At 34.1% G+C, this 56,871-nt stretch carries 62 protein-coding genes, 1 pseudogene, 1 CRISPR repeat array and 1 riboswitch (1 of these 65 only partly in view); of the genes and pseudogenes, 20 read left to right on the top strand and 43 right to left on the bottom strand.

Features of this window, described 5'->3' with window-relative positions:
* The 4 genes from ACFX5E_RS11165 to ACFX5E_RS11150 form a co-directional block, all read left to right on the top strand.
* Positions 1-419 carry the 3' portion of a phytoene/squalene synthase family protein gene (locus ACFX5E_RS11165; RefSeq protein ID WP_379855241.1) on the top strand. The gene continues 421 nt to the left of window position 1, outside the view, so the window shows 419 of its 840 coding nt (coding positions 422-840); its start codon lies beyond the left edge, outside the window; it ends in the stop codon at positions 417-419.
* A gap of 44 nt (positions 420-463) precedes the next feature.
* Positions 464-904, top strand: a complete 441-nt coding sequence (locus tag ACFX5E_RS11160; protein WP_379855240.1) for a sterol desaturase family protein — start codon at positions 464-466, stop codon at positions 902-904.
* Between the two features lie 167 nt (positions 905-1,071).
* On the top strand, positions 1,072-1,533 hold the full coding sequence (locus ACFX5E_RS11155; protein WP_379855239.1) for an SRPBCC family protein: 462 nt from the start codon (positions 1,072-1,074) through the stop codon (positions 1,531-1,533).
* Positions 1,533-2,828: a cryptochrome/photolyase family protein gene (locus ACFX5E_RS11150; protein WP_379855238.1), complete on the top strand. Its 1,296-nt coding sequence runs from the start codon at positions 1,533-1,535 to the stop codon at positions 2,826-2,828. Before ACFX5E_RS11155 ends, ACFX5E_RS11150 begins: the two co-directional genes overlap by 1 nt.
* A 79-nt stretch (positions 2,829-2,907) precedes the next feature.
* Here the strand turns inward: ACFX5E_RS11150 and ACFX5E_RS11145 are convergent, their stop codons facing one another.
* The 9 genes from ACFX5E_RS11145 to ACFX5E_RS11105 form a co-directional block, all read right to left on the bottom strand.
* Positions 2,908-4,326, bottom strand: coding sequence for an SDR family oxidoreductase (locus ACFX5E_RS11145; protein ID WP_379855237.1), 1,419 nt, complete (start codon positions 4,324-4,326; stop codon positions 2,908-2,910).
* Between the two features lie 194 nt (positions 4,327-4,520).
* The gene (folE, locus tag ACFX5E_RS11140) at positions 4,521-5,132 is read right to left on the bottom strand and encodes a GTP cyclohydrolase I FolE (protein WP_379855236.1); all 612 of its coding nucleotides are present in this window, start codon (positions 5,130-5,132) and stop codon (positions 4,521-4,523) included.
* Between the two features lie 162 nt (positions 5,133-5,294).
* The gene (locus ACFX5E_RS11135; protein WP_379855235.1) at positions 5,295-5,978 is read right to left on the bottom strand and encodes an SDR family NAD(P)-dependent oxidoreductase; all 684 of its coding nucleotides are present in this window, start codon (positions 5,976-5,978) and stop codon (positions 5,295-5,297) included.
* A gap of 48 nt (positions 5,979-6,026) precedes the next feature.
* Positions 6,027-6,311 carry a TIGR03643 family protein gene (locus ACFX5E_RS11130; RefSeq protein ID WP_379855234.1) on the bottom strand — a complete coding sequence of 95 codons (285 nt, stop codon included), beginning with the start codon at positions 6,309-6,311 and terminating at the stop codon, positions 6,027-6,029.
* Between the two features lie 52 nt (positions 6,312-6,363).
* A complete protein-coding gene (locus tag ACFX5E_RS11125; RefSeq protein WP_379855233.1) occupies positions 6,364-7,848 on the bottom strand; it encodes a cryptochrome/deoxyribodipyrimidine photo-lyase family protein in 1,485 nt (494 codons plus the stop codon).
* A 5-nt stretch (positions 7,849-7,853) separates the two neighbouring features.
* Complete coding sequence (locus ACFX5E_RS11120; RefSeq protein ID WP_379855232.1) at positions 7,854-9,158, bottom strand: DASH family cryptochrome; 1,305 nt, start codon at positions 9,156-9,158, stop codon at positions 7,854-7,856.
* Positions 9,134-9,268 carry a DUF2256 domain-containing protein gene (locus tag ACFX5E_RS11115; protein WP_082014130.1) on the bottom strand — a complete coding sequence of 45 codons (135 nt, stop codon included), beginning with the start codon at positions 9,266-9,268 and terminating at the stop codon, positions 9,134-9,136. Before ACFX5E_RS11115 ends, ACFX5E_RS11120 begins: the two co-directional genes overlap by 25 nt.
* On the bottom strand, positions 9,268-10,575 hold the full coding sequence (locus ACFX5E_RS11110) for an ABC1 kinase family protein (protein ID WP_379855231.1): 1,308 nt from the start codon (positions 10,573-10,575) through the stop codon (positions 9,268-9,270). The genes ACFX5E_RS11115 and ACFX5E_RS11110 overlap by 1 nt, the downstream gene beginning before the upstream one ends.
* The gene (locus tag ACFX5E_RS11105; RefSeq protein WP_379855230.1) at positions 10,575-11,234 is read right to left on the bottom strand and encodes a TetR family transcriptional regulator C-terminal domain-containing protein; all 660 of its coding nucleotides are present in this window, start codon (positions 11,232-11,234) and stop codon (positions 10,575-10,577) included. Before ACFX5E_RS11105 ends, ACFX5E_RS11110 begins: the two co-directional genes overlap by 1 nt.
* A 117-nt stretch (positions 11,235-11,351) precedes the next feature.
* On the opposite strand from ACFX5E_RS11105, the gene ACFX5E_RS11100 reads away from it, so the two are divergent.
* Complete coding sequence (locus ACFX5E_RS11100; protein WP_379855229.1) at positions 11,352-12,269, top strand: TIGR01777 family oxidoreductase; 918 nt, start codon at positions 11,352-11,354, stop codon at positions 12,267-12,269.
* Between the two features lie 2 nt (positions 12,270-12,271).
* Here ACFX5E_RS11100 and ACFX5E_RS11095 read toward each other — a convergent pair whose 3' ends face one another.
* The 8 genes and pseudogenes from ACFX5E_RS11095 to ACFX5E_RS11060 all read right to left on the bottom strand — a co-directional run bounded on the left by ACFX5E_RS11095 (position 12,272) and on the right by ACFX5E_RS11060 (position 22,472).
* A complete protein-coding gene (locus tag ACFX5E_RS11095) occupies positions 12,272-12,811 on the bottom strand; it encodes a YceI family protein (protein WP_379855228.1) in 540 nt (179 codons plus the stop codon).
* Between the two features lie 178 nt (positions 12,812-12,989).
* Positions 12,990-13,544, bottom strand: a complete 555-nt coding sequence (locus tag ACFX5E_RS11090; RefSeq protein WP_379855227.1) for an acyl-CoA thioesterase — start codon at positions 13,542-13,544, stop codon at positions 12,990-12,992.
* 6 nt (positions 13,545-13,550) lie between these two features.
* Positions 13,551-13,916 carry a 6-phosphogluconate dehydrogenase gene (locus ACFX5E_RS11085; protein WP_379855226.1) on the bottom strand — a complete coding sequence of 122 codons (366 nt, stop codon included), beginning with the start codon at positions 13,914-13,916 and terminating at the stop codon, positions 13,551-13,553.
* A gap of 8 nt (positions 13,917-13,924) precedes the next feature.
* Positions 13,925-15,295, bottom strand: coding sequence for a DNA recombination protein RmuC (locus ACFX5E_RS11080; RefSeq protein ID WP_379855225.1), 1,371 nt, complete (start codon positions 15,293-15,295; stop codon positions 13,925-13,927).
* Between the two features lie 140 nt (positions 15,296-15,435).
* A CRISPR array of direct repeats spans positions 15,436-15,861; the repeat unit is 46 nt; unit sequence GTTGTGAATTGCTTTCAGAATTGTATTTTAGCTTATAATTCCCAAC.
* Between the two features lie 116 nt (positions 15,862-15,977).
* Complete coding sequence (cas2, locus tag ACFX5E_RS11075; protein WP_379855224.1) at positions 15,978-16,325, bottom strand: CRISPR-associated endonuclease Cas2; 348 nt, start codon at positions 16,323-16,325, stop codon at positions 15,978-15,980.
* Positions 16,318-17,214 carry a type II CRISPR-associated endonuclease Cas1 gene (cas1, locus tag ACFX5E_RS11070; RefSeq protein ID WP_379855223.1) on the bottom strand — a complete coding sequence of 299 codons (897 nt, stop codon included), beginning with the start codon at positions 17,212-17,214 and terminating at the stop codon, positions 16,318-16,320. Before cas1 ends, cas2 begins: the two co-directional genes overlap by 8 nt.
* A pseudogene (gene cas9, locus ACFX5E_RS11065) lies at positions 17,211-21,803 on the bottom strand (type II CRISPR RNA-guided endonuclease Cas9). Before cas9 ends, cas1 begins: the two are co-directional and overlap by 4 nt.
* 291 nt (positions 21,804-22,094) lie before the next feature.
* Positions 22,095-22,472, bottom strand: coding sequence for a hypothetical protein (locus ACFX5E_RS11060; protein ID WP_379855222.1), 378 nt, complete (start codon positions 22,470-22,472; stop codon positions 22,095-22,097).
* A 171-nt stretch (positions 22,473-22,643) separates the two neighbouring features.
* On the opposite strand from ACFX5E_RS11060, the gene ACFX5E_RS11055 reads away from it, so the two are divergent.
* From ACFX5E_RS11055 to ACFX5E_RS11045, 3 genes are all read left to right on the top strand, one after another.
* Positions 22,644-23,219, top strand: a complete 576-nt coding sequence (locus tag ACFX5E_RS11055; RefSeq protein ID WP_379855221.1) for a pseudouridine synthase — start codon at positions 22,644-22,646, stop codon at positions 23,217-23,219.
* Between the two features lie 28 nt (positions 23,220-23,247).
* Positions 23,248-23,703, top strand: coding sequence for a tRNA (cytidine(34)-2'-O)-methyltransferase (locus ACFX5E_RS11050; RefSeq protein ID WP_379855220.1), 456 nt, complete (start codon positions 23,248-23,250; stop codon positions 23,701-23,703).
* A gap of 111 nt (positions 23,704-23,814) precedes the next feature.
* Complete coding sequence (locus tag ACFX5E_RS11045; RefSeq protein WP_379855219.1) at positions 23,815-25,422, top strand: class I SAM-dependent methyltransferase; 1,608 nt, start codon at positions 23,815-23,817, stop codon at positions 25,420-25,422.
* A gap of 65 nt (positions 25,423-25,487) precedes the next feature.
* Here the strand turns inward: ACFX5E_RS11045 and ACFX5E_RS11040 are convergent, their stop codons facing one another.
* The 5 genes from ACFX5E_RS11040 to ACFX5E_RS11020 form a co-directional block, all read right to left on the bottom strand.
* On the bottom strand, positions 25,488-26,270 hold the full coding sequence (locus ACFX5E_RS11040; protein ID WP_379855218.1) for an ABC transporter ATP-binding protein: 783 nt from the start codon (positions 26,268-26,270) through the stop codon (positions 25,488-25,490).
* Between the two features lie 56 nt (positions 26,271-26,326).
* Positions 26,327-26,515 (bottom strand): GxxExxY protein, encoded by a 189-nt coding sequence (locus ACFX5E_RS11035; RefSeq protein WP_379855293.1) that lies wholly within the window; start codon positions 26,513-26,515, stop codon positions 26,327-26,329.
* 7 nt (positions 26,516-26,522) lie between these two features.
* Positions 26,523-26,663, bottom strand: coding sequence for a GxxExxY protein (locus ACFX5E_RS11030; RefSeq protein WP_379855217.1), 141 nt, complete (start codon positions 26,661-26,663; stop codon positions 26,523-26,525).
* A gap of 133 nt (positions 26,664-26,796) precedes the next feature.
* Positions 26,797-27,825, bottom strand: coding sequence for a FecCD family ABC transporter permease (locus ACFX5E_RS11025; RefSeq protein ID WP_379855216.1), 1,029 nt, complete (start codon positions 27,823-27,825; stop codon positions 26,797-26,799).
* A gap of 246 nt (positions 27,826-28,071) precedes the next feature.
* Positions 28,072-29,214 carry an ABC transporter substrate-binding protein gene (locus tag ACFX5E_RS11020; RefSeq protein WP_379855215.1) on the bottom strand — a complete coding sequence of 381 codons (1,143 nt, stop codon included), beginning with the start codon at positions 29,212-29,214 and terminating at the stop codon, positions 28,072-28,074.
* Positions 29,215-29,296: 82 nt separating this feature from the next.
* A riboswitch (cobalamin riboswitch) is annotated at positions 29,297-29,566 on the top strand.
* A gap of 31 nt (positions 29,567-29,597) precedes the next feature.
* On the opposite strand from ACFX5E_RS11020, the gene ACFX5E_RS11015 reads away from it, so the two are divergent.
* Positions 29,598-31,427: a TonB-dependent receptor gene (locus ACFX5E_RS11015; protein WP_379855214.1), complete on the top strand. Its 1,830-nt coding sequence runs from the start codon at positions 29,598-29,600 to the stop codon at positions 31,425-31,427.
* A 3-nt stretch (positions 31,428-31,430) separates the two neighbouring features.
* Positions 31,431-32,489: a YncE family protein gene (locus ACFX5E_RS11010; RefSeq protein ID WP_379855213.1), complete on the top strand. Its 1,059-nt coding sequence runs from the start codon at positions 31,431-31,433 to the stop codon at positions 32,487-32,489.
* Between the two features lie 113 nt (positions 32,490-32,602).
* On the opposite strand, the gene ACFX5E_RS11005 is transcribed toward ACFX5E_RS11010, so the two are convergent.
* Positions 32,603-32,899: a hypothetical protein gene (locus ACFX5E_RS11005; protein ID WP_379855212.1), complete on the bottom strand. Its 297-nt coding sequence runs from the start codon at positions 32,897-32,899 to the stop codon at positions 32,603-32,605.
* Between the two features lie 136 nt (positions 32,900-33,035).
* Between ACFX5E_RS11005 and ACFX5E_RS11000 the strand changes: the two genes are divergently transcribed.
* The gene (locus tag ACFX5E_RS11000; protein ID WP_379855211.1) at positions 33,036-33,287 is read left to right on the top strand and encodes a hypothetical protein; all 252 of its coding nucleotides are present in this window, start codon (positions 33,036-33,038) and stop codon (positions 33,285-33,287) included.
* Positions 33,288-33,406: 119 nt separating this feature from the next.
* Positions 33,407-34,144 (top strand): TonB-dependent receptor domain-containing protein, encoded by a 738-nt coding sequence (locus tag ACFX5E_RS10995; protein WP_379855210.1) that lies wholly within the window; start codon positions 33,407-33,409, stop codon positions 34,142-34,144.
* 195 nt (positions 34,145-34,339) lie between these two features.
* Here the strand turns inward: ACFX5E_RS10995 and ACFX5E_RS10990 are convergent, their stop codons facing one another.
* Positions 34,340-34,912: a DUF1543 domain-containing protein gene (locus tag ACFX5E_RS10990; RefSeq protein WP_379855209.1), complete on the bottom strand. Its 573-nt coding sequence runs from the start codon at positions 34,910-34,912 to the stop codon at positions 34,340-34,342.
* A gap of 85 nt (positions 34,913-34,997) precedes the next feature.
* On the opposite strand from ACFX5E_RS10990, the gene ACFX5E_RS10985 reads away from it, so the two are divergent.
* Positions 34,998-35,504: a hypothetical protein gene (locus ACFX5E_RS10985; protein WP_379855208.1), complete on the top strand. Its 507-nt coding sequence runs from the start codon at positions 34,998-35,000 to the stop codon at positions 35,502-35,504.
* Positions 35,505-35,581: 77 nt separating this feature from the next.
* On the opposite strand, the gene ACFX5E_RS10980 is transcribed toward ACFX5E_RS10985, so the two are convergent.
* Positions 35,582-36,547 carry a TerC family protein gene (locus ACFX5E_RS10980; RefSeq protein ID WP_379855207.1) on the bottom strand — a complete coding sequence of 322 codons (966 nt, stop codon included), beginning with the start codon at positions 36,545-36,547 and terminating at the stop codon, positions 35,582-35,584.
* Positions 36,548-36,854: 307 nt separating this feature from the next.
* Between ACFX5E_RS10980 and ACFX5E_RS10975 the strand changes: the two genes are divergently transcribed.
* Positions 36,855-39,044, top strand: a complete 2,190-nt coding sequence (locus ACFX5E_RS10975) for a glutamine synthetase III family protein (RefSeq protein WP_379855206.1) — start codon at positions 36,855-36,857, stop codon at positions 39,042-39,044.
* 150 nt (positions 39,045-39,194) lie between these two features.
* Here ACFX5E_RS10975 and ACFX5E_RS10970 read toward each other — a convergent pair whose 3' ends face one another.
* Both ACFX5E_RS10970 and ACFX5E_RS10965 read right to left on the bottom strand, forming a co-directional pair.
* Positions 39,195-39,563 (bottom strand): VOC family protein, encoded by a 369-nt coding sequence (locus tag ACFX5E_RS10970; protein ID WP_379855205.1) that lies wholly within the window; start codon positions 39,561-39,563, stop codon positions 39,195-39,197.
* Positions 39,564-39,708: 145 nt separating this feature from the next.
* Entirely contained in the window at positions 39,709-39,990 is a 282-nt protein-coding gene (locus ACFX5E_RS10965; protein ID WP_379855204.1) for a DUF4242 domain-containing protein, read from the bottom strand.
* A 386-nt stretch (positions 39,991-40,376) separates the two neighbouring features.
* Between ACFX5E_RS10965 and ACFX5E_RS10960 the strand changes: the two genes are divergently transcribed.
* The 3 genes from ACFX5E_RS10960 (at position 40,377) to ACFX5E_RS10950 (ending at position 42,764) form a co-directional block, all read left to right on the top strand.
* Positions 40,377-41,555, top strand: coding sequence for an AIR synthase related protein (locus tag ACFX5E_RS10960; RefSeq protein WP_379855292.1), 1,179 nt, complete (start codon positions 40,377-40,379; stop codon positions 41,553-41,555).
* A gap of 28 nt (positions 41,556-41,583) precedes the next feature.
* Positions 41,584-41,940 (top strand): hypothetical protein, encoded by a 357-nt coding sequence (locus ACFX5E_RS10955; RefSeq protein ID WP_379855203.1) that lies wholly within the window; start codon positions 41,584-41,586, stop codon positions 41,938-41,940.
* 221 nt (positions 41,941-42,161) lie between these two features.
* On the top strand, positions 42,162-42,764 hold the full coding sequence (locus ACFX5E_RS10950; RefSeq protein WP_379855202.1) for a GNAT family N-acetyltransferase: 603 nt from the start codon (positions 42,162-42,164) through the stop codon (positions 42,762-42,764).
* Here ACFX5E_RS10950 and ACFX5E_RS10945 read toward each other — a convergent pair.
* The 8 genes from ACFX5E_RS10945 to ACFX5E_RS10910 form a co-directional block, all read right to left on the bottom strand.
* The gene (locus tag ACFX5E_RS10945; protein ID WP_379855201.1) at positions 42,759-43,484 is read right to left on the bottom strand and encodes a DUF6629 family protein; all 726 of its coding nucleotides are present in this window, start codon (positions 43,482-43,484) and stop codon (positions 42,759-42,761) included. The two genes, ACFX5E_RS10950 and ACFX5E_RS10945, sit on opposite strands and share 6 nt — an antisense overlap.
* A 321-nt stretch (positions 43,485-43,805) precedes the next feature.
* On the bottom strand, positions 43,806-44,042 hold the full coding sequence (locus ACFX5E_RS10940; protein ID WP_379855200.1) for a GNAT family N-acetyltransferase: 237 nt from the start codon (positions 44,040-44,042) through the stop codon (positions 43,806-43,808).
* Between the two features lie 424 nt (positions 44,043-44,466).
* Positions 44,467-45,255, bottom strand: a complete 789-nt coding sequence (locus ACFX5E_RS10935) for a DUF2490 domain-containing protein (RefSeq protein WP_379855199.1) — start codon at positions 45,253-45,255, stop codon at positions 44,467-44,469.
* Positions 45,255-45,998 carry a carbonic anhydrase family protein gene (locus tag ACFX5E_RS10930; RefSeq protein ID WP_379855198.1) on the bottom strand — a complete coding sequence of 248 codons (744 nt, stop codon included), beginning with the start codon at positions 45,996-45,998 and terminating at the stop codon, positions 45,255-45,257. The genes ACFX5E_RS10935 and ACFX5E_RS10930 overlap by 1 nt, the downstream gene beginning before the upstream one ends.
* A gap of 105 nt (positions 45,999-46,103) precedes the next feature.
* Positions 46,104-46,355 carry a hypothetical protein gene (locus tag ACFX5E_RS10925; protein WP_379855197.1) on the bottom strand — a complete coding sequence of 84 codons (252 nt, stop codon included), beginning with the start codon at positions 46,353-46,355 and terminating at the stop codon, positions 46,104-46,106.
* Positions 46,324-46,635 carry a hypothetical protein gene (locus tag ACFX5E_RS10920; protein ID WP_379855196.1) on the bottom strand — a complete coding sequence of 104 codons (312 nt, stop codon included), beginning with the start codon at positions 46,633-46,635 and terminating at the stop codon, positions 46,324-46,326. The genes ACFX5E_RS10925 and ACFX5E_RS10920 overlap by 32 nt, the downstream gene beginning before the upstream one ends.
* A gap of 19 nt (positions 46,636-46,654) precedes the next feature.
* Positions 46,655-48,091 carry an NADP-dependent isocitrate dehydrogenase gene (locus tag ACFX5E_RS10915; RefSeq protein WP_379855195.1) on the bottom strand — a complete coding sequence of 479 codons (1,437 nt, stop codon included), beginning with the start codon at positions 48,089-48,091 and terminating at the stop codon, positions 46,655-46,657.
* A 135-nt stretch (positions 48,092-48,226) separates the two neighbouring features.
* Positions 48,227-48,892, bottom strand: coding sequence for a prohibitin family protein (locus ACFX5E_RS10910; RefSeq protein ID WP_379855194.1), 666 nt, complete (start codon positions 48,890-48,892; stop codon positions 48,227-48,229).
* Positions 48,893-49,017: 125 nt separating this feature from the next.
* On the opposite strand from ACFX5E_RS10910, the gene ACFX5E_RS10905 reads away from it, so the two are divergent.
* Together ACFX5E_RS10905 and ACFX5E_RS10900 are read left to right on the top strand one after the other, a co-directional pair.
* Positions 49,018-49,209, top strand: coding sequence for a LysR family transcriptional regulator (locus ACFX5E_RS10905; protein WP_379855291.1), 192 nt, complete (start codon positions 49,018-49,020; stop codon positions 49,207-49,209).
* Between the two features lie 230 nt (positions 49,210-49,439).
* Entirely contained in the window at positions 49,440-49,832 is a 393-nt protein-coding gene (locus tag ACFX5E_RS10900) for a LysR substrate-binding domain-containing protein (protein ID WP_379855193.1), read from the top strand.
* A gap of 112 nt (positions 49,833-49,944) precedes the next feature.
* Here the strand turns inward: ACFX5E_RS10900 and ACFX5E_RS10895 are convergent, their stop codons facing one another.
* The 7 genes from ACFX5E_RS10895 to ACFX5E_RS10865 form a co-directional block, all read right to left on the bottom strand.
* Positions 49,945-50,667 carry a DUF2490 domain-containing protein gene (locus ACFX5E_RS10895; protein ID WP_379855192.1) on the bottom strand — a complete coding sequence of 241 codons (723 nt, stop codon included), beginning with the start codon at positions 50,665-50,667 and terminating at the stop codon, positions 49,945-49,947.
* 20 nt (positions 50,668-50,687) lie between these two features.
* Positions 50,688-51,185, bottom strand: a complete 498-nt coding sequence (locus tag ACFX5E_RS10890) for a mechanosensitive ion channel domain-containing protein (protein ID WP_379855191.1) — start codon at positions 51,183-51,185, stop codon at positions 50,688-50,690.
* Between the two features lie 3 nt (positions 51,186-51,188).
* Positions 51,189-51,446: a hypothetical protein gene (locus ACFX5E_RS10885; RefSeq protein WP_379855190.1), complete on the bottom strand. Its 258-nt coding sequence runs from the start codon at positions 51,444-51,446 to the stop codon at positions 51,189-51,191.
* 127 nt (positions 51,447-51,573) lie between these two features.
* Positions 51,574-52,014, bottom strand: coding sequence for a transposase (locus ACFX5E_RS10880; protein ID WP_379855189.1), 441 nt, complete (start codon positions 52,012-52,014; stop codon positions 51,574-51,576).
* Between the two features lie 262 nt (positions 52,015-52,276).
* The gene (locus ACFX5E_RS10875; RefSeq protein WP_379855188.1) at positions 52,277-52,486 is read right to left on the bottom strand and encodes a hypervirulence associated TUDOR domain-containing protein; all 210 of its coding nucleotides are present in this window, start codon (positions 52,484-52,486) and stop codon (positions 52,277-52,279) included.
* Positions 52,487-52,514: 28 nt separating this feature from the next.
* Positions 52,515-53,045, bottom strand: coding sequence for a DUF488 domain-containing protein (locus ACFX5E_RS10870; protein WP_379855187.1), 531 nt, complete (start codon positions 53,043-53,045; stop codon positions 52,515-52,517).
* Entirely contained in the window at positions 53,042-53,737 is a 696-nt protein-coding gene (locus ACFX5E_RS10865) for an SMUG2 DNA glycosylase family protein (RefSeq protein WP_379855186.1), read from the bottom strand. The genes ACFX5E_RS10870 and ACFX5E_RS10865 overlap by 4 nt, the downstream gene beginning before the upstream one ends.
* Positions 53,738-54,148: 411 nt before the next feature.
* Here ACFX5E_RS10865 and ACFX5E_RS10860 point away from each other — a divergent pair, with 411 nt between their 5' ends.
* Positions 54,149-54,643, top strand: coding sequence for a tyrosine-type recombinase/integrase (locus ACFX5E_RS10860; protein WP_379855185.1), 495 nt, complete (start codon positions 54,149-54,151; stop codon positions 54,641-54,643).
* A 350-nt stretch (positions 54,644-54,993) separates the two neighbouring features.
* On the opposite strand, the gene ACFX5E_RS10850 is transcribed toward ACFX5E_RS10860, so the two are convergent.
* On the bottom strand, positions 54,994-56,109 hold the full coding sequence (locus tag ACFX5E_RS10850) for a serine hydrolase domain-containing protein (RefSeq protein ID WP_379855184.1): 1,116 nt from the start codon (positions 56,107-56,109) through the stop codon (positions 54,994-54,996).
* Positions 56,110-56,871 lie beyond the last annotated feature (762 nt).

The raw sequence follows: 56,871 nt of genomic DNA, 5'->3' as shown, positions 1-56,871 counted from the left end.
TGAAGGTTTTTGTAGCCGGAAAAGACCATAAATACGAACAGTTGAAAGATGAAGCGATGCGATTGGGTTCTGCTTTCCAGAAGGTTAATTTTCTGAGAGATTTAAAAGACGATAATCTGGTCTTGAACCGTAATTATTTCCCTGGAGTAGATTTAAACTCATTTGATGAAAATTCGAAGAGTGCGATTATAAATGAGATCGAAGAAGATTTTAGAGTTGCCTACCAAGGAATCCTGAAACTGCCTATCGAAGCTAAATTTGGGGTTTACACCGCATTTGTCTATTATAAAAAACTCTTAAAAAAGCTTGAAAATACGCCTTGCCACGAAATTGGAAATGCAAGAATTCGGGTTTCTAATTATACCAAAGCCGGACTACTGGCACAATCTTTCGTGACCTACAAGTTGCGATTAGTATAAAAAAAGCATTATTTTTTAATGTATATTCTAAATAAATAAAAATAATGATTTCTTTTTTAATCTTTTTAGGTGTTTTTCTTTTTATGGAATGCGTTACTTGGATGACTCATAAATATGTTATGCATGGCTTGATGTGGTATTTTCATGCCGATCATCACCAGCCGAAGTACGCAAATATTTTCGAGCGAAATGATATTTTCTTTGTGATTTTTGCCCTACCCAGCATCGTCCTTTTCTATTTTGGCGTGCAAGGCGGAATGAATTACCTGTTCTTCATAGGACTCGGAATTACCTTCTACGGAATGTGTTATTTTATAATTCATGATGTCTTGATACATCAACGTTTTAAGTGGTTCAAAAACACAAATAATAAGTATTTAATAGGATTGCGCAAAGCGCACAAAATCCATCATAAGCATCTGGGAAAAGAACATGGAGAGTGTTTCGGGATGTTATTTGTACCTTTCAAATACTATAAAATGTAAATTTCAATAGGGGCGTGACCCGCTGAAAAAGCAGGTCGGGCTATCCGTTCCCGCTTTTTCATAACTGGTCTCGTTCAAAAAACGAGACCAGTTATAAAAAGAGCTCCACTTTTATCCCTCACGCGAACCTAGTGATGCTTGAGGATATTTATTATTAAATCACAACCATGAAAATATACAAACAAGAAACCGTTCAGCACGTAAATGCAACTGTAGAAGAATGCTGGACTTTTTTTTCCAATCCAAAAAATCTTCAGAAAATCACACCGGAAGGAATGGGTTTTCAAATCACGGATTTCGACCACAAATCCATGTATCCAGGACAAATAATTCAATATAAAGTAACGCCACTTTTAGGTATCACTTTGTCGTGGATGACTGTAATTACCCAAGTGAAAGAAAACAGTTATTTTATAGACGAACAGCGTTTTGGTCCGTACAGTTTCTGGCACCACAAACATTTCTTTGAAGCGACACCAAACGGAACCAAGATGACAGATGTAGTGCATTACGGATTGCCACTGGGCTTTCTGGGCCGAATCATGAATACATTGGTCGTTAAAAACAAATTGAAATCTATTTTCGCTTACCGTGTTACTAAAGTGGACGAAATGTTTAATGCAAAGTAATGAGCGAACAAGAGGTTTCTATTTTTTGGTTCAGACGCGATTTGCGTCTGGAAGATAATGTTGGATTATTCCATGCTTTAAAATCCAAAAATCCGGTTATACCGTTGTTTATTTTTGATGATTCCATTTTAGACAGTTTGCCAAAAAACGATGCCAGAGTAGGTTTCATTCACGAATCACTTTCTAAAATAAATACCCAATTACAGGAAATAGGAAGCTCACTTTTAATCAAAAAAGGAAAAACCGTTGAAGTTTGGCAAGAAATTTTGAAAGAATTCGATGTCAAGGAAGTTTTTTTCAATAAGGATTATGAGCCTTACGCGATACAACGCGACACTGCCATTTGTGAATTATTGGAAGCAAACAATACAATCTCCTATTCTTTTAAAGACCAAGTTATTTTCGAAGAAAAAGAAATCACAAAAGCCGATGGATTGCCGTACACGGTTTATACACCGTTTAAAAATAAATGGTTAGACAAATACAAATCAATGGCTCCGGTTCAAGAATATGATGCCACGTATATTTTTTCTAATTTCTACAAAGGTGACTTTACCTTTCCACCCTTGGCGCAAATAGGTTTTGAAGAAAGTCCTATAAAAGTAAAGACACACAACCTGAAATTTGTTGAAAATTATCAGGATATAAGGGATTTTCCAGCTTTGGATAAAACCTCTTATCTTTCACCACATTTGCGTTTTGGTACCGTGAGCATTAGGAAATTAGTCAATTGGGCATTTCACAAAAATGATGTTTTTTTGAGTGAATTGATATGGAGAGAATTTTTCATGCAAATCTTATTCAGTTTCCCAAAAGTCGTTACCCAAAACTTCAAATCAGCGTATGATGGTATCAATTGGCGCAATGATGAAGCCGATTTCAAGCGTTGGTGTTCGGGAACTACTGGATATCCTATGGTCGATGCCGGAATGCGTCAGCTCAATGAAACCGGATATATGCACAATAGGGTACGAATGGTCGTTGCAAGTTTTCTTTGCAAGCATTTATTGATTCAATGGCAATGGGGAGAAGCTTATTTTGCCGAAAAATTATTGGATTATGAAATGTCCGCTAATGTTGGAAACTGGCAATGGGCAGCAGGAACAGGTTGTGACGCCGCACCTTATTTCCGAGTTTTCAATCCGGAGATTCAACAAAAAAAATTCGATGAAAAAGGAATCTACATCCGCAAATGGATCAAAGAATTTGATTTAGGTTATGGAAAACCAATGGTAGAGCACGCTATGGCCAGAGACAGAGCGATTGCCACATATAAAGCCGGAATTTTGAAATAAGAAGATTTAACATATAAGTGATATAAGTTTTAAAACATAATTTAAAAACTTATATGACTTATATGTTTAAAAAAGAAAATTATTTAATCAATTTCTTCAGCATTCCCTCGAAAATAAATCCGTGAAATGGCAAAACAGAATACCAGTATAGTTTCCCCCAAATTCCTCTGGGTCTGAAAGTCGCCGCTTGATATAATGTATTTCCGATAATTTTAAACTCTAACCAAGCTTCGCCAGGGAGTTTCATCTCTGCAAATAAGATTAGTTTCCCTTCTTCTTTATTGGCGTACAAAACACGCCAAAAGTCCAAAGCGTCACCACAATGTATGTCATGACGGTTTGTTCTTCCCCTTCGTGAACCAACTCCTCCGTATAATTTATCAATAAAACCGCGTAAATTCCATAACCAGTTTCCATAATACCAACCGGATTCACCGCCTATCGACCAAATTTTATTTATAGTGTATTCCCGGTCTATTATTTCCATTTTTCTGCGGTCAATGAAGCAATCCTTCTTAGGGACTTTCAGGTATTCCGACATATTGCTGCTAAAACGTCCACTGACTAAGGAATCTTTCCAGCTCGATGCTACTTTATCTTCGTCTACTTTTACCAAAGCCCGAGATAAAGCTTGTTCGTAAGTCATGGGCATGACATTCAATATCTCATTAATTCGATGGTCTCTACAAATTACTTCGACTTTCATACTACTAACAAGAGCCGAAGCTAATTTATAAGATGTTGAGGTTACAAAATACAACCAATAGGAAGATAATTTTGGAGTCATTACAGGAATGGTAAAAATCCATCTTTTAAGGTGTTTTGCTTTGGCGTAACCCAATAACATTTCCTTATAAGTGAGAATATCGGGTCCGCCAATATCAAAATTTTGATTGTAAGTCAAAGGGTTCAGTAATGATTTAGACAGGAACTCAAGCACATCCGGAATAGCTATGGGTTGGCATTTAGTATTCAACCATTTTGGAGTAATCATTATTGGTAGTTTGTTTACTAAATCCCTAATGATTTCAAATGAAGCGCTTCCAGAACCAACAATAATTCCGGCTCTGAGCGTGGTAGTGGCAAATTTACCTGTATTCAAAATGTCTTCCACGTTTTTTCTGGAAGACAAATGTTTAGAAAGTGATTTTTCGTTTACAATGCCACTCAGGTAAATGACTTGTTTTGCATTCGTTTGATTTACTCGTTGCACAAAATTTTTAGCGGAAATACTTTCTAAATCATCAAAATTATCAGAAGAAGTAGACATAGAATGCATCAGATAGTAGGCTGCATCTATGTCTTCTGGTATTGCTGACAGCGTTTCTTCTTTAAGAAAATCTATTTCTATGACCTCAATATGGTCTTCCAATTCTTTTGGAATATAAAATCTGTTTTTATCTCTAACACAGCATACGATTTCGTGACCTTGTGCTACCAAAATTGGCAAAAGTCGCTTCCCGATATAGCCCGTTGCACCTGTTAAGAGAATTTTCATGGTTTTGTAATTTAAATTATTGCACCTGTTCAATAAGACCTAAGAAATTTTTTTTTGCCACGAATTACACGGATTAACTCCAATTTCAAATTAATCAATCAAAAAAATCTGAGATAATGTGGTAGATCCGTGTAATCTGTGTTCTGTTTTTTAGCTAAGAAGATCCGTTTCGAATGAGCATTTAAGTTATAAATTTAACTCAATTTATTGGAAACTAAGCTAATAAATTCTTTTCTGGTTTTATCTTTTAGAAAAGCACCGGTAAAAGAAGAAGTTGTGGTGACCGAATTTTGTTTTTGAATGCCTCGCATTTGCATGCACATGTGTTGTGCTTCAATGACAACTGCTACACCGAGTGGATTTAAAGCCTCCTGAATACAGTTTTTAATTTGGTCTGTCAATCGTTCCTGCACCTGCATTCTTCGGGCAAACGCATCGACTACTCTTGGGATTTTGCTTAAACCTACAATTTTTCCATTCGGAATATAAGCCACGTGTGCTTTGCCAAAAAACGGTAGCATGTGGTGTTCACACATGGAATATACTTCGATGTCTTTTACCACAATCATTTGTTGATGGTCTTCAGTAAACATAGCCGATTTTAGTATTTCTAAAGGATCCAGTCCGTATCCATGAGTTAAATATTGCATGGCTTTGGCCACGCGTTCCGGTGTTTTTTCAAGCCCTTCGCGGGTCACATCTTCTCCTAAATTCTCAATGATTACTTTATAATTATCCGCTAACGCTTCCGTTATTTCAGTATCGTATTGTTCAATTTTTTCGTAACTTTTCATTTCTTTTATCATGGTATGCTGTATTTTTGATTTTGGCCAATTATTTTATTGGATGTTTTTAAAACATTTTTTTTATGAACCATTAAGAAATTAAGAAAAATTAAGCACTAATTCTTAATAATCTTAATTCCTTAATGGTGAAATAATCTCTATCTGAGAGTGTATATTTTATATCTAAATTTTAAAAGTCACAATTCCGTAATCCATTTCAAATACCTGACCTGAAATTGATTTTGCATTTTCAGAAATCAGGAAATTAGCCATTTGCGCTACTTCTTCCGGTTTCAAATAGCCTTTCATTGGATGGCGTTCCACCATATTTTCTTTCATACGGTCATTTCTTAAAATATTGGCCGAAAGTGATGTTTCGGTAATCGTGGGAGCAATGGCATTGATGCGTACTACCGATGCCAATTCTGCTCCCAGCGATTTTACTAATCCTTCCACACCTGCTTTTGCTGTAGCAATACTCGCATGAAAGGGCATCCCCAGTTTTGCGGCTACTGTACTGAACAAAATAATGGATGGATTAGTTCCTTTTTTCAAAACAGGTAAATATTTTTGTATGGCTTTTACAGCGCCAATTACATTAATTTCAAAATCATTTCTGAAATCTTCAATACTCAAACTTCCAATCGGCTTCAAATTGATGGAACCAGGACAATAAATTAAGGTATCAATATTTTCGATTTCCGGAAGTGCATCCTGCAATACATCTACGGAGAAATGTTTGAGGTTGGGGTGTGTGATTTCTGGCGCATTTCTGCTGATGTTGTAAACCAAGTTTGTCTCTAATTGTTGCAACAAAATGGCACCGCCAATTCCTTTACTACCACCAATGATTACTATGTTTTTCATATTTATTATTCAATCAGTTATTTAATTTATTTGTCTTGATTCTGTGAGCTATCTTTTCGAAATTTTATTGTTATTAATCTGTCTTTGCATCGTGCATTTGAATCTTCCTTCTCTAAAGTCTCTTAATTTTTCATGTTTTGTTTTACGGCCTTGAACTCGTTCACGCCACATTCTGAAACTTGAAGCCTTCATTTCATTTCGCATTAAATCAATCACTTCTTGTTCTTTTAATCCAAATTGCATTAATATGGAGTCAAAAGTGGTTCGGTCTTCCCAAGCCATTTCTATAATTCGGTCTTTATCTATATCTGTAAGTTCTTTTTTTGTATTCATGGTGTTCTTTTTTAATTGAAAATACGTTTTGTTGAATGAATCGATGGAAACACTAATCGCTATCTCCAATATCTGCCATGGTATGTAATTTTAATATTCGTGAACTTTCTTCTTTTACCAATGGGTTTTTTTTCATTTGCCATAAAAAATCGCTTGCAAATTTTCTAGTTCTTTCCATATTAATGATTGGCTTTGGATAAGTAACTCCCAACTCAAAATCATTAAATCGTTGATCCAAATAGGTCATCTTGAAAGGCTCGTGTACAAAAGCTCTTGGTAATTTACTGAGTTCAGGCACCCATTTTTTTATAAATTCACCTTCTGGATCATGTTCATAGCTGTTCTTTATCGGGTTGTATATGCGTAGCATATTGATTCCGGTTTCACCAGCTTGCATTTGCAATTGTGGAAAATGGATTCCCGGTTCAAAATCCAGAAACATTTGCGATAAATGTTGCGTTGCTTCCTGCCAAGGCTGCCATAAATTATGGGTAAAAAAAGAAACTAACATCGCACGCATCCTAAAGTTCAAATACCCCGTTTCATTCAAACATCGCATGGAAGCGTCTACTAATGGAAATCCAGTTTGTCCCGTTTTCCAGGCTTCAATATAATTTTCATTGATTTTCTTTTTCAATGAATGGAAACCTTTGTTGACACTTTCAAATTCCATAATTTCTTCCATTTCAAATTTTTGAATGAAATGTGCTTGCCAAGTCAGTCGAGACACAAAAGAATCAATTTGTTTTTTATTGTTACAGGTCAGTCGGAAAGTAGCTGTTTGTTGCAAAACTTGTCTGGAAGATAAATTTCCCCAAGCAATATAAGGGGACAATCTACTGCAACTTCTTCGAGCCAATAAAGGTTTTGAAATATGGGAATTATAGTTATGATAGCGCTCATCAAAGAATGTTTGCAAATATTTCCCTGCCATAGTCGAACCTCCCTTTTGGAAAATAGCATCTGGAACAGTTTCTAAATTGGTCTTTTCAAATACTTTTTCTAGTTCCCTTATTGCTTCCGAATTAAGGAAATTTTCTGCTTTCGAATCAAAAATATACTGTGGTTCATTCATGTATTCTTCCCATTTTGAAACCCAATTTGTTCTATTTCTCAATGCTCTGAAAATTCCGTTATTGATGTTTTCAACCCAATTGATTTGATTGTTTTTGCAAAATCGCTTGAAGGTTTTGTCTCTTTCATAAGTGATTTTTAAACCAGTTTCCTGATGTGAATACACCGTGTCAATTTTATAAGTTTCCTCAAGGATATTAAAAACTTGAAGCACCTCTGAAGATACCGCTAATACCTGTGTGTTCGATTGTTCGAGTTGTTTGTTGATATCTACAAGCGATTGCTTGATGAAATTCCAGTGTCTCGGACTATAATGCAAATCATTTTCTAAAGATTTTTCGAATACATACAGCAGCAATGTGGGTATGCTAGTTTTTGTTGCATTAAAAATCGCTTCGTTATCCTGTAAACGAAGGTCTCTTTTGAGCCAAACTACATTGATATGTTTTTTATTAGTATTCATAATTTTTAAAATAATTTCTGTTGCAACCACAAGTTTTGAAATTTTGATTGGCCATCATAATTTTTAGCTTGTAACTTAATGTTGAATTTGCGATCTCTAGGATCGTTGCCAACTCCTGAAACATACATCCAATTGCCATAATTGCTGTGTACATCGTAATCAATAAGCATTGCTTCAAAATAAGATGCTCCTATGCGCCAATCTAACAGTAATTCCTTCGCAAAATAAGAGGCTACGTTTTGTCTGCCTCGATTGCTCATCCATCCGGTCTGCTGTAATTCAATCATATTTGCATTTACAAAAGATTCTTCAGTTGTACCGTTGATCCAATTAGTTATTGCGGCTGAATTGTTTTTCCAATCATATTTTTTCTCTAAAATACCACCAATTTTAAAAATCGAATTCCCATTTTTCATCGAGATATATTTGAAATAATCCCTCCAAATCAGTTCGAAAATCAACCAATAGGTCGAGTCATTTTTCTCTATTTGTTTCTCGTATTTGACAATCTCCCAATAAATAGTTTTAGCCGAAATGGAACCGTTTGCCAACCAAGGAGAAAACTTTGAACTAAAATCAGTTCCAATTAATCCGTTGCGGGTCAGTTTATAAACACTTAATTTTTTGGATTCCCAAAAATAATTTTGCAATCTTTTCAATGCTTCGTTTTCACCACCGCGAAAAGGAAATGCTGTTCTGGAATCCATCTCAAAATCCGTAAATCCTAATGTTTTCATCGTAGGAATTACAGTTTGGTTTGTTATCCAATTTTCTTTAGACAGCGATTGAACCGTAAATTCAGGTAGGACTTTCGTTAATTTTTCACACTGATTCCTGAATTGTGTAAAAACATTTGGAATCGATTGAATATCAAACGGAATGTCTTCAGGATGAAATAAGAACTGATTGTAGCTAGCTTTGAACGAGGTCTGCACCACAACTTTTGATTTTATATTTTCTAGAACTTGCATTTCCTCGCTAGTCCATTCTTCTTGGAAGTAAACCGAATTGATTCCATTTTGAGCGATAATTTCCGGAATAGAATCTTCTGGTTTTTGGTGATAAACCAACAGCGTAATATTCAGTTTTTCCAGATTTTGTTTTAATGCTGTTACGGATTCAATTAGAAACTTAGTCCGGAACTTTTCTGTTTTTTTAAATCCAAAATTGCTCTCGTCGAAATGTCTTGGATCAAAACAATACACAGCAAGTACCGATTCATTTTCAGCAATTGCCATCGTCAAGGATTCATTGTCATGAACTCTCAAATCATTTCTGAACCAAACTAACCCTTTTTGTTTCTTTTGCATTTTTCGCTACAATATTTAACTTCGTCCCAAACTTTCTCCCATTTTTTCCGCCAGCTAAAAGGTCTGTTGCAAACCAAACACATTTTAGAAGGCAGATTTTCTTTTTTCACTATTTGTATTTTTCAAATTCATTGACAACGATTGTCGCTTTCAAATCAAACATCAAATTGTATAATCCAAAAAAGGTTCTGTTCATGTAAATGAAATGTTTAGATCCTCTATTACCGTTCATTTTACGCAGATTGGTGTCTTTTGAAAATCGTTCTCCTAGTTGTGCGATGCTTTCAAAAAAAGTTTCATCGGAAAAATCGAACGTTTGCGATTGAAAAGGTTTTGTAAATAAGGACAGTAAATCATGGAACAATGCGGTAAAATAATCTACTTCTTCTTTCGAATCATCTCTTCGAAGAATTTCTAATTCAAATAATTTTGTATTGAATATTTTCGGACTATTAATAACTTTTTTGTCTATCAACTCAAAATAAGGAGTGTAAAAGTCATTAGGAATCTGCTTCATACAGCCAAAATCCAATGCTACTAATTCCTCTTTTTTGTTTACCAAAAAGTTGCCCGGATGCGGATCAGCATGCACTTTTCTCAAGATATGAATTTGGTACATATAAAAATCCCATAGTGCTTGACCAATTTTATTGGCAGTTTTTTGATTGGTGTTGTTTTTCGTAAATTCTGAAAGATGAATTCCTGTCATCCAATCCATTGTGATAATCTTCTCTGATGAATACGCCGGATAATATTCAGGGAAAACTAAATTTTCGATTTTTTTACAGGCTTGAACAACTTCCTGGCTCTGTTCCAGTTCCAATAAATAATTGGTTTCCTCAACCAATTTGTCCTCGACTTCTTTGAAATACTTATCAGAATCTTTTCCCTGAAGGTTAAACATTCTGATGGCGATGGGTTTTACCAAGGCCAAATCAGAAGAAATACTATTGGCAACTCCGGGATATTGAATTTTTACCGCCAGTTTTTTACCGTTTTTTACAGCCACATGAACTTGGCCAATACTAGCTGCGTTAACTGAATTCGCATTGAATTCGTCAAATATTTCATAAGGTGTTTTTCCAAAATTTTTCTTAAACGTTTTCAATACCAATGGTGCCGAAAGCGGCGGAACAGAAAATTGGGAAAGTGAAAATTTTTCTACGTAAGCCTGTGGCAAAAAGCTTTTGTCCATGCTTAACATTTGGGCAACTTTCAGGGCACTTCCTTTCAGGCTTTTCAGTCCGTCATAAATATCTTCGGCGTTGTCTTCATTTAATTTATCACGAGTCAAATCTGAATTGACCATTTTTTCTCCGTAATACTTGAGGTAGTTAACACCAACTTTCGCACCGGTTTGTACTAGTTTTGTTGCTCTTTCAATTTTTGAAGTGGGTATATAGTCTATTGTTTTCATTACTTTTTATATATTTTTTCTTTGAAAATAAATTTTCCAAAATCGATTAAGCTGTCAATGGGAGCAATATTCATTAATTCAAAAGTCGCTTTCACTGATTTTTCAATATAAATGTCTGTTTTTTCGAAAGAAGGTGAAGAATCATCCAACCAGAATTTAAGTGTCAGTAAAAGTTGGATCCAAGATGTTTCCTGAAATGCTTTCTCTTGAAAATTTTGAAGTCTTTCTTGTTGCGTTCTAAAATCATCTGTAATGATCTCAGTCATGTAGTTTTTGAAACTGTTTCTCAGGCTTGATAACTGTGAAAGCTTTTTCAATTGATTGTCGTTTTCTTTCAAAATCATAACAACGTAACTACGGTTCGCGGTTAATATTTCAAAAAATGTAAAGTAAAAGCTTAGCATTTTACTTTTCATATCGTAGTTCTCGTAATCAGGATTCTTATTCAGTAATTCTACTGTTTTGTCTAAAAACATTTTGAAGATTTCTTTTTCAATACTTTCAATAGTTCCAAAAAAAGAATAAAATTCTGTTTCACTAAAGTTATTTAATTTTGCGAAGTTATAAACAGATTTTGGTTTTTCACTGTTCTCTAACACATAATCCATGTAGAAAGAAACTATTTTATCTTTCGTTATTATTGATTTTTTAGTAGCCATTTTTTTTTGAATTTGTAATTAAAGTATAAAGGTACAAAATGTTTAACTATATAATTAAAATGTTAAACAAAATTTAATATATATTTTAGATTGCGTTTAAATGATTAGCTTTACATTATGATAAAAAGAAATGTATTAATAAGCGGTGGTTCTGGGTTTATAGGCAAACGTTTAACTAGTTTGCTCATTCAAAAGGGTTATAGTGTGTCCATTTTAAGCAGAAACGAAAAACAAAATACTGCGGAAATTTCTTATTACAAATGGGATGTTTCAACTCAATTTATAGAAGAGGATGCTGTTCTTAAAGCGGATTATGTAATACATCTGGCTGGTGAGAATATTGCCGAGAAAAGATGGACCAAAAAAAGGAAGTACGAAATTATTACCAGTCGTGAACAATCCACACAACTTATCTATTCTGTACTCAAAAAAAATAATAAAGTATTAGAAGCTTTTGTTTCAGCATCTGCAATTGGTATATATGGAGCAGTAAATGGCGCAGAAATTTGTACAGAAGAGACGCCTCCAGCCAATGATTTCCTAGGTTATACTTGCCAAAAATGGGAAGGATCCCTAGATTTTATTGAATATCTGCACATTCGGACTGTTAAAATTCGCACCGGTTTAGTACTGGGTAAAGATGATGGTTTTCTAAAAAAACTGTTGCCTGTTTTTAAGAGGAGATTGGGTGCTGCTTTAGGCTCAGGAAATCAATATATGCCTTGGATACATGTTGACGATTTATGCAATATGTATTGTCATGCTATTGCTAATTCTAGTATGGTAGGTCCTTATAATGCCGCTATCAATGACAATACGAATAATACTATTTTCTCCAAGACCTTAGCGAAAGTTCTTGGATATTCCCTTTGGTTACCCAATGTTCCTGCTTTTTTAATAAAATTAGCAATGGGAGAAATGGCGAAAATTGTTTTGACTGGAAGAAGGGTTTCATCGGATAAAATCGAAAGTACAGGTTTTCAATTTAAATACAAAAAATTAGATGAAGCGCTTAAGGATTGTTTAGCAAAATAAACTTATTGTAAAACACAGGTGATTTGAGTGTTTACATTTTTGGCTATTTTACTGCGAACTATATAAGGAATTTCAATTCCGAAATCATCTGTGTTTAATGGAAAATTAGAAATCAGTTCGATTCCTTTACCTGCTTTTTTGATGGTACCATAAATCGTAATTTTTTTTGATTTCCCATGAATGGTTATCTTACCTTTTATCTCATATACTTTTGGGTTTGAATCAATGTTTTTCAAGTCAAATTTTTCAATAATGCCTTTGAATATTGCTTTTGGATACCGATCACTTTCTAAGTAATTTACATTGAAATGTTCTTGCATCAAACTTCTTTCAAATTGAAACTTTTTGATATAAGCCAAACAGGTTATTTCCCCTGTTTTTGTTATCAAAACACAGGCGGTTTTTTCATTTATTGCCTTTACTTCTTCAAAAAATGGGACTGAAGCTTCAAAATTGATAATTCCTTTGTCAGTGATCATTTTTTCTTGCGCAACAGTTGTATTGGTAATAAAAATCAGAAAAAGGAGCGTAATTTTTTTCATAATCGTATATGAATTAAATTACTTAAAGTTACGAAAAAAATGAATAAAAAACGCATTAAATAGGTTGGAAATGTTTGTTATAAATCAGTTTTTGGTTCTGATTTTTCAAAAAAAAATAGCACTGGATTCCTTTATTTTGCCTTTTATTTTAGTAATCAAAATCAGAATAGAATTTTCATTAACTCTTTTTTAATTCTAGCAAAACATTATATTTTTCTAAACCGGCCAAGCTTTCTTTGGAGCTGTAATCGAATACTTCTTCATGATAATCTCTTTCTTTTTTTAAAGCTATTTGTTTCAAACAATTATAAAATCGTTTTACTTCATTTAGATTGGAAAGAATTAAACCCGGAACCGCTACACTTTTACTTTCTTTGTCTTTGGCAACCATAGTGAAATAGGAGGAATTACAATGTTTTATTTTTCCGGTTTGAATATTTTCTGCTTCAACTCGAATACCAATGATCATGGAACTGTAGCCCACATAATTTACAGAAGCTTTCATGGTTACCAACTCACCCACTTCAATTGGTTTTAAGAAGTTTACCGTGTCCACAGAAGCTGTTACGCAATAATTCCCTGAAAATTTTGAGGCGCAGGCAAAAGCGATTTGGTCTAATAAAGATAAAATATACCCACCGTGTATTTTACCGCTAAAATTGGTGTGTGACGGCAGCATTAATTCTGAAATGCTAATATTTGAGGAAGCCACCGTTTTAAAAGTAGTATTCATAATAACCTATTTACTTATATAAGGAGAATTCTCTTTTTTTACCTCAATGATGAAGTATTTTGTATCTCCCCACCAAGGAAAAGTTTTATAGCGCTCAACATAGGATAATTTTACATATTGACCTTCCAGTTCCTTCAAATCAGAAACTACTTTTTGGTCTTTATCCAATACTGAAAAAGCAAAAATTTGGGCTCCTGATAATCCCTGACTCAATTCTCCTTCCCAAGTTTTGAATGCGACTCCTTTATGACTGAATTTAATTAATTGTCCGGATCGAACGCCTTCACTATAAGTCGCGTAGTATAAAAAAGTAAAGTAACATACTATGGATAATATGATAACACCAGCAATAATTCCTAATATTTTTTTCATCTAAATGGTTAGTTTAATAATTGGTTTTCGTCTTTTTCTGCTCTATTCAATATGCTTTCAGGAAGTGCTTTCTTTGCTTTAGCTCCCATTTTTTTCAATTTCTCCACACTTACAATCAGGTTTCCTTTTCCTTCTACAAGTTTATTCATGGCGCCACTGTATTCTGTTTTGCTTTCGTCTATCTTCTTTCCAATTTTGATTAAATCACCTACAAAACCTTCAAATTTATCATACAATGCACCAGCTTGTCTTGCAATTTCGAGCGCATTTTCCTGCTGCTTTTGGTTGGTCCACATACTGTCTATGGTGCGCAAAGTAGCCAGTAAAGTAGCAGGAGTAACAATTACTATATTTTTCTCGAATGCTTTGTTGTATAAAGTAGTGTCTTCGTTAAGTGCCATTGCAAAAGCGGGTTCGATTGGAATAAATAGCAGTACAAAATCAGGGCTTTCTATTTGATATAAATCGTGGTAATTTTTATTGCCCAGTTGCTCTACGTGACGTTTTATGGAGTTTACATGTTCTTTTAAAAATCCAACTTTTACATCATCATCCTCCTCATTGATGTATTTTTCATAAGCAGTCAAAGAAACTTTAGAATCGACAATCATCTTTTTGCCGTCAGGCAGATTGATTACTACGTCAGGAAAAACACGATTTCCGTCCTCAGTTGTAAAGGCTTGTTGCACTTCGTATTCACGACCTTTTTCTAAACCTGATTTTTCCAGTACACGTTCTAAAACTAATTCACCCCAATTCCCCTGCATCTTACTATCGCCTTTCAAAGCTTTGGTCAGGTTAATGGTTTCCTTGCTCATTTGGATATTCATTTCGCGTAATCCAAGTATCTGTTGGCGCAAAGCCGCGTGATAATCAATACTTTCTTTGTGCGTGTCTTCGACTTTCTTTTCGAACAAATGAATTTTATCTTGCAAAGGTGTCAAGATATTTTTCATGTTTTCTTTATTCTGTTCGGTGAATTTATTTGATTTTTCCTCTAATATTTTGTTGGCCAGATTCTCGAATTCCTTTGTGAATTTGTCCTGTAGTTTTTCAACTTCTTCTTTTTGCTCTTTGTTGCGTTCCCAAAGGTTCTCAAAATCTACTTCCTTTTTTGAAAGCTGAATCGCCAGACTGTCTTTTTCGTTTCGGATGGTTTTTTTGTCCGCAACGGTGTTTTCTAATTGTTTCTCGAAAGCTGTTTTATCAGTAACAATTTGTTCTTTCTGCTGATTGAATTGGGAATTTAAAGCGATTAATTTCTCTTCCAGACTTACTTTTTCTGATTGGAATCGGGCAGAGAAAATAAGTTTGCCAATGAAAACACCAATGGCGAGAGCGATTATAAAAATCAATAAAAACGGAAACATATTTGACATAGAAGTATTTTTGTTTATGAAGTAAAAGTAGGGAATAATATCATTTGTAGGATGTAAAAAAGAGCAAAGCGATTTTATATTTTTGAACAGCCAATTCACAACGAAAAATCGACCTTTCGATTTTGCTGTAACGATTTTTCGTTGTGAATTGCTTTCAGAATTGTATTTTAGCTTATAATTCCCAACAGAAACCCTCTCTTTCCTTTTGAATTGATAGTTGTGAATTGCTTTCAGAATTGTATTTTAGCTTATAATTCCCAACAAAGGTTATTCGTATTACAGAAGAGCAACTGTTGTGAATTGCTTTCAGAATTGTATTTTAGCTTATAATTCCCAACAACAGTTACGAATAATAACAAAGGACTTTAGTTGTGAATTGCTTTCAGAATTGTATTTTAGCTTATAATTCCCAACGTCAACATCCATAGCGACGTGAGTATCAGTGTTGTGAATTGCTTTCAGAATTGTATTTTAGCTTATAATTCCCAACACATGTTACACTTTTTTATCGTTAAGTCCCGTTGTGAATTGCTTTCAGAATTGTATTTTAGCTTATAATTCCCAACATACCGCGATATAATCGTTTGATATGTTGGTAGTTATGAGATTATTCTGAAATAGAAAAGAAGTTGTTTTTAGGCATTGTTGTTCAGGTAGTTATACCTTTTTTTAATCCTGATGACTAAAATAATTCTAACTGTTGTGATGGTTTGTCGGTTTCTACCAATTTTTTCCCATAAAAAAGTTCCATCATACCAAATTGTTTATCAGTTATTTGCATGACGCCAATTTTGCCGTGTTCGGGTAAGTTATTTTTTATTCTTTTGGTGTGTACTTCCGCATTTTCTCTGCTGGCACAAAATCGCATATAGATTGAAAATTGAAACATAGAAAAGCCATCGTCTAATAATTTCTTACGAAATGTACTGGCTATTTTGCGCTCTTTTCGCGTTTCCGTTGGCAGGTCAAAAAATACTAATATCCACAAACTTCTATATTGATTTAAACGGGTGTAATGTTTGTCATACATAAACGGGGTATAAAATTTTCCTTGCCGTTCCATCAAAACATTCATGTAAGGAATGTGTGGTTCTGCTCATAGCAACCATTAACGGACTGTTTTTCCCGTCAATAAAAACATCTATACTTGCTATACTCAATAGTTGTTTTTTAATGTCGATGGTCAATTCTTCAAAAGTATCTTCAGTTTCCATGATATGACATACAATCAAATCGACATACGGGCGATATGGTTCCATAATATCATCAGCAAGGCAATACGCATTGTATTTGTTGCGATGAAAAATGCCTAAAGTAGGTAGCATGCCAGAACTAACAATAGCTCGCGCGGTAATAGCCCTTAGAATGGCATAACCATAATTCAACAGATTATTAGGAGCAATTCCTTTTTGTCCTCTGGTAAAATTTTCTATTTTAATGAGGTTTGGCCAATAATAAACAGCTGCTCTGGATTCGTGATTTAGTGCATCTCCCGAAGTAACTTCCTTTGCCCAAATCTCCATTTTTCGGCAAGGAATTCCTTTTTCTTTGAGCAATCCTGCTTGGTTTATAATTTTAGCACTAATAGTTTGTTGCCATAAATTCTTTTTAAGTGGGGCAGAAGCATTAATTTGGTTTTTGAACCGTTCCGATTGTTCCGTATGACCATTCAAAGGCATTAACAAACCAATGGGCAAATGGTATTGGTCGCAATTGATTAACGCCACATTATTATGAATTAGTTTTTCCAGCAAACCATTCGTAATCGTGATTTGTTGATTTTCGAGAACGATAACCCCAATATCTTCTATAGCCACAGTTTTGGTCTCTTGTTCCTTGTCAGGATAAGAGATTACAATTTGCTCGTTTTTGGTGCTCAAATAAGCGGGATTACCAAAGAAAAGGGTTCGTTTTATCATCGAATTATTCCTTTAATCATTCCAAGTCTATTAACTTCAAGTTTTAAACAAAATTCTTTTATTGATTCTTTGTCAAGAGTAAATTCTAATTTATTTAACAAAGAGAATTCCATTTTATCTACAATTGAAGTTGCAATATTATTAGGAATCGCATACAATCGATTTCCAGTAAAACTCACAGATTTATATACTCTTTGTACTTGCTCTTTTGATAATTTATTAAAATTAAGAAGAGTTAAGTTTTCCATTTCAGCTTCTGTTGGTATATAAACTAAATCATTTGGAGAAAGAGTAAATAAAAGACGATTTCCGTTTTTATCTATTTCTAGTGAAGAACTTAATCCTTGTTTTTGCCTTTCAACTACTTCATTGAAAGGAATGGTTGTATAATTTCGTTTCCCGTTTTCATCTTGATAGATTGCAAAAAACAAATTTGTTCCTTTTGCAGCTTCTACGTATTTATCAGTTTTGTTTCCTGTTTGACCTAAACTAAATTTGCCTCCCTCTTCAAAAACTCTGACTTTTTTTATTGGTTGATGTTTTTTGTTATTATTTAATGCCGTAATATTTTTGTTTAAATGATCCAAACCATTTTCAGAAAAAGCAATTTCGTGAGCGGGGATTTTTTTGCCATTTTCACCAATAGTATTTTGATAAATTTCTTGTTGGAGATGTTTTAATAGAATTTTTTTTATTCCTGTATCCGTTATTTTTTCAATTTTCTTTTCATCGAAAGTGATGTCAAGTGTTTTTCGGGTTGCAGTAGCTTGTATGGTTTCATAGACCTGAACTTTGTCAATAGCTTTTCTATCAATCATTACGGGGAAAGATTTGAGGTGTTTTTTTAATCCCTCACTATTGTTTGGATATTGCTTTATTTTAGCTGCAAGTTGTTTTTTAACTTCCTTATCTACTATCAATTCTATTTGCTCAATTGCATTTGCAATAGTAATATGGCTTTGTTTAATTCGCTTTAAAAACACTTTTCCACTTACCGTTTCTGCGTGCATTGGTTTCCTAATAGCCCAGTTATCTCCTTTTGTTTGTTTGGTAGTGATTTTTTTCATTGCACCATCTTCTTCTTTCCAAACTTGATGCTTATTTACCGTTTTATTGATAACTCTAGAGTTTTGTTTGAAACTGATAATGGTTTGATTTAGTTCATCTTCTGCTTTTTTTGTAAAATTCTCCCAAGGCTTGTGGAATTCCCATTTATAATTCCCATTTGCGTCAGGTTTGGTTTTGAAACAGATTTTGTTTCTTAATCCGTGTTTGATAGTTTTGTCATTTTCATCTTTAGCATTTAGATTATTTAAATAGTTGATATGTGTCCTATTTATACAAGCAATTACTAAGGCATCTAAAGCGTGATGGCGATGGTCAATCCTCTTTTTAGAAAATCCTTTTGCTATTTCATCTGGTACTGTGGTTTGAAAAACTTGTTTTCCACTATTTCCAAATTCATCTCTTTTAAGTTCTAATTTACCAAAATCACTAGAATTAGTTATTGCATTTAAACGTTCAAAACGCGGTGTAACAATTTTATTCCAAACGTCATTCAAACCCCAATCTTGCTTCATTTTTGAAGTAATAGAGCCATTTAAGGAAACGATATTTTTTGAGGTTACTTCTTGTTCATCTTCCTCTCGAACTATTTTGCTTAAAAGATTCTTTACAATTTTACTGATGTATTTGGTGTCATTTAATTGTCTTTCGATAAATTTTTCTGGAATTTCTTCACTCAACAATTTCTTTTGCTTGTTTTTATTTTTGCTATAATAGCTATTTATGTGTTGGTTATAGGCTTCTTTAGTGAATATTTTAACTGTCTTTCCACCAGTTAAGGTTATAATTCTATCTTCGTTTTTTAGAATAAATTCTAATGCGGTCATATTTCCTTTCAAGTCATTTACTTCGGATTCGCAAATGACTTTGTTTGCTAACGAATCATCGAATAATCTGGATTGTGGAATAATGTGTTCGATTTGATATTTGGTTGTAAACAAATCACTTAATGGAATTAACTTTCCAGTGTAAGGCGAAATATATCCTTGTTCCAGCCAAAGTTTGTATTTGTTAATTTCAGAAGTTGTTGGTTTCGAATTTTTCCTTATTTTATCAACTTCTTCTAGTTTTTCTTTTCTATTTTCGCTGCTATAAATACCTTCTTAGTATATTTTTAAAATCTCTTGCTGGCTTGGAGAATATGGACGAACATCGCTTATTCCATCATTTTTTAATTCCGTTAAAATGGCTTTTATACGTAAATTGGTATTTTCGTTTTGAGAAATCTGTTTGGTCATTCTTTCACGAGTTGCTTTGTCATTTTTCATCTCACGGCCTAACTCAATATGAATTTCGTCAAAGAAATTTTCTTTTCCTTCTCCATAATGTTGCCAAATATCTTTTACTACTCGTAAAGTTTCTGTAATAACTTGCTCTACTATTGGATTTCGGAGTGAATGTTGTTTGAAATCGTATTTTAAAAAGTGTTCAATATCTGCGGGAGTTTTCCATTTTGAAATGTCACTGGCTTCGCTGTGTCTGTCATATATTAAATACGATGCCTGATACGTATTTAAACCTTTATTGAATTCAGTACAATTTATAAAACTTTTTAAAACTTGTTTTGGAATATCGCTGTCAGATACTTTTTCAAGAATTGACACATCATAATTTATAGATTTCAATCTTTCTTTAATGGCACTAATTTTGTCAGTAACTCTATCAGAAATTGCATCTTCATTCCAAGTTTTATCTCTTCTCATTAACGTCAATAATTTCTTTATTGCTTTTTCAGAATAAGAGCCATAATCTTTTTTAAAAGGTTTTAATTTTGAAAAATTTGCTATAAATTCATTAGGTAAATTATGTCTTTTTGCAAAAGTTGTAATTGCTTTTATGATTTCAATTTTATCAGTAACAGAATATAAAATATGCCATAAATCTTGGGTGTTTTTGGCATCAAAAAAAGATCTGTCTACATCAATTTTTGCAATTGCATTCAAAAACTGATTTCTTGTTTCGTTACAAGGATAGATTTTGTCTTCTACAAAATTCCATCTGAATCTATCTTCTTTTAATTTGAATTTCGGGTAAGCTAAAAATTGTTTTTGACTGATTTCAGCTTTATTATTTAGCCAGTGAAATAATTCAACTATATCCTCTTCCGTTTTTAAATAATCAATCGTTACATCAATGTCATCGACTATTTCTTTTTTGTAAATTTTAAAGTTTTTTACAAATTGTAATAATCGGAATTCTTGAAAAATAGGATTTGATTTTGCAATACATTTTAAAGATTTTAAAACTTGTTGTCCATTACCATCTTTTACTAAAACACCTTTTTTGTCTTTAACAGGTCTGTGTTCGAAACTGCAGTCGCTAATCAAAGAAATCTTGCTTTTTAATGGTCGCTGATAAAAAATAATATCATCTAAAAACAAATAGTCAAAACCTCTGTCTTTGATGTTGTTTTTATGAGAATCATTGTGTCTATATAATTCATCAATACATTTTTTATAAAGATTTCGATCTGTTAAAATAGCTGAATGGAATTCTATCTGAGTTTTAAGAATTTTCGATATTTCATCTTTATAGAACTTTCTTTCAATCGTTCGAACTAATTCCCCTTTTATTTTTTGATTTGGATTTTTCAAAAGTTCATCGTAGATGTAAGAACCAACCGATTGTCCACTTTGATTTATTGTTTGTTCAGTTTTGATTTTTCTTAACCCCCAGTCGTCTTCTTTTGGAGATCTAAAACTTCTCTTTTCTTCATTGTCTTTATTTAGTTTTACAGTTCCGTCATCATTTAGTTCGGTAGTTACAATGAAATTCTTTTGTTTACCAACCCAGTCAAATAATGCGATTTTGCTTTCACGTTTATAAATCCAACCGTTTGCGAGTATGACATTATACCATATGCCAGATTTTCCTTTTTCTCTTTCAATTACATTAACAACTGTAAGGGTATGGAACTCCTCTAATTTATTTTTGTTTTCTTCTTGTTCCTCGCCACGTAGTTGATAATACCCTCTTTTTTGATTGAAGTTTAGCAATATCCAAGCAAATTCTTCTTTACTTATTTTTTCTGTTAATGCTTTTTTTCTTAAATAGTAGATGGTCCAATCATAAGGGACTTGTTTTAAATCAGGATTTATTAATTTGAATTCAGAAAGCATTTCTCGGTGGCTTTCCAAAAATAAAAATTGGTTCTTACCCCTTTCATTTTTATAAAAAGATAATTTTTCTTCTCTTTCAGACTTAAATTGTCCAAAGCGTTTATCAAAATCTATTGCTTCGGAGTAATGTTTAGGTAAAAAACTAAGAATGTTCAGGACTCTATGAATTCGTTCTCTTCTTAATAAAAAGCGTTGAACCAATCTTCTTGTTCCTCTATATTTTGTTCTTTCAGCAGTTTGAGATATTGACACTCCGCTGTCAAATTTTCCTAATACATCTTGACTCATGGGAATTATTCTACTTCCCAAGCCTTCAATACTCCCTAATTTATTATCAAAGTCATTATTCGTTAGTGCCCAGCCAATACTATTTGTTCCTAAATCTAAACCTAATATTTTTTTCATTACTCATTGCTTTTTAGTAGCTCGAAACTTACGAATAAAATAATTAACTCCTTTACGGGAAACCGCAATCGAACATAAGAACTTTTGTTGTATACTTGCAATACAATTTTGAAGCAATTCACAATAAGGATTATTCCGTTGTGAAAACATTCAAAGCGGCACCCTTACGGTTGTCGCTTTTTTCATTTTTAGTATTTTGATTTATTTGGTTATTGCGACCAACCAGTATTTCCAAAAAAAAGCCAATAAGAATTTACATTCCTATTGGCTTTTAATAAATAAAATAATTAGTTATTCGTCCAGTTTTATATTTCCTCTGTCTTCGTGATTGTCAGGGTGTGAATTTGGATAACGGTGCGCGGTAATATCGGAGTTAAGGTCTTCGTTTTCAACAGTTTTCATTGCTTCCTTTTCAGTAGAAACGCCCCTGCTCAAACTCTCATTTTCATTCCAGCTTCTCTCTTCCGATTCGGGAATAGAAGCAATAGATCCATCTACATTGCGTGCTCTTTGAACAATTTTTTGATCTCCGTTAGCATCGGTTTCCACTTCTTCTTTAAGTATTGATGCTGCAGGATTGTAATCTTCAGGCAAGTTTTCACCACTGAAGCCTTCGTTCGGATTTTGTTTGTTATTTGTCTTTTTTGAACCTAAATCATTGCTTTCCATAATCTTTTATCTTAAAGTTACTACTCTTAACTTTTATAATATTACGTCTTTTATATCAAGAAATTAAATCATTTAACATAGCTTTTGGTTTGCGAAGGCAAATGTATTGGCGTTGTATTTTAATTGTCGCTAAAACAAAACTATCTTTGCCATCATTAAAAATATAACCTAATGACTCATTCTCATTTTATCATCCACAAGCCTTACGGGTATTTAAGTCAGTTTATTTATGAGCTGAAGCGCAAAAAGAAGCTGTTGGGGGAATTACATGATTTTCCTGAAGGAACGATGGCAATAGGTCGCCTGGACGAAGATTCAGAAGGACTGTTGCTATTGACTACGGATGGGATGATGAGCGAAATTATTCGAAGCAAAAAAGTAGACAAAGAATATTATGTTCAAGTCGATGGGATCATTCATCAGCAAGCAATTGAAGAGTTGCAAAAAGGAGTGGCAATTGGTTTCAATGGCTCCAAATACATTACAAAACACTGCAAAGCGTTTTTGATACATGAAATTCCTGCTTTTGGAACCAGGGGAAAAAAAATACGAGATGAACGCCACGGTCCAACATCCTGGGCTTCGATTACGGTCAACGAAGGAAAGTTTCGCCAAGTCCGTAAAATGACTGCCGCTGTAGGTTTTCCTACTTTGCGCTTGGTTCGTGTTCGAATAGGAAACGTACAACTTAATAATTTACAGGCAGGAGAAGTGATTGAAGTTGAGGATTTTCAAATAACCGAATAAACAAATAACCGATTAACCAATAATTACAATGTTAAACATCGTTTTAGTAGAACCCGAAATACCAAACAATACCGGAAACATAGGCCGATTATGTGTAGGCACGGAAAGTCGATTGCACTTGATTCATCCTTTTGGATTTGTTATCAATGATAAAAATTTGAAGCGTTCCGGATTGGATTATTGGGTACACCTTGATGTAACGGAATATGAAAATGTAGCCCAATGGATTGCCCAAATTCAAGATAAATCAAGAGTTTTCCTGACTAGTTCCCACGCTGAAAAATCGTATTTAGAAACTGATTTTCAGGATGGCGACTGGTTGGTTTTTGGTAAAGAAAGTAAGGGATTAAGTGAGGAAGTTTTAGGATTGTTTGAAAATCATCTGACCATTCCCATGTCGCCATTGATTAGAAGTTTTAATATTGCAAATTCGGTCGCTTTTGTCATAGGTGAAGCGAAAAGGCAAATTAACAGTAAACGTTGAGTTGAAAAGTTAGAATAGTAAAAAAGCGTGTTATTTTGAAGTAAATTTTATATATTTGAGTAAGACATTAACTGATTTAACCCTGTTTTTTCTTCCTTTAAATTTACTTTTATGATAGATAAAGTTATTCTTAGAAACACGATTTTCAAACATTTAGATGGACTGGTTATTGCACCGGTTGCTTTTTCTTTACATAAAAGCGGGGTGCTTTCTTATATTCTTGATAAAAAAGAAGTCACGCTGGAAGAACTCACATCACATTTTAAAGCAAACGAAGGGTATCTGAATGTGGGTTTGCGTAATTTATGTTCTCAGGGATTTCTGGATTATCATATCAATAACGCTACCGATGTGATTAAATTTAGCAGCAATGACAAAAGTGTAATCGCTTTTTCGATGTTTCATTTGTACGAAGATGTGATTGATTTATTGCATTTTTCGATGCAATTTCACCCTCGATTATTCGAAGATGCTCCCTTTGAACGGTTGCATGTTATTTTCGAAAAATACAAAAGCAATTACGCCATTTCTTTTTCGAATGATCCGTTAACGAATTCTATCCAGCATCAAATTTTAACGCATATTGAAGGATGTTTGGTAGGGCCTACATTAGTTCGCCTTGGCATGAGTGGCATGTTTCACAAATACTTCATGGAGATTTCCTTCCGTCCCGAAGAATTTCATAAATCACCCGAAAATTTCAAGATTATACTCGATTTCTTTGTTCATTTAGGTTGGTTTACCCAAAAAAAAGGAAATTATCAGTTTACGGAAACGGGTTTGTTTTTTGCCAAAAGAGCTACTGCTTATGGAGTGACAGTTTCCTATTTACCCACTTTTAGTAAAATGGATGAACTGCTTTTTGGTAATCCAAATGTACTCCGAACGGTTGCTGAAGGCGAAGAAGAAATTCATGTGGACAGGGAAATGAATGTTTGGGGAAGCGGAGGCGCACACGACACTTATTTTAAGGTGGTAGATGAAATTATCATCAAATTATTTAATTTGCCTATTGAAGACCAGCCCAAAGGAATACTGGATATGGGTTGTGGTAATGGCGCTTTTTTGCAACATATTTTTGAGGTAATTGACAGGCAGACTATACGCGGAAAAATGCTGGATGACCATCCTTTATTTCTTGTTGGTGCCGATTACAATCAGGCAGCATTGAAAGTAACCCGCGCTAATTTAATCAAAGCCGATATTTGGGCTAAAGTAATTTGGGGGGATATTGGTCAGCCGGATTTGTTAGCCAATGATTTATTGGAAAATTATAACATTGATTTGAAAGATTTATTGAATGTGAGAACCTTCTTGGATCATAACCGAATTTGGGAGATGCCAAAACGGATAACCAAAGGTAGAGTGAGTCATTCAACAGGAGCCTTTGTGCATAGAGGTAACCGAATCAATAATAATCTGGTTGAAGATAATTTGTTGGAACACCTTAATAATTGGTCGCCTTATGTTCGGAAATTCGGATTGTTGATGATCGAATTGCATACTATTTCACCAAATTTGACTGCGGCTAATTTAGGAAAAACAGCTGCCACGGCGTATGATGCCACTCATGGTTTTTCGGATCAATATATAGTAGAAATTCCGGTTTTGCACAAAATAGCTGCTGAAGCAGGATTGTATCCTGATACCAATTATTTTAGGAGATTTCCGGATTCAAATATTGCAACGGTAAGTATTAATTTATTGAAAGGAGTTTGATGAGTATTCAGTGTTCAGTAGTTAGTATTTAAAAATTTTCGACTTAGTGTCTTCGTGGCAAAAAACTAAACAATCATAAATTTTCCCTTCTCAGCGTCAAAAACAATATGTTCATCTTTGAATAATGTACTGAAAGTACCTTTTGAAATAAAATTGCAAGGTTGGTCTTGGATTACAGTTTCAGGAGTCATTATGATCATTTCGTCACTCAACTGTATCGCCATGTCAATATCATGTGTAGAAAATAAAATGCACTTTCCAGTTTCATGGGTAAGTTTTTTCAAAAGTTTGAATAACGAGACTTTATGTAATAAGTCGAGATGTGTTGTAGGCTCATCTAAAATTATCAGAGGTGTATCCTGAGCCAAAGCACGCGCGACCAAAACTTTTTGTAATTGTCCATCACTGATTTCATAATGCTTTTTGGCTGCTAAATGACTGATTTGTGTGAGTTCCATCGCTTCATTCACTTTTACTATATCTACAGCAGTTAATTTCCCAATCCAATTGGTATAAGGCTGTCTCCCTAAAGCAATGAGTTCAAAAACAGTCAAGTTGCTGGGAGGTAATTTTTCGGTCAATACCACACTTAAATTTTGTGCCAAGGCCAAAGCATCAATTTCGTGAATGTTTTTGCCGTTGAGTAAAACAGTTCCTGAAATCGTCTTTTGAATACCCGTTATTGTGCGTAAAAGAGTTGATTTTCCAATCCCGTTTGCACCAATTAATGCAATGAGTTTTCCTTTTTCTAAAGATAAATCAATATTCGAAGCAACAACGGTATTTTCTTTTTTATGAGAATAACCGATGCTGATTTGTGAAGCCTGTAAGATGATTTTATTTTCCATTATATTTGGATAGTTTCTTCATAAATTTAAACATATAGATACATAGAATTGTGTTACTAGGATAAAAGTTTTAAATACTCATTTACAAAAGTTTTTTGCCCTTCTTTAAAAATATTAAAGCAATTAAAATTTATTATAATTGCTTTTGGTGCTTTTAAAAATTTCATATAGGTTAGAAGCTGCGCTTCAAATATAGAATTCATTTCTAAAACAGATTTTAATTCAACGACTAAGCAATTTTCAATAAATAAATCACATCGAAAATCTGTTGTTAATTCTTTGTTTTTTATAAAATATTGGGACTTTCATCTCTGTGAAAAAATTAATTTTTCTATGTGATAATTCTTCTTTCATACATTGATGATAAACACTTTCAAGTAATCCTTTACCCACTATTTTTTGTACTTCTATAGCTGAACCAATTATTTCATAAGTTAAATCATCTAAATATTTTTGAGTAATGATCTGATTTTTTTTAGTTGTATAACTATGTTTCTATGTGTTTAAAAAGATCCAGTAGTAGTGGTTAAACAAAACTTTTTTTCCTGATTAATAACCAAATCACAATAGGTGCGCCAAAAATAGAAGTTACAGCATTAATCGGTAGCGTAATATCGCTACCCGGCATTTGCGAAATACTATCGCAAACGAGCATGATAATCGACCCAAAAAGTATGGTGCTCCAAAATAAAATTGTGTGATTACTGGTTTGAAAAATCAGCTTTGCAACATGAGGTACCGCTAATCCTATAAAGGCAATTGGACCCGCAAAAGCGGTAATACTTCCTGCTAAAATACTGGTTGCAAAAATAATAATTAGTCTTGATTTTTTATAATTCAAACCCAAACTACGGGCGTAATTTTCTCCCAGAAGTAATGAGTTTAAAGGTTTAATGCTGAATAGACTGAGAAGTAAACCAATTGCCACACAGATTGATAAAAGGGAAATTGATGCCCAGGACAAATTGCCAAGATTTCCGAGTGACCAAAAAGTGAATTTCTGTAATTGTTCTGCGGTGCTGAAATAGGTTAGCGTTCCTACAATGGCACTGGTTAAGCTACCAAACATTAGTCCCACAATTAAGATGGCCATGGTATCTCGTAAGCGATGTGAAACTGCCAAAACTGCGAGTAAAACTATAAAACTACCTAAACTTGATGCTAAAATAATTCCGTAGGAGGAGAGTAAAATTGTGGCTATAAATGGAGGTAAAAAAGCAGCCCCTAAAATAACCATTGCAACGCCTAAACTGGCGCCGGAACTCAATCCCAAAACATAAGGGCCGGCTAACGGATTTCTAAATAAAGTTTGCATAAGAAGTCCGCTGATTGATAAACCCATTCCAACAAGAATAGCAGCAATAGCTTTAGGTAAGCGGTAGTTGAGGATGATATATTCCCATGCTTCTTTACTGGAATTTCCGCCGGTTAAACTATTGAAAACTTCTTTTATAGGAATAGAAACGGAACCTAAACTGATGTTGATCAGGAACAAAAAAACCATTCCGATGGTTAGGAATATAAAGAGAACTGTATTTCGGTTTTTGTTTTGCAAGCTTAAATTTGTTTATATCTACAATGTTTTGGAAACCTTGCAAGATTGCTGTTTAGTTGAGATGTCGTCAGCTCGAGTTGAGCATAGATTTGCTATAGAAAATCTTTATGAAGTATCGAGAACCTTTTGAAAGGCTTCTCGATACAATTTTCAACATTAAAGCTGCCGCATTAATGTTGAAAATCACTCGAAGAGATGAGGTAAATTATTAATTTTAATGTTTTTATACCTAATTATCAATCAATATTATTCTAATTTCTGAAAGAAAAAAAGTTTGTGATTCGGAAGCAATTCAGGATGAAAAATTTTAATCAAATCTTTCAGTACCCAGTCGGGGCGGGTAGGTGACCATTCGAAATATAAAATCCCACCTTTTGCGCCTTTATTTATGCCGTACGAATATACTTTTTTATTTTTAAACGAACCAAATTCATTGTAATGCGGATTGCTGTCACTCATTTGTTTTAACGAAGAAAAATCTCCGGGAGCTATCCAATATTCGGCATTTTGAGCTTTTTCTAAAATGGTTTCAAACGGCAAAGGCAAACTGCCGGTTCCTTTGCTGTCAGCCCATAAATAATTAGATTGTGCATCTTTTAGAAATAGTGAAGCCCAACTTTCACCTTGTGGCACATACCATTGATCCTGAAACATTGCACCACTAAGAACGGTAGGTTTTAATGTTGCTTTTTTGGCTAAAGCCAAAGTGTTCGTATATTCTTTTTCAATTTCAGTAAATAGGGTATTTGCTTTAGAATCCAATCCATACAAAGCACCAAAAAACTTAATCCATTCTGCTTTTCCTAGCGGGGATTGCTCTGTCCAATCGCCGTTGAGCATTACCTTCAAACCGCTTTTTTGTAAATTATCCAAAGTTGGGTTGCTGTTATTTAAACCAAAACTGACAATCACATCGGGAGCCATGTCAATTAAAACTTCGGTATTTAAGGTTTCGTTTGTTCCCACTTCTCTAACTTTTCCGGAATCAATAAGTTTTCGGGTTTTCTCTGAAGAAATATAATCGGTGTTTGGGAAACCAACTAAAGTATTTTCGACACCTAACATTTCAAGAGCGGGAATGTGCGTGGTTGAAGTGACGACAATCGATTTTATTGGAATTGGAATGGTGGTAAACTGCTTTAAACTGTCCGGAATAATTCCGTTTTTTTCTTTTAAAACATAGGTGAAATTTTCTTTGGCTTGAGGCCAAGGACTGGTAATTTTAACGATTGAATAGCCTTTGTATTGGTAGATTTCCAAGCCTTTGGCATAATGAATTTCGTTTTTTGACGAAGCAATTGTCGCAGCAGAAGTTTCTTTATTTTGCTTGCATCCACTGAAGAAAATGACAAATAGAAAGAAGGTGAATTTTAAAAAAATTATTTTCATAACATGATTTTCAAGAGGTGCAAAGGTATATTTAATACTTTTTAAAAATCAAATTTTATTTTTTATTCAAATGATAAAGTTATATTTGCACTCGTAATGAGGTTGCTGTTTTGTTTTTTCAAACCAGCATTAAAAGGGAATCAGGTGAGAGATTACAGATTTCAGGATTCAGATTTCAGGAGTTAAATCCTAAATCAAGAATCCTAAATCAAGAATCTAAAATCCTGGGCTGTACCCGCAACTGTAAGCTAATAAGCTTGTTGTTATCTACAAAACCACTGTTTGCTGCGGCGAATGGGAAGGTTAACAACAAGACGCAAGCCAGGAGACCTGCCTTTTTACGCAACAAATACCGAACTCTCGGGAAAAAGAGTTCAGAAATTATGACTACAAAAAAAATACTTTTATTTTGTTTTTTAAGTTTGTGCCAATGTGTTTTGGCTCAAAATAAACCTGCAATTTCTTTAAACGAAGTAATTGTAACTGACGGCGCTTTAAAAAAATATTCAAAAACACTTCAAGTTAAGGTACTAAATGATTCTGTGATTCAGAGGAATTACAGTTCATTGACCAATTTATTGCGATACAATAGCTTGCTGTATCTGAAAGAATATGGAAACGGAATGACTTCTTCTGTTTCCTTCAGAGGTACAACTGCTGCACAAACAGCAGTGATTTGGAACGGGATTAACATAAATTCGCAACTTCTGGGCCAAACGGATTTTAATACCATAACCCCTTTGGGTTATACTAATGTCTCTGTAAGAACTGGTGGAGGTAGCGGAATTTATGGTAGCGCAGCTATAGGTGGTAGCATTCATTTGAACAATGAGCTGCATTTCAAAAAACAATTTCAAAATCTTTTACGGATGGATTTTGGAAGTTTTAATACGCAAGGATATTATTATCAGCTTATTGCCTCTGATGAGAAAGTTGCAACTCAGTTAAGTTTTTCCAGAAATAGCTCCGATAACGATTATGGTTATCTCAATTTAAATCAAAAAAATCAGAATGGAGATTATTACAATACCAGTTTAGATGGAAGTTTTGGTTATAAAATCAATTTGAATCATAAAATCAATTTTTACAGTCAGGTCTATGACGGTTTACGGCATTTTTCAGGAACTTTAGCTTCCATTTCCGTGAGTAAATATTATGATTTGAACACTAGAAATTTGCTGGAGTGGGTTGGATTACATAAAGATTTCACTTCTAAGTTGAAATTAGCGTATGTAACTGAAAATTATAAGTATTATGAGAATAAAGATAAAGATATTTTTAGTGAAGGTGGGGCCAAAACTAAAATAATAAAATATGATTTAGATTATTCTCCAACTAAGAACTTCACCGTCAATTCAGTTGTTGATTTTACGCAAATCAATGGTTTTGGGACTTCAATTACTAATGCTAAAAGAAATATTGGTGCTGCAAGCCTGTTAGTTAAACATACGTTAAGCTCTGTAATCCTATATGAAGCAAGTGTAAGACAGGAAATTGCCACCAGTTATAAGAATCCCTTTTTATATTCTTTTGGGTTTGTTTACCAGCCACTTGAATTATACAGAATTAAGTTGAACACATCTAAAAATTTCAGACTCCCATCTTTCAATGATTTATACTGGGAAGGGAGCGGTAACCATGAACTCATTCCTGAACTTTCCCATCAAATTGAATTGGGACAGGAATTAAAAATCAATGCTTTGAAATTTTCATTGACTGGTTTTTATATTCAAACCAAAGGAATGATTCGTTGGATACCTAATGAAACAGGACAATGGACGCCTATTAATACAGCAAGTGTTGTAAATAAAGGGGTAGAGGCAACAGGAAGCTATTTTAAAAATTTCAGAGGACATAATTTTAATATCAGTTTAGCTTACGGCTATACTTCGTCTGTGGATCAAAGTAATCAGAAACAACTAATTTATGTTCCGTATCATAAAATGACAATGAATGTTGATTACTCCTATAAAAACTGGTCCTTAAATTATCAATATTTATTCAATGGAGCTGTTTATACCTCTGCGGATAATTATTACAGGTTAAAAGAATATCAGGTTTCAAATCTTAGTGTCTATTACAAAATAGGAAAATTGGACCATTATAAAATAGGAATTCAAGCACTGAATTTATTTAATGAAAACTACCAAACGGTTGAGGTAAGACCAATGCCAGGTAGCAACTATAATTTAACTCTAACAATTAAATATTAACACATGAAATTTAAAATTTTTACAATCGCAGTCTTGGCTTCAACTTTATTTTTAGGGTCTTGTACGAATGATACTAATGAGGAAAGATCATTAGGAGCTTATGATAATGGTTTTTTTATAATCAATGAAGGAGGTTTTGGCAAAGCCAATGCTGAAATTTCTTTTATCAGTAATGATTTTGTCACGCAACAAAACTCGCTTTATTCCGCAATTAATCCAGGGAAGTTATTAGGCGACACAGCACAAGATTTTAATGCTAATGGAGAGTTTGGTTACATAGTAATGAATGGTTCTAATACAATTCAAGTTGTAAACAGATATTCTTTCAAAGGTATTGCGACTATTGCGAAAGATTTGAAAAATCCAAGATATATTGTTTTTGCAAATGGAAAGGGATATGTTACAAACTGGGGAGATGGAAGTGATGCAACGGATGATTATATCGCTGTTGTGAATTTAGCTTCAAATACAGTAGAAAGCAAAATTTCAGTCGCTGAAGGACCAGAAAAGTTGATTGTTTATAATAATAAATTATATGTTGCACATCTAGGTGGATTTGGTTCAGGAAAAACTGTTTCAGTGGTTGATGTTTTGACTTCTAAAGTTACAGCTACGATTTCAGTAGGAGATAAGCCAGCAAGTATTGAAGAAAATCAAGGTGTTATCTATGTTTTAAGTAGTGGTAAAGCCGCTTGGACAGGTAATGAAACTGCTGGAAAGTTACAAAAAATCAATCCTTCGACTAATGCAGTAACTGCAACACTTGATTTTGTTTTAGCTTCGCATCCTGGTCAAATGGATATAGAAAATAATAAATTGTATTTCACTCAAGCTAAAAATGTTTTTGTGATGAATACATCGGATACTGTTTTGCCTCTAAAAGCGCTTTTTACAGCTAGTTTTAGTGCCTATGGTTTTGCTGTGAACAATAATTCAGTTTACTTGGCTGATGCAGCGGATTATAGTTCGAATGGTAAAATTGCTATTTATGACACAAACGGAGTTTTGAAAAATAATAGTACTGTTGGTGTATTACCTAATGGCTTTTATTTCAATAATTAATAGGTCAAAATAAATTTTAAAAAAAAGAGGCTATCTGTATCGGATAGCCTCTTTTTTATGAAGAATTAGGAATAGCTTTTCTTAGAATTAGAGCTAAAAATGCTTTTTGGGTTTTATTCTAATGCTTTTAAAAGTCCTTCTGGTGCTTTCTCAATACACATTTCATTTTGAAATCTTCGCATTGATTTAGAATCTTTAAAAAATTCAAAATCCTTTCCAAGGTCTTGTCTCAACATTCTGCCAGTACCGGTAATTTTCCCAATGGCTGAGCTTAATAATGGTTCATCAGTTTCACCAAGGATACCTAAAGCAGTGGACGACGTTTCTTTTAATAAATAATCAGGCTGTAATCCATTGAAGTAATCGCCAAAACCTACTGAATTTACTATTTTTAATACAATAGGATGCATGGCATATCTGTGATTTGGATTCCTGTTCTCAGTACTAAAACTTGGGGAGTCATAACGCGTATCAGAACCTACATTTTTCCCTACCGTAACATCGCCAATTTGTATAACTTGAATGTGTGGTTCTAATGATACAAATTTGAATCATACCACCTCAGAGCAATTTCGTTTTGGTTTTGCACCAAAATACAAATCCGCCAAAGGAGAATTTGTATTGAATTCAAGCTTTAATAAAATTACTCGCTCGTACCAAGATTTTGACAGCTATTCTAACTCGGTTGGGTCTTCTCAATACGATTCAAGAAGCGTGAACACTGATGGATATAACAAATATGAATTTACACAATCTTTGTTTTTGTTTCCGGTACCCGATATCACTTTCACGACATGAACAGCGTAACTCCTTATGGAAATATTGCCAAAGAAAGCACTAAATTTAATATGATAAATCCATATGTGACGGGAGTTTATACTTCAGATTTTGGTTTGAATCTAAATGTGTGAGCGCGTTTGAATATCCACAGTCAATATGGAAATCAATTGGTTTATAACGTGAATCCTTCTTATGATTTTAAATTTATTCCATTGAAGATTTTAGCATCTTACAGTACTGCTTTTGTTACGCCAAGTTTGTACCAATTGTATTCTGAATATGGAAACGCAGATTTGACACCAGAGAAAAACAGCACTATTGAAGCGGGTTTTGAAGCGGATTTTTTGGATAAAAAAATTAAATTGAATGCCGTTGGATTTTACCGCGAGCAAACTAATTTCATTGGGTTTTATTTCAATCCGGTGACTTTTGATTCCAATTATATTAATATTGACGGTTTGAATAAAGCAAAAGGAGTAGAGACCGAAGTTTCTTTTGCCTTGAGCGAAAAAGTTAAATGGAATTCCAATTATACTTTTACGCAAGTGGATCGTGTTTTAGATCGATTGATTCCAAAGCATAAAGTAAACTCCTCTTTAGATTTTCAAATTAACAGCAGATTGTTTTTTAATGTAAATTACCAATATGTTGACAGTAGAAACGATGCTTTCTTTGATGGAAATACATACGCCAGGCAGAAAGTTGTTTTAGATTCCTATCAGTTGGTAAACTCATCTGTTCGTTATGAATTGGTAAAAAACAGATTGTCAGTTTTTGGTGCAGCAACTAATATATTGAACGCTGATTTTGTTGAAAACGTTGGATATAGTGTTCTTGGAAGAAACTTCAAATTAGGGTTGAATATCAATTTATAGGATTAATTTTGGGGTAATAAGAGGTTATTGGAATTATAGGATTGCGTACAAATTTATTTTCTGGCGCTTCAATGCCAGATTGGAAATGATAATAAATATATTTTTAGAAAAAAATGCATTCTAAATAATTTTAAAAACTAATTTTAACTGAAAAGCATCCGTTTAGGCGGATGCTTTTTTATTTTGGTCTACCAATCAATCGGTTATTTTATTTAATTTCAAATACCCAATATGCAATTCATCTTCTTTTAAATCCGTTTTGGATTTGGTGATTTTAAGTGCATACTTTTCTTTAAATGGCGCAGACAATATATCAGATACCTTATAAATATCGTCCACATCAATCCCGTATTTGTCGTCGATGTGTGAAGGGGCGCCCTTGAAGCCGCAATGTTTGTAGAAAGTAGATCTTCTGGCTTTTTTGGAAGCCAATCCCATACTTTCTGCAACAGTCAGGATTTTATAATGGTATTCTTCAAACTCATTTTCTTTATAACCACCCAAGTTGATGAAAAATAAATTATCAGAAGAAGAAATTAGAGCTGAATCGTTTGCAATAATTTCAATTGAAAAATTTTCGACTGCGGAAACTTCTCGCCAGGCATCAATATGAATTCGTCCTTTGGCTTCAGTCCAAAAATCTTTCATATGTGGGATCAAATTCTTCAAGGAATTTCCAATTCCAAAAAAAATATCATGTTGTTCTGTAAATCGGCCTTTCGGTGTACAGCCTAACATGATCATGTATAATTTTAGTTTTTCTTCCATGTTTCAAAGCTACATTTTTTTCTAAAATAAACTTTGGCACAGTTCATGAATGTATAAAAAAAATAACCATTAAAATATTTAAATCATGAAAAAGATAATTACCTTTTTAGCCATTGCAGGATTATTTACTTTGCAGTCTTGTACTACCTCCGGTAGTTTTGAAATTGACCCAATTCCCGTTGCAACAAGCGAAGTATTTGAAGTAACCACTTCATTTAATTCAACTAATAATTACAGTAGATTGATAACTTTAAATCCGCCTATATATTCTTCGGATGTGGTTTTAGTTTATAGATTGTCCGGTATAACACCACAAGGAAGTGATATTTGGAAATTGTTGCCGGAAACTCATTATTTTGCCAATGGAACATTGGACTTTGGTTATGATTATGATTATACCGCTACCGATATAAGTGTTTTTATGGTGGGTAATGATTTACAAAGTGTTTCTACGAATTATCGATTGAATCAGGTTTTAAGGATTGTAATTACTCCAGCTAGTTTTTCTAAAACGATAGACAAAAATAACATAAACGCAGTGATGTCGGCTTTAAATGTTGATAAAAGCCAAATTAAGAAAATTGATTTGTAGTTTATATTTTTAATAAAAAAAGGGAATCTTTCGATTCCCTTTTTTTTATGCTTTTTAATTATTGGATTTTGATAATTTTAGAACTCATTTTCTTCCACACCAATTTCCTCTTTATTCATTTTCAGGGATACTATGATTCCTGCTATTAGCGAAACCGCAATAAAAGCAAGTGATACCCATTCCGGCAATTCGATAAAATCATGGAGTAACATTTTTAAACCTACAAAGCTTAAAATAGCGATAAGACTATATTCTAAATAACTGAATCTTTCCAGCATATTGGCTAAAAAGAAATACATGGAGCGCAAACCTAATATTGCAAAAATATTTGAGCTAAAAACTAAAAAAGGATCACTGGTTATTGCTAAAATTGCAGGAACACTATCGAGTGCAAATACAACATCCATCACTTCAATAACAACAAGTGCGACGAAAAGAGGCGTTGCAGCAGTAATATGTCGTCTTTTCACAAAGAAATGTTCTTTATCGATGTGATTGGAAACAGCAACGACTTTCTTGAGGCTTTTATAAACGAATGATTTTTTAGGTTCAAATTTTTCGTCTTCATTGTCAAATAGCATTCTCATTGCGGTATAAATTAAAAATGCTCCAAAAATATACGTGGTCCAGGCAAATTTATTGATCAACAAAACACCAAAATAAATCATTATACCTCTAAAAACGATAGCTCCTAATATCCCCCAAAACAAAACTCTATGTTGGTATTTTTTTGGTATTTTAAAAGCAGAGAATATAACCGCGATAACAAATATGTTATCTACGCTCAGCGATAATTCAATCAAATAGCCGGTAATAAATTTCATAGAAGCCGTTGCCGGTTTCAGTTGATCTGGATTTGCAATATAGTCGGTACCGTAAAGCCAATAAATAACTCCTGAAAACATAAAAGATAATGCTACCCAAACGGCAGTCCATTTCCCAGCTTCTTTAGAGCTGATAATATGTGGTGTTTTGTTGAAAACGCCTAAATCGAGTGCAAGAAATAGCAAAATGGCAAGTAAGAATAAAATCCAGACAATCATAAATAGAGTTTTTTAAGTAGTACAAAGATACTTTTTGATTTTTAACAGCTCTACTTATTCTAGTAAATCTTACTGTTTTCACAAATAGGGTATCGTTTCAATTAATATAGGTTTTTAATTTCGAAAAATAGGAATCTATAAAAAACAGCATTTAAATTAGCAGCTTATTAATAATTTGGGTCATTCTTAAGAATTTCATAAAATTAAAGACGTACCCATAAAAAATAGAGGTAAATTTCCATGAAAGTAATATTTAATTTATATTTGCATCGAAATACAAGGGGTTTAATATAAAAACTACACAATTATGTCTACATTACGTTTTCAAGCTTTGAGAGAAGCATCCAACAGAAAGCCTGTTCAATTTGAAGAAACCGATAGAAAATCAACTATTTTCGGTTCGAATGTGTTTAATGACAAAGCAATGAAGCAATACTTGACTTCAGATGCTTTTAAAGGAGTGCAAGGTGCTGTTCAGCATGGAACTAAAATAGACAGAAAATTAGCAGATTATATTGCCATGGGTATGAAAGAGTGGGCTTTGTCTAAGGGAGTTACTCATTATACACACTGGTTTCAACCACTTACTGGAACAACGGCTGAAAAACATGATGCTTTCTTCGAAACATCTTATGACGGTAGCGATCCGGTAGAAAAGTTTGGTGGCGCGCAATTAGTACAGCAAGAACCAGACGCATCTAGTTTCCCTAACGGAGGAATCAGAAACACATTTGAAGCAAGAGGATATACGGCTTGGGATCCAACTTCTCCAGCATTTATTTTTGGAACCACTTTATGTATTCCAACCGTTTTTATTTCTTACACAGGCGAAGCTTTAGATTATAAAACACCTTTATTGAGAGCCTTAACCGTTATGGATGATGCTGCAACTGAAGTATGTAAGTATTTTGACAAAAATGTTAAGAAAGTTACCGCAACTTTAGGATGGGAACAAGAATATTTCTTAATCGATAAATCATTAGCAGACTCTCGTCCTGATCTTATTATGACCGGAAGAACTTTGCTGGGACATACCTCTGCAAAAGGGCAACAATTAGATGACCATTATTTTGGTTCTATTCCAACTCGTGCGTTAACATACATGAGAGATTTAGAGCAAGAATGTATGTTGCTGGGAATACCGGTAAAAACACGTCACAATGAAGTAGCTCCAAATCAATTTGAGTTAGCTCCTATTTTTGAAGAAACAAATTTAGCGGTGGATCATAACTGTTTGTTGATGGATGTAATGCAAAAAGTGGCGGAACGTCATGATTTGAAAGTATTGTTCCATGAAAAACCTTTCAAAGGTGTAAATGGTTCAGGAAAACACAACAACTGGTCATTAGCAACAGATACCGGAGTTAACTTGTTAAGTCCAAGTAAAACGCCAATGAGCAATTTGCAGTTTTTGACTTTCTTTATTAACACTATTAAAGCGGTAAATGATTACGAAGCTTTACTTAGAGGCGCAATTGCAACTGCAAGTAATGACCACAGATTAGGAGCTAATGAAGCGCCACCTGCAATTATCTCTGTATTTATTGGAGAGCAGTTGACTAAAGTTTTGGCTGAATTAGAAGGCGTAACTGCCGGTAAATTATCACCAGAAGAAAAAACAGATTTAAAATTAAATGTCGTAGGTAAAATTCCAGACGTTCTTTTGGATAATACAGACAGAAACAGAACTTCACCATTTGCTTTTACAGGAAATAAATTTGAGTTCAGAGCGGTGGGCTCTTCTGCTAACTGTTCCAATGCAATGACAACTTTGAATACTATTGTTGCAAAACAATTGAAAGATTTCAAAATTGAAGTTGATGCATTAATTGAATCTAAAGACATGAAGAAAGATGATGCGATCTTCAATGTGTTGAGAGAATATATCAAAGTTTCTAAAAATATCCTTTTCGAAGGAGACGGGTACAGCGAAGCTTGGGAAATTGAAGCAGGAAAAAGAGGTTTGAGTAACTTCAAAACAACTCCTGAAGCATTAAAAGCCAGAGCTTCTAAACAAGCATTGGATTTGTTTTCTGAAATGGGTATCATGAACCACATTGAAGTGGAGGCGCGATACGAAATTGAATTGGAAGAATACACTAAGAAAATTCAAATTGAAGGTAGAGTTTTAGGTGATATTTCAAAAAATCACGTTATACCTACTGCTATTCGTTACCAAAATACTTTAATTGAAAACGTTAAAGGATTGAAAGATATTTTCGGAGCTGAATTTGAATCAATTGCAAAAGAGCAAATTGTTTTAATCAAAGAAATTTCTGGACACATTGCAGGAATCAATTCTAAAGTGGAAGAGATGACTAATGAAAGAAAGAAAGCAAACGTTCTTACTGATGCTCAAGAAATGGCTGAAGCCTATTGCAATTCTGTAAAACCTTATTTTGAAGTAATCCGTGAGCACTGTGATAAACTGGAATTATTAGTTGACAACGAGCTTTGGACATTAACGAAATACAGAGAATTATTATTTACAAAATAATAACGAGTCACTATTTCATTAAAAATGCCTGTCCGTTTGGATAGGCATTTTTTTATGGTTTTCAATTAATTATAAAGATTTCGGGTCTAAGTACAAGCAAATACCCTTTTCGGTGTCAAATTACTGTCCGAATTTAATTCAAGCTATTTTTTATTTCATGGAGTGAAATGCCACTTTGTTTCCTTCAGTGTCGGTGAAGTGTGCCATAAAACCATTAGGCCCTATCGAAGTTTTAGGCAAAACAACTTTTCCGCCTGCTGCTTCAACCTTTGCAAGAGGGACACTCAAATCCTCACCACCGTTGAGGTACACTAAAGTACCTTTATCAGCGGGTTGATATGCTTCATTTTCCACTAAACTACCTCCGATTCCATGTTCCATGTCTGCCGGGAAGAAAGCTGATTTCATGCCCATGTCTTCCATTGGCTCCATTTTGGCTCCTAAAACTGTTTCGTAAAAGGCTTGTGCTCTGCTTAAATTTTTGACTGGAATTTCAAACCAGTTAATTGCATTTTTCATCTTATTTAATTTTTTTGTTTATGAAGGATTGAATTACTCTTTTTTTAAGACTTTGTTTGCTGTTAAGTTCTAAACACCGATTTTAAGTTCATTTTTTTGTCTGTTGGTTTCTATTTTTACAATCGTTGTTTAAGATTGCTGTCAACTAAACTGTTTCTTCTGCAGTTGTTGGGTCAATGGTTGCAGCTATTCTACTTATGGAATTCGCAGGAAATCCGCCTAATTTAGCATGTTCGCGAATCATTTCCTCGTTGGGTGCGATGTAAGTACAATAGATTTTGTCAGCGGTGACATGGCTGTTAACCCACTGGATTTGTGGTCCCATTTTGCCCAAAACTCCATAGGAAGTTTGCGAAATGGCTTTCAATTGTTCGGCGCTTAGTTTACCGGCACCGGGAATCTCTCTTTCAATAATGTATCTAGGCATGATGTTGTATTTTTTGTTTCCTACTCGTATGGCTTTTCGGTAAGGCCCCGTTTTTTTAGTGGTTGCTGGTTTCCACTTTTCTAAGTTTAAATCTGGGTTTAAAATTTGTTACACTTTTAAAGGTATTTATGGATTAACTTCAATTCAAACCTATATGAATCTAGTATAATACGTAATAAAATAAACAGTATTTTGTCATGTATTTTAATGTTTAAGTAATTAACAGTCAAAACATTATAACAAATTTAATGAAATAAAACTAGACTTTAAAGACAGATTACAGATTTAACGAAACACTTGAAAACGCCATAGGCAAAACCCAAAAAAAATAATTATCTTTGCCGCACAACCCCGTTGCTCAAAAGCAGCTTACACAACTAGACTACATGAGTTCAGATACTTCAAAAAGATATGCACAACGTGGTGTTTCGGCATCCAAAGAAGATGTTCATAACGCCATAAAAAATATTGATAAAGGATTGTTTCCTCAAGCATTTTGCAAGATTGTTCCTGATTATTTAACACAAGACCAAGAGTATTGTTTGATTATGCATGCCGATGGAGCAGGGACTAAATCCTCTTTGGCTTACATGTATTGGAGAGAAACAGGCGATATTTCAGTATGGAAAGGCATCGCTCAAGATGCTTTGATTATGAATATTGACGATTTATTGTGTGTGGGAGCGACCGATAATATTATGCTCTCCTCTACTATTGGGAGAAATAAAAACCTGATTCCAGGAGAGGTGTTATCAGCCATCATCAATGGAACCGAAGAATTGATCAAAGAACTGGATTCTTTTGGCGTGACCATACATTCTACTGGCGGGGAAACCGCTGATGTGGGTGATATTGTGCGTACCATAATTGTAGATTCTACCGTTACGGCTCGTATGAAACGTTCTGATGTAATTGATAATGCTAATATTAAAGCGGGTGATGTAATTGTAGGAATGGCTTCTTTTGGTCAGGCTACTTACGAAAAAAGCTATAATGGCGGAATGGGAAGTAATGGATTGACATCGGCGCGTCATGATGTTTTCGGGAAATATTTGGCAACCAAATATCCGGAGAGTTTTGATGCTGCGGTTCCCGAAGAATTAATTTATTCCGGTCAGGTAAAATTGACTGATGCCGTAGCAAATTCTCCTATAGACGCGGGACAATTAGTGCTTTCGCCTACCAGAACCTATGCGCCAATTATCAAGAAAATTTTAGATAAATACTCGTCTGATGAAATTCACGGAATGGTGCATTGCAGCGGAGGAGCACAGACTAAGATTTTACATTTTATACAAAACTTACATATCATAAAAGACAATTTATTTCCTGTGCCGCCACTTTTTCAATTGATACAAGAACAATCTAAAACGGATTGGAAAGAAATGTACCAGGTTTTCAATTGCGGGCACCGTATGGAAATATACGTTCCGGAAGCTATCGCTCAAGACATTATTGCGATTTCAAAATCGTTCAATGTTGATGCCCAAATCGTGGGTAGAGTAGAAGCGGCCGATACTAAAAAACTGACGATTACCAGCGAATACGGCACTTTCGAATATTAATTTCAGCACTGTTTAAATATTATATATCATGTACGAACTAGTTTTTTGGAGATATTTGGAAGGTTTTTATCTGAACCATCAAGAGGTTTATGAAGCTATTGTAGAACAACAAGAAGTGGCCGGTTTAGAGGAACTTCCTACGGCTGTTATTCTCAATAGAATCAATTCGGTATTTTCAAAATGGGAAAAAGTAGATGAAAACAGTTGGAAAAACCCGAATGGTAAAGGCGCTTTTCAAGTAGAAATTACACCGAAAAGTATCCAAATTGATTGCTACGGTACCGAAGGGAAAACCATGGATCTTTTGGTAGATACCCTGGCCGAATTCAAATGTCCGCTATACGATCCGCAGGTTCCGGAGCGGTATGACGAAATGAGTGAGTAACATTTTTAGGAGCTAATCCAGCTATACATTACAAGTCCACAGCATAAAAAATATTTTTCTAAGTCCTAAAAGGAGCTTCCGTTGGTTGCTCTTTTACAACAAGAAAAATTGTTTTTTTATACTGTGGGCTTTTCATTTCCATCTGGGCTAAAAAATCGGTGGAAATCAGTAAATTCGGTATCAATCTCGATCTATTTTTTATAAATTAGCTTTCAAAAAAAATGACTGCAATTTTCGATTTCCCTCAAAATACAATCCTCGAAAATGAATCTGTTTTGCTCCGTCCTTTGCAAGAAAGTGACGTTGAGAACCTATTGGAAATTTCTATCAACGAACCCGAAACTTGGGAATATTCTTTGGTAAGAGCCAACGGAAAAGAGAATTTAGAAAACTACATCAAAATCGCCTTAAAAGCCAGAGAAAATAAAACCGAATTCCCCTTTATCGTTTTTGATAAAAAATCAGGAAAATATGCCGGAAGTACCCGTTTTTATGATATCAGTTTGCCATTCAAAACGGTGCAGTTGGGATACACTTGGTATGGAAAAGATTTTCGAGGAACAGGATTAAATAAACACTGTAAGTTTTTGCTTTTGCAATTCGCTTTCGAAACCTTAGAAATGGAACGAGTAGAATTCCGTGCGGATAATAACAACCAGCGCAGCATTGCCGCCATGAAAAGTATTGGTTGCAAAGTAGAAGGCGTTCTGCGAAGTCACATGCCAACTTTAGGCAGCGACCTGCGACGGGACAGTATTGTTTTGAGTATCCTCAAAAACGAATGGTTTGAAAATGTAAAAGAAAATCTGAAAGCCAAATTATAGTAAAGCTTTGAAGTCCTGTTTGGAAATACTGGCATTTTTACTGCGCTCATTCGAATAGTAATATTTGGAATTTTTATTGGTTGGATACCTAATTTCATCCATAATGACCAATACGGATACACCAATAAATAAAGAAAACAAACTCCAAACAGAGACGATGTAATCTTCATAATAAATGGTTGTGACCATATAGGAAATTATGGTCGTAATACTCAATAACCAGACTTTTCTAATGGTTAAAAATAGGGGTGGAGCAACAGTTGCTATAATGTAAAGTAGGCCAGCAGGAATACTATATTTCATTGGGTAATTTTGTGAAAAGGAAATTGTATGGCCACTAATTTTTGCTTCAACAGAATAATTCATTAAACAATAACCCAAATAAAAAGCAATCAAAACCCCAATTGCAAGCAACACTCGCTGAAAAATTATATTTTCCTGTTCTTTTTCTAGTTTTAATGCCGCATAAGGAATCCACAAGGGCCATACAACCTGGCTGAGAAATAGTAAGATATACGTTGTGATTTGTTGCAAGGGGCTGAAAAAAGGTTTAGTCAATGCTAACCATAAAAAGCCTTCTACAAATTGTTGTACACAAAAAATGATCGGAATACAGGCGAAATATATCTGAGATGGTTTTCTTACTTCCTTTATTGAAATAACGCTTACGACGGCAAGAATAACACCCGCCCCAAAACTGACACTAGCTGAAAAACACATAAGTTTTATTTTAAATGAATTAAAAATTATTGTATTTAATAGTAGGTTAAAATGAACAGGTTACTGAAAATGTTTATGACAAAAAAGATTAATTACGTGCTATGAAAAGCCTGTAGTACTCTTTTTTAAACATTTGATTTAACCTAAAAAGTTAGTTAAGTTTTAAAATGCTTTCTAACGTGTAAATAATAATAAGATTTTGGGGATAGCGGGATTCTAAAAACGTGAAATCCTCAGCTAAAGCTAATTTATAAATAAATTTCGAATCGAACAACTGAAAGTCAGTATATTATAAAAAATAATTTTATTATATTCCAGAAACTAATTTTTTTTTCGGGTCGTAAAACCCAGTTTTTCATATAGTGCAATAGCGTTACTATTCGTTTCGGCTACATGTAAATAGGGAATTTTGTTTTGATCAAAAATGACATTTACGGTTTGTGTCGCAAGTTGTTTTGCATATCCTTTCCCAGTAGGATTGGGATGCGTAACTAAGGCACTTACTTCGTCATAGGTAATAATACTTTGCGCACGTTCTTCGACATATTCTAAACCCAAATCGTCAATTACTTTTTGTACTTGTGAGTTAGTTTGTTATACAATTTTATCCGTTTGTTCTTTTGCTTGTTGTTGAACTTGGTTGCAAGAGGACAAAATACTTGCAGTCAAAACCAATCCGAAAATCATTTTCATTCTGTTCATTTTTTTGTTTTTTTTGCCTACTTTTTTAAACTCTGTTCGGCTTGTCCGTTTTATTTAAAAATGGTTTGGTACACAATTCTTATTCAATTTTAATTGTTGCTTTTAATAGTACAGTTTTGGTTTTGAATTTATAGTTTTTCTTAATTCAAAAGTTCTGTTTCAATAGCTTCAATTTTTTCCTTGTTTTGACATTCTCGTCATTATTATGACTGCTTATTTTAGTCTCAAGACCCTTTATTTTGAAGAGGTTTTGCAACATCTGCCTGTTCTAACTGCAGTTTTACTCTTTCGTTTGTTTAGTCAGATCAATAGTAAAGTTTGCATTTATGATGAGTCCATTATTATTTTGAAATACATCTTGTCCATTAATTTGCCGCCCGAATTGTAGCGTTTGATTTAAATAACCGCCTTCAATTCTTACTGATTTATTAAATCTATATCCTAGAAGAATACCTAATCGATTTTGGTCAAAAATATTGGCATTAACATTTTCTCCAAGGCCAATTAAAATCTCGTCATACAAAGCAACATAGGGTGTTTTATCTTTAATTTCTTTGCCTTTTAAAGGTACTTGAAGTCTAAACATATATCTAAACCTGTTGAGCAAAGGAAACTCATCTTCGTTTGCCAAATTCGCATTAGAATAGCGACCGACAAATCTTTGTTCAAGCATAAAACGATGCGAAAAATCTATTATCCCTTCTTTATGTGAAAGTTGTACCATTTCGAAAATTCTATGCTCTGTAAAATCTCTACCAAAACCATTTATAGCATATTCTCCATATGGGAAAGTTTCTATCCAAGCGTAACCTGCTCTAAACAAAACGCGCGGGTTTACATTGTAGTTTACGCCAACTCTTAAAAGACTTTGTTGCCAATCGGTTATATAATTATTTCTACGCCACTGATACTCGGTATGAATACCAACCTTGTCAGAGACTTTAAATGTTCCAAAATAATTGTACCATCCAATGCGGTTGCTCGTATTTTTACGATTGTTTTGTCCAAATGTATTATTAATACATCCGAACAAAACAATACCTATAAACGTAATTTTTAAATACTTCATTATTTAACAAATTCGAGTGTTCCATCAGTTAAGCGATAAAATGCCCCCACAATTTTTATTTCGCCTTTATCTTCCATTTCTTTTAAAATTGGACTTTTTGCACGTATTTGTTGTAGTGCATACTTTACATTGTTTTCTGAAACGTGCCTTACAAATAGTTCATTTGATGAGGTTTTTTCGCCTGGAAAATCTTGGCTCATATTAACGGCAGGTTTTATTTTGGCAAGCATTGCTGTAATATTTCCAAGTTTCACATCATCAATTGCACCTTTCACAGCACCACAATGTTGATGCCCCATGACTAGTACCAGTTTTGCACCTGCTACCTTACATGCAAATTCCAAACTGCCCAAAAGGTCTTCGTTTATAAAATTACCCGCCACTCTTCCCACAAAAATATCTCCCAAACCTTGGTCAAAAACATCTTCTACTGGCACACGACTGTCTAAACAACTCAATACAACCGCCTTTGGAAACTGTCCTACTGCTGATTTTCTTGCTTGTTCACTTAGATCTCTTGGTATCGATTTACCACTTTGAAAACGTTTGTTTCCTTCAATAAATTCTTGGAAAACAGCATCTGGTGTCAGTTTTGCTTGGTCTTCTTTTGTCATAACGTGGGTTATAACTTGCTTTGCTTCTTCTGTTTTTGTGGACGTTGTCGTTTCGGTTTTTGTTCCTTGATTACAAGAAAATAAAACTGTTGCAGTCATAACCACAATTGTGTTAATTTTTAAATTCATAACTATTTATTTTTTGTTTTTTCGCCTACTTTTTTTAACGGTGTTCGGCTTGTCCGTTTTATTTAATGTGCTATTCGTATTCAATTTTAATTATTGCTTCTACTTTTACACTTTTGGTTTTTGAACTGAAAATTTTCTTAATTTAAAAAGTTCTTTTTGCAATCGCTTTATTTTGACTTCGCTTGATCTTACATCCTCCGCATTAATCTGACTACTTATTTTATTCTCAAGATACTTTATTTTTATGTGTACCGTTTGGGCAATGAGTCCTAAAGCATCGTTGGGGTTAAACTCACCTAATAAAAGTTGTATGTCGTGATTTTTACTAAATTGATAATGTTTTATCTCTAATGACATTGTCAAAAATTAGGTTAGAACCAATTATTGGTGTTGAATTGATTGGAGTATCTTCGCCAATTTTGGCTTCCACAGCCACAACAATATCATTGAACAGAAGAGATTTTGATTGTGCGGTAATAACGCTGAATACATTTTCTGAGAATGTGTTGTTTTCCATTTTATAAGAAATGTTGTTTTCATCAATTGTAGCTGATGCAATTAATTTTTCTTCTAAAAGAAATTTTACCAATTCCTTTGCACTATCTTGTTTTTTTAAATAAATAATAACGTTGACCATTGTTTTTATTGTTTAGTAATTATTGCCCTTGCCCTAATGAATATCCTGCCTTACCGTCAAATGAATATAGATTTTCTGTCTTTATACTATCAATATTTTCATAAATTGCATTTTTTAAAAGTTCGATGATGTTTGTTTTATCTATTTCAGAATTTTCCAATGGTTTAAAACGACATCTCCAATGGTCAGTACAAAAGGTTTCCTCAAATCCATCTGGCCAAACTTTAATTCCTCTGTTAGTAATCATTGAGAGTTTTAGTCCATTACTTTCAATTTTCTTCACTTTCTCTGCTAATTCGTCCGGATTCGTCCCGTTCCAATGAACAAAAATATCCACCCCAACTAATTCTTTTTTTGCAGCAGGTTTGCGTTTGTATTTAGGTAGGTTTAGAGCTGAATTATTGGAATAAGAAACAGATTTTAATATCGAAGGCTTTTTACCTAGATTTTCAATTACTGCTTTTGCAAATTCTTTAGTTCCTACCTTTTGCTTGCTTATTCCTTCCTTAAAAATATCATAGGTATGAATGCCATCTTCTAGGGTCTTGAGCCACGCATTTTGAACTTTTTCTGCTATTTCTGTTTGCCCAATATGATTTAGCATCATAATTGCTCCTTGCAACAAACCCGATGGATTAGCTAGATTTTGCCCAGCTCTTCTTGGTGCAGAACCGTGTATGGCCTCGAACATAGAACACTCTTCGCCTATATTAGCTGAGCCTGCTAAACCAACTGAACCAGTTATTTGTGCAGCCACATCACTAAGTACATCTCCATACAAATTTGGCATTACAATTACATCAAAAATTTCTGGAGTATCGGCCATTTTAGCTGCACCAATGTCTATTATCCAGTGTTCGTTTTCTATTTCAGGATATTCTCTTGCAATCTCATCAAACACCTGGTGAAATAAGCCATCCGTTTGTTTCATAATATTGTCTTTCGTAAAACAAGTGACTTTCTTGCGGTTTTGTTGTTTAGCATACTCAAAAGCGTAGCGCACTATTTTTTCGCAACCTGGTCGACTTATTAATTTTAAGCATTGCACTACCTCGTCTGTTTGCTGGTGTTCAATTCCCGCATACAAATCCTCTTCATTTTCTCGTACAATCACGATATCCATTATGGGGTGTTTGGTGCTTACAAAAGGATGTAAACTCATACAAGGTCTAACGTTTGAATACAAGCCAAGAAATTTGCGCGTGGTAACATTTAAGCTTTTGTATCCGCCACCTTGTGGAGTGGTAATAGGCGCTTTTAGAAATATTTTGTTTCGTCTGATTGTTTCCCACGATTTAGATGCGATTCCGGAGTTATTACCAGCCAGATATACTTGTTCGCCAACCTCAATTTCATCGATTTCAATTTTGGCGTCTGCTGCTAAAATTATTTCTAATGTCGCATTCATTATCTCAGGACCAATTCCGTCTCCTTTTGCTACTGTTATTCTAGTCATAATTCTTGTTTGTTTTTATATATAACTTTTTTAATTATTTATAAGGTAGGGTAGTTTACCATCAGTTATAATTATTTTACTATTAGTAGATTTTGATAGTTCTATAAAAGCCTCAATACTTCTAATCTTAATAATTTAATCTGTTAAACCTTCTGAAAGTATTTTTTGTGCATCTCGTGAACCAGTTGCTTCAATGATTTTTCTTTCCGCATCTAGCTTTTCTTGTTGCAAAATAAAAACCATTCTCATTGCATCTTGTTCTGCTTGTAATTTTTGTTCGATTGAACTTGCCAGACCCTCTGGCAATTGTATACTTTTCATCAGAACAGCCTGAACGAATATTCCTTGGACAGAAAGAGTTTCTTCCATTTTAATTCTAATTGCTTCTTCTATTTCTGCTCTCATCCCTGAATGCATATCTTTTGCAAAATATTTAGAACACACATCTGCAGATGCCGATCTAAATACATTAGATATAATAGTTTCATAACCAAGACCAATGCTACTGATTACTTTTGGCACACTATTTTGATCGATTCTGTAAAGAATAGATATTTGAGAAATAACACTTAAGCCTTCCTTGCTAGGCAAACTCAAGGATAGTTCAATATCGTTTATCTGAATATTTGTTTTTATAACTCTAGTAGTAAGAGGGTTGAACCAAACAGCACCTTGTAAGTGACTTTTTTCAGAAAGTTTACCAAGATTTTGTTTAACCCCAACTTCTCCGGGTCTAACAATAGCGCAGCTTGTAAATGTGATTGATGCAATAACGGCGGAAATAATTTTAATTGTTCTCATTTTTTTTATTTATGGTATAAAGTTGTGAATTATAATTCATAAGTTTTTATTTATCTTTGTAATGCAAACCATAAAAATATTTTATGAAATAAACCTTAAATCAATTGCGGATATTTTTGAAAATCGTGCAAACGCAAAGTGTAACAAAAGCTTCGGAAGAATTGCACCTTACTCAGCCTGAGTTGTCTATTCAGTTGAGAAATTTTCTAGCCCGGTTTGATATAGCTTTAACGGATGTGGTCGGGCGAAAAATTTACATCACTGATTTTGGATTAGAGATTGCGAAGGCGGCTAAAAACTTTATCAACCAAGTGTAGCCATAAACTATAAAACTTTGGCTCACAAGGGACAATTAACAGGACGTTTAAAAATTTCAATAGTATCAATTGGAAAGTATGTGATGCCCTATTTTCTTGCTGATTTTATGGAATAACATTCTGGAATAGAATTACTGATGGATGTTACTAACAAAAATAAGGTTGTGGAGAGTTTAGAAAATTAGGAAGTTGATTTTGCACTTGTTTCTATTCTACCCAATACCTTAAATATGGAGAAACTCGATTTACTTCAAAATAAGTTGTACTTGTTAAGCAGTACAAAAACAAAATATAAAAAGGCTACTAGCACAGAAGAAATATTTAAACAGTTGCCTCTAATATTTAGAGAAAAGGGTTCAGGGACAAGACAGACAATGGAAAGCTTTATTGAAAGGAATAACTTATCAGTCCTAAAAAAGATGGAGTTAACCTCTAATGAAGCAGTTAAACAAGCCTTATTAGCTGGTTTTGGATACTCTATTATGCCGTTAATTGGAATTAAAAATGAATTAAACAACAATGAATTACAAATTATTCCAATAAAAGGTCTTCCTATTACAGCAACTTGGAGTTTAATATGGTTAAAAGGGGAAAGCATTCTCCAGTTGCTAACTCTTTTTTAGAGTATTTAAAAAAAAAGACTCAAATTGTACACGATAAATTTAGGTGGTTTGAGCAGTATTAGAAGATTAGCTCTTGTAGTTTTTTATTGTTATCATCTATTTGTCTTTTCATTTAATTGTCTTTTATGTCTGTGTCAATAGAATTATTCTGATTTGTCTTTCGGAGCAGTTCTATAAAATAACCCACTTGTAAAAAGTCACGACCTGATTCATCATTTATTTTGTAGTCAAACTGATGTAAATAACCAATTTGTATCGTTGTTGCTTTTGTTGGCTTGTAATTGAATGCTACTAGAAATCTATTTCTTTCAAAGTAAGGTTCATTGTTGGTGAAAAATATTTCATTACTTGCACTAATTTGATACGGCTTGTATTCATTTATTTCTTTTCCAAAAGGGTAGGAGACACCAAGTCTATAGCGAAAACGGTTGCGGTAGCCACTGCTTGTAAATCTTAGTTCTGTACGATACCGTTGTTCTATTTTGAATTTTCCGATTGATTGATATAGAACTATCTGAGGCCAAATTCTAAATTCATCATTGTTTTTAGGTATAACAAAATTTCCGCCTTCTTTGTAAGTTTGGTAACTACCTGCACCTAAAGTTATATTAACGTTTTTTTGAACTTTATAGCTAATGGCGCCTTTATATTCGTAATAGTGAAAATCACTATAAAATTTTAATGAACGCAATTGTGCTTCGCCAAAAACACTCCATTTTTCGTCAAGATTGTATTTTACATTCATTATATTCCAACTCCCAAGGCCGCTAGTTTGTGCAAATATTGTCTGTATTGACAAATTCAATAGAATTGCTATTAATAATTTTATTCTCATTTAATCGGTTCTTTATGTTATTATTTTTTTTCAGAAACTGAAAAAGATTTTTCAAAGAAATGTGAATTAGGTATTGTAATTATTTTGTTAGAGTCTGTTTTAATGTGAACAAAAAAGTAGTTCATTTCTGTCACTTCTCCTTCATAATGGTAGTCTTTGTGTAATACTTTTACATAATCTCCTAATTTTACCGGATGATTAAAGAAAATCAAAATGCTCGAAGTGATATTTGAAAGTAATGACCATTGCGCAAAAAAGGCTATACCTAAAGCTGTCAAGATTGTACTTGCAAATAATGCAATTTCATTTTGTTTGAAACCCCAAACTCCCGTTAAAAGGATAATTGCTGTCATTGTCGAAAATAGCTGCACAGCTCTTATTGCCATTTTTCTCCTACTCCTTTCTAATCGAGTTCTTTTGAGAAAATTATTGATAACTGTTTTAAATATAAAATACAAAATGATATAGCCACCTAATATTATTATGGTTTCAATAATTTGAATGTTGAATGCGTTCATTGCCTACTTATTGATTAGTTTATTTTCTCTGTCTTTACCAATTAGGTTAATGCTTTCATAAAGTAACGAGGCATTGATTAGTAAGCGGTCAAGTTCTGGTTCAAAAAACTCTTCGATATAATTATTCCACTTATTTGGGTGCTTCATAAGCTCTTTAAAGCTATTTGCAAGTGTAGTGATGTATTCTTTTTTTTGAGGAGCATCATTTATAAATATTGGGGGATATATTAATCTCTTCATCGTTTTGTTAATTTCAATCATATTTTTTTCATTTTTCCTCGGGTTTTCTTTCGGTTTTGTGTCGCTCGAAAGTGACGCACAACGTCAGTTCGTCTAAAAACCTTCAAACGAACTCAATTTTTTTAATCAGCGAGTAAATATATGTGATTTAAACTACAATTAAAATTCTTTGTTGAAAAACGGATTGTTCATTCTTAAAATAAAACGATCCATAAAAAGCCTTAAAAAGCGCTGTCAGAACATCAAAAAAAGGAGCCAATACTTTTAGATATTGTTTTAGTATATTTTGGTCAATTAGGTTAAAAATTCGGCGCATGAGTTCTATGTTGCGATTGCATTCTTTCTCGAGAGTTCTGGAGGAACGCATGCAATTGAGATAGCCGTAAATAAAGAATTTGAGTAAATCCGAAGGATGATAAGCGGGTCTTCCATTCTCGACGAAATCGAAAGTAAATCCAAAATCAGGGAGTTTAAGACTGTCTAAAAAAAGGTCAATGAGCCTGATTTCGTTGTCTTGCGCAATGGCATCATCAATCGATGAGGCAAAAAGCGGGAGTTGGTTTCTATTGGTTCCGTTGATGAATTTCATGTTTAAATTTACAAAAAATCAACGAGCTACGCAAATATTTTGAGCGATTTTTATTGCAAATTATCTGATAGGAAGATAGGAGGTTATTAGACAGTTTGAGGGTTTCGGGCTTTGCGTTGGTGGGCTTTTGAAACCGTAAACTGTTTGCCAGCACCAACGTTTATTAATTGCTCAAATGTTTCTATTCGCACTGTCCGCCCACTAACGCAAAGCCCGTGTTAGCGGTTCGTTGTTTTCTCAATTCGTTTCTCTGAATATTTTTTCAGAGTTTCGTAAGGGCAGAACCTTTATGAACGGCAATATGATCCGTCTTGCTGCTTTTTATTTCATATTGAGGTTCTTCTTTCGTCGCGTGGTGTGTATAACCTTTGTAATCGAAATCCTTTGTATGTATTTTAATGATAGTGTCGGAAACGCTACCCGCTTCCGAGTTCCAGCTTACTTTGTCGCCTACGCTAAATATTTTTTTCATAAAACAGATTTTAATTGCAAATTAAATTTTAATCGGAATAAAGTACATTACCGTCAACTATTCTTGCCGGTGCAGTGTATTTATGTTCCTGAACTTTCCCTGTTGCCATAATATGTAATACCGCCCAAGCTTTTGCTTTCAGATAATCGGACACCATCGAACGATGACACCTCCACCAAACAGCTTCGGAGCACATATAAGCCGTGGGATGTTCGAAAGCGATATGTTCCAGTTTCACAATCGCATTTTCAAATTCTTTGGTTTCCATATAATCGGCGTAACCTCTGAAAGAGTCGTTGTTCCAGCGATTGTTTTTTGAGTCTTTTTTCATTTTCCGTCTTCCTCCCAAATCGGCCATATGTATGTATTGTATTCCGTTTTCTTCTAACGATATCTTCAGATTCTCTTGATTGAACTGCGGAAACTTGCGTGAGCCCGGTGAACTCCGTATGTCGGCCAGAATTTTAATTTCAAAGGATTTCAGCATATCCAAAAAGTCATCCAAACTATGAGTTGAATGTCCTATGGTATAGATGGTATGTGTTTCGGATTTATTCATTTGGAATTGTTCAAGGCCAAAATATATTTGTCGATATACAGTTGCTTTTCTTTAGATTTATATTGCTGGACATACCGCGGATGTTCCAGGATTATTAAACTGTCAAACAACTTTGCATCTTTGTTCAGCTTTTGGATAAATGCTGCATTTTTTTTCCCCAGCACAAAAACCTCTGAAGTATCTAATCCCAGGCTTAGGTGTTTTTTCAAAGACAAAATCATGAAATCTTTTACCATTTCAAAAAGAACAGGATCGTCATAATAATTGGCATTAAGCCATTTGCCGGCTTTTGTTTGCCGTATAATGGCCAAAGGAAAGGGGGAGTTGATATAAAAGTCTTGGTAGAAATTTTTTGCTCCGCCATATTCGGCAATCATCTCATACATGAAAACAGAAGAAACTTCGTGCGTATGTGCCGATTGCATTTTGATACCGCAGGCACTTTCCAGTCGTTTGGTATCCGTAAACGGTACACCCGTTACTCCAGCTCCATGACGGCCTGGGTTAATACCGATAATAAATCTTCGTTGCTTTGAATCGTTGTAATATTTATGATAAAACTGTTGCATGACCTCCATTGTTTCAGGATTGTCCAAGTAAGGATTCATCACCTGAAAACCTTCCGGCAGTTTACCCGAATAGTGTAAATTGCGGTTGAAATCAATCACTTTATCTGCAAATGTTTTTGACATAAGAATTTCGTTTATTTTCCCATCCTGCAAAGTCTTTCAGCATATTCATCGAAGGACAAAAAGAGCAAAGTTCGTGTTATAGCCTGTCTTTTTATTATAATTTACTTTGATTTTTTTAGTCTTTCGGTCTTTGTCTTACAATGTGCAGCGTCCTGATTTTGGTTGACTCAAACAAAAGTTGAAACACGGCTTCCGTCCGCCCCCATTTTGGCAAGCCGCTTGTTGAACTAAACCTTCGGTAGCACCATTGTAGATTTTGATTATCTTACGAAGATAACTAAAATAGGATATTATGACTACAAAAAAAAGCATCCTGATGCGTTAAGAGAAAACAAGATTCTCAATCAGGCCAAGCGTGAAGTTCCGGGATTTGAGGAATTACTTCAACGATTTGAGCGTACGGTTTCAGTCTTGGGTCGAAGTCAGAGTGCTTTCAACAATTATTCCCGCCATGTGGCGGCTATTTCCCTTTATTTTGGTAAAATCCCTACTGAATTAGATTCTGAACAAGTACAGGATTACTTGTTTTACCAACAAAAAAAGTCAAAAACGCCATCTCAAACGTATTTTAAACACTGTGTTTACGGACTTCGGTTTTTGCTAAAATCCGAAGGATTGCCTTATGAATTCCCTCGTTTACCGTCCATAAAAAACGAGAAAAAACTCCCTGTTGTTTTTAGCAAAGAAGAAGTTTGGGCTATGCTTCAAAGTGCCAAACTACTCAAGCATAAAATTCTCATCGGTTTGCTCTACGGTTGCGGACTGCGCTGCATGGAAGCCCGAAGTGTGCTTTTACAAGACCCGGACTTTGACCGCAAACAGCTTAAGGTAGTTCAAGGTAAAGGCAAAAAAGACCGTTATGTACCTCTTTCGGAACATTTAATTCGTGGACTGGAAGATTTGTAGCGTAGCGGAAAACACGAATACCAAAAAACAATAAAAACGCATGAGCTAAACCCGAACGCAAAAGGAAAAACCTGATGCGACTAGGGATTGACAAAGACCACGCATATGCTTGGAGCAGAACCAGAAAAGGAGGCTGGCGAATCGCCCAGAGTCCGATTCTAACCACTACAATTACCCTACTGCGACTTAAGAAGAAAGGCTATCAATCAATGTTGGAGATTTACATGGAACTCAACCCATCACTTTGCGAACCGCCGAATACGAGACCCGTACGTACGGTGGTGTGAGAGGCGCACTCCGTCAGTTTCTGGCGGAGCCGTCTACTCGATTGGCGGTAGGTTTTTTTAGTTCTATTTTAAAGCCGTTTCTAATTTATTTAAAGCATTTTCTATATTTATGCCTGTATTTCTATCATTCTGATTCGCAATAATCAAGATGCCTAAATTTTGTTGTGGCAAAATCTTAAGTATATTAGAAGTGCCGTTTGAACCACCGTCTTTTATATAGTTTGTTTGTCCTTTAGCATCGGTTAAAATGTCCCAAAAATAACCCATGTCTATGTTTGGATAAACTTTTTTATGAGATTCAACAACAACCTTATTATTTGAGTTTAATTCAAACTTAATATATTTACCTAAATCGTCCATTGTTGATTTTAGAAATTTTGATGCTCCCCAAATACTGATAGTTAAAGGTTCCATAGTATCGCCTTTTGCATTATAGCCATTTGCAAGAGTTTCGTTATTTCCTAAATTAAGTTTTGTAGATTTCATTCCTGCTTTTTTAAAAATCTCCTCATTTAATAGGTCATCGTAACTTTTCTTATATACATTTTCTAAAATATAAGCACACAATTCTGGCGCTAAAGCACCATACTTATAGCCAGTTCCCGGAAGTGAATCTACTTTTACTTTTCGTAAATCAGCTAAGAAAAGTTCTTTAGTATACGCTTTATCGAGTCTGTTTTTATAATAAAGGAAACGTTCAGCAGGGTATTTATCTCTTATTTGTTGAGTAACAGGAAAAGGTGTTTGTATTCCACTTCTATGGACAAGTAAATCCTTTATTTTTATTGGTTTGCCTTGAAGCGCTAAATTAGAAAAATCTTCTTTCAGATATTTTCTAATATCGTCATCTAATCCAATTTTATTTTCTAATACAGCATTAGCCATAAGTGTTCCTGTAAATACTTTAGTTGTAGAGCCTATTTCAAAAAGTGTTTGATTGGTTGCTTTATTACCTTTTCCTTTATCCAACTCCCCGTAGTGCTTTATATAAGTTTTTTTATTTTTGACAATGGCTATCGAAACAGAATTAGCTCCTGATTTTTTCAGAAAAGAGTCTGCAACTGTATCCATTGAATGGTATACAGATTTATCAAAATTATTTTTGTTTGAATTTGATTTTTTTTGTCCAAAAGAATGAACAGAAAGAAATACAAAAAAGAGGAATGAAAATTTTGTCATAATCTTATTGTTCTGAATTTTATGCGTTTTTTTGGAAACTTACCGCCAACGTCCCGTGGCTTGGGGCAGTTGGGGATTTGGTTAGCCAAATGTATCGATTTAAAAACCAACATTCAAGTACAAAACCAACTTTGAAGTTTTCCTAAAACCCCAATTGCGCCAAACCGCTGTGTGTGCCTTGCATGCACTTCCAATTTCTCAAAAGTAGGAATTTTATCTATAGGGTGCAAGTCCCTTATCGGCAAGTTGTTGATTTTATATTGAGCCGATTAGCACGTGGTAAGCTGGTTTGGAGCGATCCATGCAGTGAAGATTATTGCGAAAGCAATACCTTCCTTAATTTTTGTCTGTACCGAGGAACACAAAGCGCATAAGAGGCTAGCTAAATTGGGTAAGTATGCACAGCAATGCAAAGCCTTTAGACAACAGGTTTAGTTAGTAGATGCGTCGGGGATAGACGGAAAGAGGAAGTGCTTACCGAGGGAGGTCTTCACAACCACGAGTGGTTAGGTGGAGAAGTCAGCAGAAGTCATAGTACTTGGGGCAACGAGTTACCAACAGAAAGGTATAGGACTCACAAGCAGGGAAGGGCTGAACGCAAGTGGTTCTTAATTTTCATCGGAATAACGCAAGTTATAGCCCTGAAAAAGCGGAACAGGTTAAAAGAGAATCTGAAATAATCCCGAAGTTTCGGGACAGATTAAAACACCAAGTATGATTGCACAAGTAACACATCCTTACAATCTCCAAAAGGCGCTACGT

This window comes from Flavobacterium xylosi, assembly GCF_042787345.1.
Taxonomy (GTDB): Bacteria; Bacteroidota; Bacteroidia; order Flavobacteriales; family Flavobacteriaceae; genus Flavobacterium; species Flavobacterium xylosi.
This window is presented reverse-complemented; position numbering and strand designations above follow the sequence as displayed.

Coding starts and splice junctions, on each gene's coding strand:
- ACFX5E_RS11160 (WP_379855240.1), top strand. CDS start 464: ATGATTTCTTTTTTAATCTTTTTAGGTGTTTTTCTTTTTATGGAATGC.
- ACFX5E_RS11155 (WP_379855239.1), top strand. CDS start 1,072: ATGAAAATATACAAACAAGAAACCGTTCAGCACGTAAATGCAACTGTA.
- ACFX5E_RS11150 (WP_379855238.1), top strand. CDS start 1,533: ATGAGCGAACAAGAGGTTTCTATTTTTTGGTTCAGACGCGATTTGCGT.
- ACFX5E_RS11145 (WP_379855237.1), bottom strand. CDS start 4,326: ATGAAAATTCTCTTAACAGGTGCAACGGGCTATATCGGGAAGCGACTT.
- folE (WP_379855236.1), bottom strand. CDS start 5,132: ATGATAAAAGAAATGAAAAGTTACGAAAAAATTGAACAATACGATACT.
- ACFX5E_RS11135 (WP_379855235.1), bottom strand. CDS start 5,978: ATGAAAAACATAGTAATCATTGGTGGTAGTAAAGGAATTGGCGGTGCC.
- ACFX5E_RS11130 (WP_379855234.1), bottom strand. CDS start 6,311: ATGAATACAAAAAAAGAACTTACAGATATAGATAAAGACCGAATTATA.
- ACFX5E_RS11125 (WP_379855233.1), bottom strand. CDS start 7,848: ATGAATACTAATAAAAAACATATCAATGTAGTTTGGCTCAAAAGAGAC.
- ACFX5E_RS11120 (WP_379855232.1), bottom strand. CDS start 9,158: ATGCAAAAGAAACAAAAAGGGTTAGTTTGGTTCAGAAATGATTTGAGA.
- ACFX5E_RS11110 (WP_379855231.1), bottom strand. CDS start 10,575: ATGAAAACAATAGACTATATACCCACTTCAAAAATTGAAAGAGCAACA.
- ACFX5E_RS11105 (WP_379855230.1), bottom strand. CDS start 11,234: ATGGCTACTAAAAAATCAATAATAACGAAAGATAAAATAGTTTCTTTC.
- ACFX5E_RS11100 (WP_379855229.1), top strand. CDS start 11,352: ATGATAAAAAGAAATGTATTAATAAGCGGTGGTTCTGGGTTTATAGGC.
- ACFX5E_RS11095 (WP_379855228.1), bottom strand. CDS start 12,811: ATGAAAAAAATTACGCTCCTTTTTCTGATTTTTATTACCAATACAACT.
- ACFX5E_RS11090 (WP_379855227.1), bottom strand. CDS start 13,544: ATGAATACTACTTTTAAAACGGTGGCTTCCTCAAATATTAGCATTTCA.
- ACFX5E_RS11085 (WP_379855226.1), bottom strand. CDS start 13,916: ATGAAAAAAATATTAGGAATTATTGCTGGTGTTATCATATTATCCATA.
- ACFX5E_RS11080 (WP_379855225.1), bottom strand. CDS start 15,295: ATGTCAAATATGTTTCCGTTTTTATTGATTTTTATAATCGCTCTCGCC.
- cas2 (WP_379855224.1), bottom strand. CDS start 16,325: ATGTATGACAAACATTACACCCGTTTAAATCAATATAGAAGTTTGTGG.
- cas1 (WP_379855223.1), bottom strand. CDS start 17,214: ATGATAAAACGAACCCTTTTCTTTGGTAATCCCGCTTATTTGAGCACC.
- ACFX5E_RS11060 (WP_379855222.1), bottom strand. CDS start 22,472: ATGGAAAGCAATGATTTAGGTTCAAAAAAGACAAATAACAAACAAAAT.
- ACFX5E_RS11055 (WP_379855221.1), top strand. CDS start 22,644: ATGACTCATTCTCATTTTATCATCCACAAGCCTTACGGGTATTTAAGT.
- ACFX5E_RS11050 (WP_379855220.1), top strand. CDS start 23,248: ATGTTAAACATCGTTTTAGTAGAACCCGAAATACCAAACAATACCGGA.
- ACFX5E_RS11045 (WP_379855219.1), top strand. CDS start 23,815: ATGATAGATAAAGTTATTCTTAGAAACACGATTTTCAAACATTTAGAT.
- ACFX5E_RS11040 (WP_379855218.1), bottom strand. CDS start 26,270: ATGGAAAATAAAATCATCTTACAGGCTTCACAAATCAGCATCGGTTAT.
- ACFX5E_RS11020 (WP_379855215.1), bottom strand. CDS start 29,214: ATGAAAATAATTTTTTTAAAATTCACCTTCTTTCTATTTGTCATTTTC.
- ACFX5E_RS11015 (WP_379855214.1), top strand. CDS start 29,598: ATGACTACAAAAAAAATACTTTTATTTTGTTTTTTAAGTTTGTGCCAA.
- ACFX5E_RS11010 (WP_379855213.1), top strand. CDS start 31,431: ATGAAATTTAAAATTTTTACAATCGCAGTCTTGGCTTCAACTTTATTT.
- ACFX5E_RS11005 (WP_379855212.1), bottom strand. CDS start 32,899: ATGCATCCTATTGTATTAAAAATAGTAAATTCAGTAGGTTTTGGCGAT.
- ACFX5E_RS10990 (WP_379855209.1), bottom strand. CDS start 34,912: ATGGAAGAAAAACTAAAATTATACATGATCATGTTAGGCTGTACACCG.
- ACFX5E_RS10985 (WP_379855208.1), top strand. CDS start 34,998: ATGAAAAAGATAATTACCTTTTTAGCCATTGCAGGATTATTTACTTTG.
- ACFX5E_RS10980 (WP_379855207.1), bottom strand. CDS start 36,547: ATGATTGTCTGGATTTTATTCTTACTTGCCATTTTGCTATTTCTTGCA.
- ACFX5E_RS10975 (WP_379855206.1), top strand. CDS start 36,855: ATGTCTACATTACGTTTTCAAGCTTTGAGAGAAGCATCCAACAGAAAG.
- ACFX5E_RS10970 (WP_379855205.1), bottom strand. CDS start 39,563: ATGAAAAATGCAATTAACTGGTTTGAAATTCCAGTCAAAAATTTAAGC.
- ACFX5E_RS10965 (WP_379855204.1), bottom strand. CDS start 39,990: ATGCCTAGATACATTATTGAAAGAGAGATTCCCGGTGCCGGTAAACTA.
- ACFX5E_RS10960 (WP_379855292.1), top strand. CDS start 40,377: ATGAGTTCAGATACTTCAAAAAGATATGCACAACGTGGTGTTTCGGCA.
- ACFX5E_RS10955 (WP_379855203.1), top strand. CDS start 41,584: ATGTACGAACTAGTTTTTTGGAGATATTTGGAAGGTTTTTATCTGAAC.
- ACFX5E_RS10950 (WP_379855202.1), top strand. CDS start 42,162: ATGACTGCAATTTTCGATTTCCCTCAAAATACAATCCTCGAAAATGAA.
- ACFX5E_RS10945 (WP_379855201.1), bottom strand. CDS start 43,484: ATGTGTTTTTCAGCTAGTGTCAGTTTTGGGGCGGGTGTTATTCTTGCC.
- ACFX5E_RS10935 (WP_379855199.1), bottom strand. CDS start 45,255: ATGAAGTATTTAAAAATTACGTTTATAGGTATTGTTTTGTTCGGATGT.
- ACFX5E_RS10930 (WP_379855198.1), bottom strand. CDS start 45,998: ATGAATTTAAAAATTAACACAATTGTGGTTATGACTGCAACAGTTTTA.
- ACFX5E_RS10925 (WP_379855197.1), bottom strand. CDS start 46,355: ATGTCATTAGAGATAAAACATTATCAATTTAGTAAAAATCACGACATA.
- ACFX5E_RS10920 (WP_379855196.1), bottom strand. CDS start 46,635: ATGGTCAACGTTATTATTTATTTAAAAAAACAAGATAGTGCAAAGGAA.
- ACFX5E_RS10915 (WP_379855195.1), bottom strand. CDS start 48,091: ATGACTAGAATAACAGTAGCAAAAGGAGACGGAATTGGTCCTGAGATA.
- ACFX5E_RS10910 (WP_379855194.1), bottom strand. CDS start 48,892: ATGAGAACAATTAAAATTATTTCCGCCGTTATTGCATCAATCACATTT.
- ACFX5E_RS10900 (WP_379855193.1), top strand. CDS start 49,440: ATGGAGAAACTCGATTTACTTCAAAATAAGTTGTACTTGTTAAGCAGT.
- ACFX5E_RS10895 (WP_379855192.1), bottom strand. CDS start 50,667: ATGAGAATAAAATTATTAATAGCAATTCTATTGAATTTGTCAATACAG.
- ACFX5E_RS10890 (WP_379855191.1), bottom strand. CDS start 51,185: ATGAACGCATTCAACATTCAAATTATTGAAACCATAATAATATTAGGT.
- ACFX5E_RS10885 (WP_379855190.1), bottom strand. CDS start 51,446: ATGATTGAAATTAACAAAACGATGAAGAGATTAATATATCCCCCAATA.
- ACFX5E_RS10880 (WP_379855189.1), bottom strand. CDS start 52,014: ATGAAATTCATCAACGGAACCAATAGAAACCAACTCCCGCTTTTTGCC.
- ACFX5E_RS10875 (WP_379855188.1), bottom strand. CDS start 52,486: ATGAAAAAAATATTTAGCGTAGGCGACAAAGTAAGCTGGAACTCGGAA.
- ACFX5E_RS10870 (WP_379855187.1), bottom strand. CDS start 53,045: ATGAATAAATCCGAAACACATACCATCTATACCATAGGACATTCAACT.
- ACFX5E_RS10865 (WP_379855186.1), bottom strand. CDS start 53,737: ATGTCAAAAACATTTGCAGATAAAGTGATTGATTTCAACCGCAATTTA.
- ACFX5E_RS10850 (WP_379855184.1), bottom strand. CDS start 56,109: ATGACAAAATTTTCATTCCTCTTTTTTGTATTTCTTTCTGTTCATTCT.